Below are 57,671 nucleotides of genomic sequence, written 5' to 3'. Positions count from 1 at the left end.
ATTGGCGAAAGAGAAAGGAGTCCTGCGGTGCTGAACTACGAGCTGCGATCCCTGATTTTTGACACCTCACCAGTGGAGAAGACCTTGCGGGATGCCCACCCCGAGGTGGCCCGGCTGCTTGACCGCGCGCTCTCCGGGCACGAACTTTCCGCAGCCGACGGGTTGCGCTTGCTCGCGGCCGAAGGGCCGGATCTGCGGGCACTACTGCGTGCAGCCGACGTGGCGCGGCAACTCGACGTGGGAGACGAGGTTACGTACGTGGTCAATCGCAACATTAACTTCACCAACGTGTGCTTCGTCGGCTGCCAGTTTTGTGCCTTCGCCCGCCACCGCAAGGACGCGGACGCGCGCACAGACTCCGTCGAGACCATCCTCGCTAAAGTAGCCGAGGCGGTGGAACGGGGAGCGACTGAAATCTGCATGCAGGGCGGCATCAATCCGGAGATGCCGCCGCTTTTCTACCGTGACCTCCTCATCGAGATCAAACGCGTGTTCCCCACAATCCACATCCACGCGTTTTCGCCGATGGAGATCTTTTACGGGGCACGACGGGCTGGAATGCCGTACCGGGAGTATCTCACGATGCTTCGGGAGGCGGGCCTCGGCACCATACCGGGGACGGCCGCCGAGATTTTGGATGACGACGTTCGCGACATCTTGAGCCACAAAAAAGTCGATGTCCGAAGCTGGATCGAAATTGTCACGACGGCGCACAAGGTTGGCCTGCGGAGCTCTTCCACCATGATGTATGGCCACATCGAAAAGCCCCACCACATCCTGCAGCATATTGAGATTCTTCGCTCCATCCAGCGCGAAACCGGAGGCTTCACCGAATTCGTGCCTCTACGCTTTATTCATACGTATACCGCGCTCTACCAAAAGGGCCTGGTCAACCCACCGCCCAAGGGTTCTCTCGACCTCAAGATCTATGCTTTCTCCCGCCTGATGCTTCGCCCCCTCATCGTGAACATCCAGACTTCATGGGTGAAATTGGGTACGGAGCTCGCCCAGTGGAGCCTTGCAACCGGATGCAACGACTTTGGTGGAACGCTGATGGAGGAGCAAATTTCCAAATCGGCCGGCGCCGATGCGGGGGAATACCTCCCCGTTGAAGCAATCCACAGTTTGATTCTAGGCATGAACCGAATCCCCCAGGAACGTACCACGACTTATGGAAGAGTCTCGCGCAGTGAATTCGACACCGACCCTGGTGCTCGCTGGGGGCGTAGGAGCCGCCCGCTTCCTTCGGGGGCTTCACTCGTGCACTGATCCGAAGGCAATCACCGTTATCGTCAACACTGCGGACGACGAAGAGTTTTACGGTTTCCACGTTTCACCCGACATCGACACCGTGATCTACACCTTAGCTGGCTTGGCACCACTGCGTCGCGGCTGGGGCGTGGCCGCCGATACCTTCCACTGCCTCTCCGCTCTTGAGCGCTTTTATGGTCCCGCTTGGTTCCGTTTGGGTGACCGTGATTTGGCAACCCACATCTATCGAACGCAACGATTGAAGCAGGGAGCCACCCTGACGCGCGTCACCCTGGAAATTGCCCAGAAATTTGGGGTGATGGAGAGAGTCTTACCCATGACGGACAGCCGCGTATCGACGCTCGTTCGCACCCGACAACATGGCTGGCTTCCTTTCCAGCGGTACTTAGTTCTACATTCCGCGTCGGCCGATGTGGAAGCCATCCGCCTGCGGGGCATCAAGCGAGCCACCCCCACGAAGGCGGCGCGCACCGCACTGCAGCAAGCGAAGCGCATCGTTTTGCCGCCCAGCAATCCGCTGGTGAGCCTGGGGCCCATCCTCCAACTGCGCGGCGTGCGCCGACTCCTGCGTCGAAAACGAGAGCGCATTCTGGCAATCAGCCCTCTCCTCGGTGGCGTACCGGTGAAGGGGCCGCTCGACCGCATGCTGAGGGGCATTGGAATCGAGGTCTCGCCCTACGGTGTCGCCCAACTGTACCGAGACATCGCAGCGACCTTTGTTCTCGATCGGCAAGACGCCCGCTACGCACCGCGCATCGAGCGCCTGGGAATGCGCCCAGTGCTCGCAGACATCCTGATCACGTCTCCAGAGCGAGCTACGGCCTTGGCTGAGCTCACCTTGGAGCTCCTGCCCGCATGAGCGTAGTATTTTCCCCCTTACAATGCCTGCCCCGCGTGCAACCGGGCGACGAGCTCGCTGCCCTCTTGCTTGAGGCATTGAGGACGTGCGGGCTGCTGCTTAAGGACGGGGACATTCTCGTTGTGTGTCAAAAAGTAGTCTCCAAAAGCGAAGGATCCATCGTGGACCTGAGTCAAGTCGTCCCGAGTCCGGCTGCCCGCACATTGGCTGCGGGCAGCCAGGACAAAGACCCGCGCGTGGTTGAAGTCGTTCTCCGCGAGTCCAATCGCATCGTTCGCGCCCACCGGGGAGTGCTGATCGTGGAGACAGGACCGGGGTGGGTGTGCGCAAATGCCGGCGTCGACGAGTCGAATGCGCCGGGACCGAACACCGCTGTACTTTTGCCCCGCGATCCGGATGCTTCCGCGGAGCGGATTCGATCCCAGCTCCAACAACGTTCGGGGGCTGAGATTGCGGTAATTATTAGCGACACTTGGGGACGGCCGTGGCGGAATGGTTTGGTGGACTTTGCCATCGGGCTTGCGGGGATTGGCCCTCTATCGGACTGGCGCGGCAAAAGGGACCTCAATGGCCGAGTCCTACACCATACGGTTTACGCTCAAGCAGACGCCCTAGCGGCCGCGGCAGGGCTGCTGATGAAGAAAGACGCAGGTGTGGCTGCCGTGCACATTCGCGGGTACGAGTGGTCGCCTGAGCCACAGGCCTCCGCACGTGCGTTGATTCGTGCACCCGAAGAAGATCTTTTTCGTTAATGGTGCAAAGTTCCCGTTGTGGCCATGCAGGCGACGCCCTCGGTCGCGAACCCACCTGAAGAACACGTGAGCTCTGGGCGCACAGAGAACCACGGGGGCACGGACTCTCCAGCCGGGGAACGCCACACCAAAAAGGCCACAACGGCCGTGCCGCGGGGCACCGTTAGCGCAATCGAAATCATGTCGTTGTGAGCAACGCGAAAATCGACTGATCTCTTTCCCGCTCCCATGACCGGCCCACTGCCCACAACAACCGCTGCCTCACCATGTTCGAACCGGAACTGCAGGTTGGACACGTCGCCCAGCCAGCGACCTGTCCAACGATCGATCGACGGGCCATCGCAAAAGAACCCGGGCACCGTCTGGCTTAAATGAAACCGTGCCGGAACCTGCGCATCTTCGTGGAATCGCGGGGAGGAACATTCAACTTCATAGCTCCAACCGTATTCACGCAGCCAATCCCAAGTCCGAGGCTCAAAGGTCACGGAGAACGGCTTGCCAAACGCACGGACGCGCTCGGATCCCACCATGCCCCGATAAAATGGCTCTAGGAGCTCCCAGTGCCCCGAAAACGCATACGTCACCTCCGTATTGGCCGACGGCCACCAATTTTCTGTGTCCGAAGCCTCCATTCGCCCCTTGTCCGTACGTTCTCGGACAGCAAAGAAATATCCGGCTCCCGGCGCGACAATGAGTTTGCCCCGCACTGAGTACGGGATCGATTCTACAAGTTGTGTGATTCCCTCTCCGGATACCCAACGTGACTGCGGCGGCCAAAATTTTTCGGAGAAGTAAAAGCGTACACCTGCGACGGCAGCGGCTGGTGCGAAAAGCACGCAGGTGAAGCGTCGAAGCCTCCCCTAAGGCAAGCGGTCAAGCGCATAGACCGCCATTAAGCCCAAGAAGGGATACCCCATAATCATCCTGCGAGTGCTCGCGTACGTTCCAACTGCCGGGGCGATTCCGAGGAGGAATCCACCCCAAAGGAACGACGCCAGTCTCGGTCGAGCTAAGACCGTTACCCCTCCGATACACGCTGCGAGCACAACAACCAGTGGATGTACGGCTGCCGATCGCACCGAGAACCAGGTGTCTAAGGCGAGCGGCCAGACAAAAGATTTCAGAACGACCAGCCCTCCCGCTAACAAGCCACTCGGGTCGAGGTTCGGCTGCTCGTTACTCGGAGCCCACAAGTGATTCGGCGACGAAAGAATGTACGGAACCCAAGCCGCAATGGCGACGAGCAACGCGACCACAATGAAAAACCGCCTACGCCGAGGAGCGATCACCGCCGCTAACATCGAGAAAGGAACAAACAATCGTCCCGCGAAGTAATCGTAGAACAGGAGAATCTGGCCGAACGCAGCAACCAACGCCTCACGCCAGCCGCCACTTGCAAAGACGAGACGTGCAAGCGCCGCCAGCAAAAGCAACTGGTGAAAGATCAGCTCTCCACCTACGGAAACCCGGCCATAGTAAAGACTCCACGGCAAGGTTACCACTAAGCACGCGTACACCAAGCTCGCGCTAACGCTGAAAGCCAAGGCGCGCGCCAGTGCGTACGCTACCGGGGCCGCAAATGCTCCAGTTACGGCCGAATAGATTCGCATGCTTTCCCGATTCGGACCAAGGACCGGAACGAGTTGCCCTTCGAACAACGTCTGAGGCAAGAGCGGCAAACCGCTACCGCGGGCCGCGTACACCCGCTTGTCCTTCAGAGTGTCCAGCGCCGCAGCCAAGTCTTTTGGTTCGTCTTCGATCATGCCGGGCGGAAACTCCCGGAGCGCAACTAGGCGCAGCGCTAGGCCTGAAACGACGAGAACAAAGAGCCAAATCCGAACCTGTGTCCGTTCGCCCGGCAGGAGGACGCCCAAACTCCAGATGTAGGTGAGGACGATGCCGACAGTGAGCAACTCCAGAGAATAGGTCGACACTGTCTCAATCCAACCGCCCGCCAACTGTTGCCCCATCTGACGCCACTCCAACGACAGCACTCGCTAAAACCACGGCGACACCAGTCCCTTCCACAACCCGGTGCTCTTACACTGCAGCCCTCACTGGTGGTGTGTATCTGTCCGGGCCCGACCCACGCAAGCTTCAGGAGCTCATCCTTACGGCCGGTTCGGGCAAGGTCCCTCTCACGGCGAGCCGCACCATCAAGCACAGAGGCTTGCCCAACGCTCTTTGATAAAGTGAGCGACCATATCTGCGAGTGCCGCTGTCGTAATTTGCGGAGGAGCGCCCAACGAAGAAGGGAACAAGCCCATATCGGCCACGAACAAGTTTTTCACCTCGTGACTTTGTCCCCACGAGTTTACCACGGAGCGAGTCGGATCCTCACCCATGCGGCAGGTGCCCTGCGGGTGGGTCGACGCCAACGGAATCTCGCCTGGATGGCATCCGCGCTGCTCGATGACGGACAAGTCGTCCCCGGGCTTTAGCCACAACGGCGACCGGTAGTACGGAACGACAACTTCTTTCGCACCGCTGGCAAACAAGATCTCAGCGCAATGGCGCATTCCCTCTGCCATAAGCGCCTGCTCGTCGTTTCGAAGTTGGTAACGGATGCGCGGGTGCCCATCCGAGCCCAGCCGCACATCGCCCTCCGATTGGTCATGCAATAACACAAGAATTCCCACCATCCGATGGTAAGAGCGCATCAACTTCGCGTGCGTGCTCCCGAAGCCCGGCAGTTGCGCGGCGGTGGCAACCGGAAAACCGAAAATGGGCATGATGATGTACCCACTGTCGGGATTGCGCTCGAGGTCGATAAACTCGTCCACGTAGTAGCTCTGTGGGATACCAAGGTAACCGTAAATATCCTCATCGTAGATGCCGGCCAGCAGCACACTCGGGTGGAGATGCAAGTGTTTGCCAACAACCGTTGCGCTCCCACCGCCGCTGCTCCGCAGCAGAATCTGTGGGCCATTGATGGCACCGGCAGAAAGGACCACTAACCGAGCTTCTACCCGCACGTGTCCATACGCGGCACCTCGTTCATCGACGATGGAGCCCTCCACTGCGCGCACTTGCCCCCCACGAATTTCCAACTTCTCCACAGCGCAGTTCGCGTAAATGCGCGCACCCGCCCGGTCTGCAGCCGGGATATAGGTCAATGCCATACTTTGCTTGGCATCGAATGGACACCCCAAAATGCAAAACCCGCTGGAGGTGCAGTTCACCCGATTATGGTGCGCCACGATGCCGTGGAATCCCAGTTTTTCGCAACCTTCGCGGATCTTTCGGTTCAGGGTGTTCACCTGAGCCTCCGCAATCGGTTGCACGTGGAGCATCTTTTCGACCCGCTCGAGCGACGGAAGCAGTTCTTCGTAGTTCCAACGGATTCCGTCTTCCCGGCGCCACTTCTCTACAATCGGACGAGGAGTACGGAAACAGTAACAAAGGTTGTGCACAGTGGAGCCACCAATGTTGCGCCCCTGAAGAATCAGAATCGAACCATCTTCCGTCGAGCGCTGCCCCATCTCCTCGAACAGCAAGGGCATCATTTCTTCTTCGCGTTGCGTGAAATCTTCCTTGGTGTAATGGCCCCCTTGCTCTAAGAGCACGACGTCCCGCCCGGCCTCCGCTAACTCTTTGGCAACCACAGCACCACCTGCCCCGGAGCCGACAACGCAGACCTCGGCCTTGAGGTGTAAGTCCCCTTTAAGGGTCTTCGCGGTCAGAATCATCGTGCTTCTCCCGAATCCAACGCCCAACCGACTCGGCGTGGCCGCGGCACCCACGGCCCTCGGTAATGGATGGCCGCCCAGGTCTCGTCTTGCGAGTAGTAGCCCAGTACACTCAGGTTCTTGAGGGCTAAAAAGCCGGTTCTCAACCAAGCCTGCGAACTCTCCGCCCAAGCCTGCAAACAACGATCCTGCGAAACCTCGCTCAAGTTGACGAACCAGGCTGGTTTCCAAATCATCCAGGGCGGACTCCAGTTGAAGATCCGCAAGAGCCAACGGGCTTGTCCCTGTAATTCAGCAGGAGCAAACGTCAGGGCCCAATCGACGGTTTCCACCGCATGGGTCTTTCTCACGGGCGGCAGTGAGTCGTCATCACCTCTAACCATACGCTCCATCACGGCCGCCAACACCGCCGCCTCGTTACCGCCAAACACCCGCAAACGGTACGCGCTTCGCCAGGTTGCTGCTGCTGCTGTTGCCGCAGGCAGTCCCAAATGCGCAAGCGCAAGCCAACTGCTCGTCAGGCCCGCGAACCGCAAAAACTGGCGGCGACTGAGTTCTGTCCCATTCACCCGCCGTAACCTCCTAACGTTTTTCCGAGTCAAAGAATTGGCGAAAAGGCGCCGGCAACTGTCGGAAGTCGGGCAGCGGAGCCAAGCGAGAGACGATTAGGCTCCCACCAAACGTTTGCCAAAAAAGGAACGGCCCTCGTCCCCAGCAGCCTTCACGCACCCCACTCTCCAGCGCATATGCAGTCTTCGCCGTATAGGTACTATCGAGCTGGATTCCCTCATGCTCCCGGAGCCACATGCCTAACTGTTCAGCTTCCGGGATCGGCGCTCCGTAGCCTCGACCGACGAAGCGACGCTCGATGATGAAATCCTCTGACGTTAAGCGGTCGGCTATCGCCGCACCTTTCGAACCTAATAGCTGTGCGGTTTTCCTGGCCAATCGCAGCAGGCGGCGCGGCGTCGGAGGCAAAATGTCTGTCACCAAAACCCCAACGACTCTGCTCGACAAGCCAGCCAGTCTCAGACCCAACGTAAGCCCAGCCACAGTGCCCCCGCTCCCCAGCGGGACAAAGATCACGGCTGGCAGAGGAACCTCGCTGCGCTCTATCTGCTCGGCGAATTCGAGCCCGGCATTCACGTATCCAAGCGTTCCCAGCGGCGAGCTCCCGCCCGTGGGGATCAAGAAAGGGGGCTCGCCGCGCAAGAGCTGGCTCAGCATCTTTCCGATGCTGACGGCCGCGAGAGATGCAACCCGTTTCCCGTACAGCAGCTCTGCACCCAAAGTATGGAGGCACAGTAGGTTGTCGCGAACCGAAGGAGTGACCGGCTGGTAAAGAAGACCAACGATGGTTCGCAGCCCGAGCTCGCGGGCAAACAGTGCCGTTGCTAACGCGTGATGCGATCCGAGCCCCCCAAAAGTGAACACGCTCTTGTAGCCACGTTCGAGTGCGGCTCCCAAAAGGTATTCCAGCTTCCGAGGCTTATTTCCTCCATACAGCGAACTGGTTTCGTCGTCCCGCTTAATCCACAGTTCTGTCCCCACGACAGTCGACCACTGCGCTAACAGATGCACTCGCGTGGGCAGCTGGGTGAGCGCTACTCGCGGCCAGGAAACACCGGGACTCCCGATCCACCGCTCCAGTGCTGTGTCCGGCTGCACCAGCCGCCTACTGCACGCGACCGTCATCGATTTTTTCCTTACCATGAATCCGGCAACGCGACCAAGCACACGACTTTGCGCGTCGTGGGGCGCTCAGCTAACTTGGCGCCGTGTTCGTGGCGCGCGACTGGTGGACCCTGATTCAAACCGGCGGGCTCGCGATGTATCCTCTGCTCGCGTGCTCCGTTGTAAGTCTTGCAGTGGTCCTGGAACGCGGCTGGGCGTTGTGGTCTGCCACCCGTAAGGCGCGTCAACTTCGGCAAGCAGTGGCTGCAGCTGTGAGCGAGGGAGCTTTCGCGGAAGTAGGCTCGATTGTTCGGCGGGACTCCTCGATGTTAGCGCCCTTATTTCGTGCAGCGATCGCTGCAGCCGAAGCTCGTACGGACGACTCGTGGCGCCTCTTGCAAAACCGACACAGCGCGACCGTACGCAACCTCAAGCGCCACCTTTGGTTGATTGGTACGATCGGAAGCTTGGCTCCCTTCATCGGCTTATTCGGCACCGTGCTCGGTATCGTGCGCGCATTCGAAAACATGGCTGCCACCGGCTCCGGAGGCTTTGCGGTGGTCGCCGCAGGGATTTCGGAAGCCCTGATCGCTACCGCTGCAGGGTTACTGATCGGAGTGGTTTCCATCTTTTTCTACAACGCCTTCAATGTTCGGGTGGCAAGCGTGGCCAACGAGTGGAAAGAGTGGGCCGAGGAATTTGCCGCAGAATTAGTCCGAAATCGCTCTCAGGAAGGGGGGCTCGCCCGTGTCGTTCAAGCCCGCTGACCCTGAGCCCCACGCGGACGAGATTGTGGCAGAGATTAACGTGACGCCACTGACGGACATCTTCCTGGTCCTTCTTATCATTTTCATGGTGACGAGCACCGCTCTTGTTCAGCAAGGTACGCAGGTCCAGTTGCCCCGTGCCAGCTCCGGCCAAAGTGTATCCCCGGGGGTCGTTGTTACCGCCGGGAGCAACGGAGAGCTGCAAGTGGACGGAAAGCCAGTCTCTTGGTCACAGCTTCCGGTGGCCCTGCGCCAAGCCTTGGCTCGCTCGGGCCAATCTTCCGTTGTTCTGCAGGGGGACCGCAATGTTGTCCTCGAGCGCGCGGTGCAAATCCTGACGATCGCACGGGAAGCGGGAGCACAGCGGGTCTCCATTGCCACCGTTCCACTCGCAGCAAGCGCCCGTTAAAACCAACTCCTCGGTAGGTCTCGTGCCATGGAACACAGCCGAGCAGTCCAAAGTCTTCGCGACGCCTTCGAGTCGGGTCGTCCCTTAATCTACATCCATTCCCCCGAGGAGCATCGGCTCGATCGATTGCTCGCCGTGGTCGCGACCCAATGTTTCAAGCCCCCGGCCGAAGTCTTTACCTGGAGTTTGACGGCTGGACTCCGTGGCCGCGATGGTTCTCCAGTCGGCAGTCAGAGTGCCGATCCCCGCCACGTGCTGGACTTCATTGCAGACTATCCGGGGCAAGGCATCTTCCACCTGAAAGACTTTCACGAGCCGCTGCGGAGCGACCCTGCCGTTCGTCGCCGCCTGCGTGACCTTTATGAGCTTTGTTTCGACCGGAAGAAGTTCACTGTCATAACCTCAGCGGTCCAATTCATCCCGGAAGAACTCGCCCGTGCGATCCTGCTCTTAGAATTGAGCCTGCCGGATGCGGAAGAGCTACAAGCTCTGCTGCGCGACGAGACGGCTGCTCTTCAGCGCTCAGGTCACGGTGTGGAGTTGGACGAGCCTTCCTTGCTACCTCTCGCCCGTGCTCTGCAAGGATTAACCGTCGACGAGGCACGGCATGCCATTCGTCGCGCCCTGGCCCACCATCGCCGGCTCGGGCCCGAAGCAATTCCGGCGCTGCTGGAGGAGAAGCGGCTGGTCGTCAACCGCACCGGGCTCGTGCAGTACGTGGCTGACGGCACCACGCTCGACTTCGTCGGCGGCCTCGAGGTCTTAAAACGCTGGCTTTTAGAACGCCGCAAACTCTTCCAGATGCGCGACCAACTGAGCGCCGACATTGTGCCGAAAGGCGTACTCATCATGGGCATTTCCGGCTGCGGCAAGAGCTTGTCGGTCAAGGCCATCGCCTCCACTTTCGAGCTGCCGCTCTACCGGATCGACATGACGGAGATTTTTTCCGGCAAGCACGGCCCCCCCGAGAGTGCATTTGCGCAAGCCTGCAAAATCCTGGAGCAGATCTCACCCGCTGTCTGCTGGTTCGACGAGTTGGAGATGGCGGTCACGTCTTCCGAATCGGCTGGGGAGCAAGGGCGGATGTTCGCCTTCTTCCTCACTTGGATGCAGGAAAAAACGCGCGGACTGTTCGTTGCGGCAACGGCCAACCGGATTGATCTTTTGCCTGCGGAGATGATCCGAAAGGGCCGGTTCGACGAAGTTTTCTTCGTCGACTTACCGACAGACGAAGAACGAGTAGACATCTTCCGCATTCACCTGCAACGGCGCGGGGTGGACCCGAGTCGCTTTGATCTCGATCGGCTGAAACGCTTCACCAAAGGTTGGACCGGCGCCGAGTGCGAGCAGTGTGTGGTGTCTGCACTGACCACAGCGAAACTCGAGGACCGTGAGTTGACCGACGACGACTTGCTGAATGCGACGGCGACCATCGTGCCTTTGTCGAAGACGATGAAGGAGCAAGTCGACCACATCCGGGAGTGGGCGTTCGAACGCGCGGTTCGCGCCTCGCCGCGCGAGGTCGTGCGATAACTTGCATCATTCATCTCGCTGGGACTCTTGCTCGAGTTGGCGCTACCGACTTAAGGGAGAAGAATGCCGCGCAAAACGAAGCCGACGTCCACCGGCGGAATTGGCGAGTACATTCGCCGTCAACGGGAGCTCGCAAACATTTCCTTACGGAAGCTCGCGGAGCAAAGCGGAATCTCCGCGGCGGTGCTGCGTGAAATCGAGGCTGGGCTGCGCAACCCGAGCCGAACGATTTTACAGTCGATCGCAGGCGTCTTGCGGTTGTCAGCGGAAACGCTGCAGCTTCAAGCCGGCTTACTCGATCCGCGCGATCCCGAAGATTCGGATGTCGCCCGCGAAATTCGCCGCGACCCTTATCTCACGGACCGCCAGCGAGACGTCCTCATCGACGTCTACAAAGCCTTCCGTGCAGTGAATCAGTCGCGCCGCTGAGCCGCCTGAATTTCGTCATTCCAGCGGGCAGTGATGCGGTCCAGTTGTTTGAGCAAGGGGAGCAACGAACGGCCGCGCGGGGTAAGCCAATACTCCACCCGCGGCGGGACTTCAGCGAACACCTTCCTCTCGAGAATGCCGTACCGTACCAACTTCCGGAGGCGCTCGTTCATCACTTTCGTCGTAAGGCCCGGAATGGCTCGCTGAATCTGCCCCGGCCGCCGTTCCCCTCGCAGTACGGCGCGAAGCACCTCAATCGTCCACTTGCAGCCCAACACGTCCTGCAACACTTCTTGAGGGCCGGGCATGAGCATGTCTCCAATTTTGTGCAAACACTTCCAAACGGTGCGCAACCTTACCAAAGAGTGCGTACTTGACCAACAAACCCGGCTGCATTCTTTAGTCCGCGGGAAAGGAGGCGTGAGGTATGAGATCGCGAACCGTTGTGCTCACGTTGCTATTGTCCGTGGCAGTCGTTGGCGTAGGCGCGCTGACGTTGCAGGCTGCCAACGAGCCGAAGGTCCCTTATCCTACGGGCTGGCGGGGCTGGACGCATGTGAAGACCATGGCCATTACATCAGACCAGCATCCGCTGTTTGCCGCTTTCGGCGGGATTCACCACATCTACGTGAATTCCACCGGGCTCAAAGCAGCCAAGTCGGGGGGTGCGTATCCCGATGGTTCCGTTCTCGTCTTCGATCTTCTCGAGTGGACGGAGAGTGGTGGCGCTTACACCGAGGGGGCACGCAAACTCATTGGCGTCATGCACAAGGACTCTAAAAAGTACAAAGATACCGGCGGCTGGGGCTTCGAGGGTTTCAAAGCCGGCGACCCGAAGGAACGACTCGTCAACGACCCGGTGAGTCAGTGCTACAATTGCCACGCCGGCCAAAAAGACAAGGACTTTGTCTTCTCACAGTACCGCGAATAGGGGCTTCCGTTCGTTATCACCCGAGCAGGGCCTGGCAGAATTCCGGTCGGCACCTGCTCGGGAGCCTCTACCCCACCACTCGTGGGGGCCCTCAATTCTGCGGTGGCAAGGTGAAATAAAAGGTTGCGCCCTTCCCCGGCACTCCCTGCGCCCACACGCGCCCGCCATGCCGCGCGACAATCCGCTGCACGGTGGCGAGACCAATCCCCGTTCCTTCGAACCCATCGCCACTCGCAAAGCGCGTGAATGGCTTGAACAATTCGTCGGCATATTCCGGTTCGAACCCACACCCGTTGTCCCGCACATAATAAGCGTGCTCCGACCCGACCTGCTCGACGCCAAATTCGATCCGCGCAATTTCGCGCGACTGGGTATATTTCCACGCGTTCTCCAGCAGGTTTCCCAAGAGCACCTCAAGCAGGTTTGGATCCGCCCATGCCCGAACCCCTTCGGCGACAGCAAATTCCACTTGTCGATCAGGGTGGGCTTCGGCAAGCGATCGCAAGATTCTTCGACTGGTCTCCGATAAATCCACTTCCCGGCACCGTAGAGGATGGGTACGAACCCGCGCCAAGTTGAGCAAATCGTCAACAAGGCGATCCAGGTGTGCGGCGTTGCTCCGAATCAGGCTGACGTATTGTACTGCCTGGGGCGAAAGCTGAGGGGCGCAGCGCAACTTAAGAAGCTCGCAGTACGCCACCACTCGTCGTAGAGGGCCCCGGATATCGTGAGCCAGCGAGTGATTGAACGACTCGATTTCCCGCACGGCATTTTCTAATTGGCGCGTTCGTTCAATCACCATCTTCTCAAGGTTGCGCGCCATCTCCTCAACTGCGTGTTCCGCACGCCGACGGGCGGTGACATCCATTACAGTGCCCACAACCACCAATCCCCCAGCTTCACGCCCGTGGACCATCGCCACCTGCAGGTTCAGCCAAATCAACTCTCCGCTTTCGCGGCGGAAGCGGAATTCCGTTGCCGCCACGGGCCTCGAGCCCCAGGCAAGCCATTCCTCCAGGAGCCTCGATCGGTCTTTTTCACAGATAAACCGTTGCCAGCCAGTGCCCAGGAGCTCCTCGCGAGGCCAGCCGAGAATTTCGCAGGCACGGTCGTTCACGTAAAGGCATCTACCATCGGCCAACCCACACACCACACCCACGGGCGACATTTCCGCCAGTAGACGGAAACGAGACTCCGCCTCCCGCCGCTCTCGTTCCGCTCGGTCCCGTTCCTCCCTTGCTCTCAACCGCTCCACACCCACCGCCAGGTTCGCGACTAACTCTTCCAACAACTCCGCGGCCGTCGAACCGAAAGCATCTGCTTGTGCGGAGTAAACGCATAGCGCTCCAATTGCGCGTCCCTGCACCACCAGGGGAAGCGCAATGAGCGAGCGATACCCGTGACGTATCGCGCGCTCGCGCCAAGGAACAAACAGCGGGTCGCTCACCACGTCACTGACCCGTTGGCTGCGGCCAAACCGGATCGCCCGCGCCGCCGGCCCACGGCCTGTTGCTGAGTCGTCAATCGTGATTCGAATGCCGTCGAGGTAGCTTGGGGCAAAGCCGTGCCACGCGACCGGTTGGAGCCACGGCGGGCTCGCCGGTTGCACCAAACCGATCCAAGCAAAGCGGTACCCCGCCCGTCGCACGATGACCTTGCAAACGTCCGCGTACAGTGCCTCCTCGGTCAACGCACTGCCGACAAGCTGGTTGCATTCGCTCAAGGCGCGCAACGCCTGGTTCTGCCGGCGCAGCTCCCGCTCGAGAGCATGGCGATGGATCGCATAGCGAAGGCTGCGTAGTAGGCGATCCGCATCCACTTGACCTTTCACCAAGTAGTCCTGAGCACCGCGTCGCAGAGAGTCGATTGCGGCCTCAGCCTCACGCACCGAACTGAGGACAATGATCGGCGCGACGGATAGAGCCCGCACCCGGGTCAGCGTCTCTTCCCGCGGGCAGTCGGGTAACATGAGGTCGAGTAAGATGGCATCGAACGATGCTTGCTGGAGCGCGGCGGCAGCCGAAGCCAAGGACTCCGCAATTGTCACCAGGTACTGTTGCCCGCCCGGCTCTGTCGCGCTCTCCAACCAGGCCCGTACCACGCGCGCGTATACGGGATTATCCTCCACCACCAAAACTCTCACGACGGACAGCGCTTGGGATGCCTCGGGCCCACCCTCGCCCTCCTCCTGCAAGCGACTGCCAGGCAGCTCCAATGCCTCAGGCATCGAGCACACCCCAAAACTTGAACATATCGCCCGTCATTGCGTGGGTCATGGCTCCATCAACAAAACAAGAAGCCTCCACACACGCAATCAAAATTTAAAGGCCGATGTTCCAGGTCTCGTTCGTCGCTAACTAGGGCAACAGGCCGCCGCTGGGAGAACCTTCGGGAAACACCCGCAACAAAGCTAGCGGAGTTTCCATTGAATGCGCTTACCCGAGCGGAATTGTGCCTGTCCAGCTTCGAGTGCTGCTCGATCGGTTCCTAGTCCAATGAAGGCAAACCCAAGGGCCAGGGCTTGCGAGCGGGAAAGTTCGCGCGCGGTCCAAAGCGCTCTCACTGTTGCCTGGATTGCCCGTGGCGGTGCACTGGCGATAGCTTGTGCGGCCCATGCTGCGGCGGCACGGAGTTCGGCCATGGGAACGACCTCCGATACAAGCCCGATTTCGTACGCCCGCTTGGCCGACATCCGCTCGTGATTTCCCAGTAGGCTGAGGCGCATGATTTCGTGAAAAGGCATTTTTTGCAGCATGTGCATCGGCTCGAACACTGCCGCCATTCCGTAGGTGACATGCGGGTCGAAGAACGTCGCGTGGTCAGCGGCAATGATGAACTCGACCTCGCCGAGAAGGTAAAACGCACCGCCGCACGCCATCCCGTTAACTGCTGCAATCACTGGTTTCCACAAATCACACGTCTTCGGGCCAATGTACGCGGCAGGATCATCGAACATAAAGGGCGAGGAAGCCGCGCCAACTCGCACTGCGTCCGCGCGCTTCTGTTCGCCCAGCACCTCGTCACGATCGATCCCTGTGCAAAAGGCCTTCTCCCCCGCACCGGTTAGGACCACACAGCGCACCTCGTCACGTTCCCGAAGGGAGCGCCAAAGGTCATGCAACTCTTGTTGCATCTTTGCGTTGAACGCATTGAGCCGTTCGGGACGATTCAGCGTCACCCACGCAACGCCATCTTTCTCTTCGTATAAGAGCGTTTCGAAGGTCACCTTCCTCCCTCCGTCGCAACGTTACGATCTTCCGCTCTTTGCGCAAAGCGGCGGTTGACGCCCAATCCAGGGGCGGGCTTCTTCCACCTGCGCCGCCAACGAGAAGAGCAAGTCCTCACGCCCGTAGGCGGCCACGATCTGCACGCCGATCGGGAGCCCCGAGGGAGCCCAGTGTAGAGGCAACGAAGCCGCCGGCTGGCCAGTCACGTTGAACGGAGCCGTAAACGCAACCATTGGGATGCTGCGCTGAAAGCCGCGCATCGGGTCCTCTGGCGTCGCACACATCTCTCCCAGCCGAGGCGGTGGCTCCGCCATCGTGGGAGTCAGCAACACATCGAACCCTGACTCCCACCAGCTCAAAACACGTCGGGCAAAACGCTGCAGCCAAACATGCGATTCGATCCAACGGACTGCCGAAATTTCCCGCCCTCCGGCCAGGAGGTACTTCGTATGCGGCTCAAAATCGTCATCGCAGGGCGGATCCCCAATCAGCTCTAACCAGTGGGCTATTTCTGCCGCCAGCGATGCCATTACAATGGTGCCGAAGTGCTGCTGCAACGCAGCCTCTTGCAGCGCCAGCGGGTACGCTTCCTCTACATGGTGCCCTAGTTGTTCCAAAAGCTTGGCCGCGCTCCTGACCGCCTCCTTGCAATCAGGATGCACCGTAGCCCATCCACTTGGCACGTGGTCGAGGTAACCGATGCGAAGCGGTGGAGGAACACTACGAGCAGCCTCGGCAAACGACCTCGAGGGCGGCGGAGCAACAACAGGGTCTCCGGGCATCGGCCTGCTAATCCAATCCAGAATCGCCGCCGAGTCGCGAACCGATACTGTGAGCACATGTTCGGCAACAGCACCATCCCATAAATCGCCCCACTCTGGTCCCAGAGAGACTCGGCCACGGCTTGGCTTCAACCCAAAAAGTCCGGTGGCGCTAGCGGGGATCCGGATCGAACCCCCGCCATCGTTACCGTGTGCTACCGCGACCATCCGAGCCGCAACCGCCGCTGCCGAGCCGCCGCTGGAACCTCCCGGCGAGTGCTCCAAACTCCAAGGGTTCCGGGTGGGTCCGTATGCCAAAGGCTCGGTACTCGGGATCGGGCCGAACTCCGGAACGTTTGTCTTACCCACCAACACGAATCCGGCCGCGCGAAAACGCTGCGCGAGGTAGGTGTCTTGCGTGGCACGAAAATTCCGCCGCTTGAGATAGTTGGAACCGCAATGAAAAGGATCCCCGGCCGTGTGGCAAAGCAGGTCTTTGAGAAGAAATGGGACCCCGCGAAATGGCCCTGCAGGGAGCGGTTGCCGCGCTGCCTCCAGTGCACGCTCGAACAGCGGGATGACCACTGCGTTGATCTGTGGATTCAGCTCCTCAATGCGAGCGATTGCAGCTTCGACAAGCTCCTCAGCCTTCACCTCGCCAGCACGCACGGCTGCCGCCTGCTCGGTTGCATCCCCGTCGATCCAAACACCGCTCATGGGGCCCCATTACGCTGCGCGCCACTTCGTGTCCAGCGTACCCACCAGTCGTACGAACGGCTTCGGCCCGAGGAGGGATCCACACCCAGCCCCATTCGCCCGCTTGCCCGCACTGCTCGCTCAATGTAGTAACGCTAGCTTCACGGATTTGTCATCGAAGAGGAGAGCGCGGTGGACTCACGCAGACAGCAGATTGTTCTCGCCTTGCTGACGTTGGCGGCCATTTCTGGATGTGGCTCCGATGGCGAGCCTCCGGGGGACCAACTCCCTCCGTCCCGAGCGATTGCTCGCAGGATCACGAACGAAGCGGATCTCTTGCGCGGGCCCTTAGCCCATGGCCGCATTGGCGACTATCTGTTGGCCAACAACGTGGCGCGCTTCGTTATCCAAAACGTCGGACAGCGAGATCTTTACAGCGTCGGCACCTTCGGAGGCAACATCATCGATGCCGAGCTGGTTGCGAAACCAGGCAACGATAACTTTCTCGAAATTCAACCCGCGCTCAACATCGAAACAGTGATCAACGCGCAAACCGTGGAAATCATCAATGATGGGCAGGACGGAACAGCCGCCATCATTCGAACGTGCGGACCGGATGACGTACTCGACTTCGTCAATCCGTCGACGATCATCCGCGGTGCAGGGCTCACGTTTCCCGATTCGGCGGACGACAAGGACTACGACATTGAAGCCTGCACGGACTACATTCTGGAGCCCGATAAGCCCTACGTGAAGATGGTCACCACGGTCTTCAACAACGAGGACCGTGACCTTGGCCTCTACGTCGGGGACTACATCAACGGCTCGGGTGAGCTCGAACAATGGACAAGCTCCAACGCCGGCTTGGGTGAGATCCTCACAGCAAATTTGGGAGTGCTAACTTACATCGGCTACGGTGAAGCGCAGGGCGTGAGCTACGGCCTCGTCCCGCTGCCGATTCCTGGCTCCCCGGAGCCCCGGTCGAGCTTCTTCAGCGTTTCGGGCGTGTCCTACGTCATGCAAAGCCAGTCGATCATCCGGGTCATCTTTGGCGAAAACCCGAATTTTGTTGTGCCTGCCCGCGGCTCGCGGAGCTACACCCGGTACTTCGTAGTTGGCGAAGGGAGCGGCGGGGACATCGTTACGGCAGAAACCGAGGTTAAGGGCGTCGCCACCGGCACGTTGCGCGGTTGCGTGCATGCGGGCGGACAACTGCTCGCAGGAAGCCGGGTCAGTGTTTTGCGCGGTCGCGGCGTCGTCGCGCCGTTTGTGACCGGGCCGGACGGCTGCTTCACGGGAGAACTTCCCGAGGGCACGTACCAAGTAGCCGCCGCCCGCCGCGGCTACATGTATGAGGGTGGAAGCGCGAGCCCAGTGTTCCACAGCGTGACGATCCAAGCCGGTGAAACCTCCGAGTTGCACATGGAACTTCCCGCCACAGGACGGCTGCGAGTCGAAGTCCAGGAGCTGCCGACGAACCCCTCCAGTTCTCCACGCCCGGTTCCGGCACGGGTGACCGTTGTCGGGTTCGACCCGAGCCCTGAACCGATCATCACCCTCGATTCGATTGCCGGCCAAGTTCGCACCGGAACGTTCTTCGACGTCGGCTTCGACCCGGTGCCGTTTGGCATCGTATGGCTGGAGTATACTGGGGCTGACGGCACGGTGGAATTCGATGTCGAACCCGGCCAGTACCAGGTGTTCGTTTCCAGGGGCCCAGAGTACTCAGTGTTTGAGCACCCGATTGAAATCACCGCTGGGCAGACAACTGCCGTCCGAGCGGAAATCGTCCGCGTTGTGGATACCTCGGGCTTCATCTCTGCAGACTACCACGTGCACACGATTCACAGTGCGGACTCGCGCGTCAACCTGACTGACCGGGCCCTGCAGTTTGCCGGGGAGGGCGTGGACAATGTGATCGTGACCGATCACCATGCCCACACTGATCTGACGCCAGTGATTGAGCGACTCGGTCTTCGAAACTTCGTGCATGCGACGATTGGGGAGGAAATCACCACGTGGGATTACGGCCACTTCAATGCGTATCCCTTGAGGATCGATCCTACCCGCCCATCGCGTGGCTCCACGGATTGGGCCAAAGCCGCCCCTCCGGGCAGAGATTTCCCGCAGTACGGCTCGTACAGCCTATCGCCCGCCGAGCTGTATGAATTAGCGGTCCATGGCCCGAACAGCTTGCCAGAGACAACGATCCAAATTAACCACATCGACAGTTTCTTCTCGCCGCTTAGGATCGATACGTCGCTCGTTCCCCCGCAAACCTTCTTGAGCGCGGAACAACGCTTGGCTTTTCGGCTCGATCCCAACGGCGGAAATCTCTTCTTCCCGTTCCCCGCGCTCGAGCTTTGGAATGGCGCCGGGCGGAGCCACCAAGCGCAGTTTCTCCAGCAGCGCATTGGGATTTGGATGAATCATCTCAACCAAGGACTGCGAACGACTTTTATTGCCGACACCGACACGCACGAGTTTCGCAACCTCAACACGGCCGGTGCACGTACCTGGACGCCAGCCTCGAGCGATGAGCCGAACTTGATCGATCCTGCTGAGCTCACCCGTGCGGTCAAGGCAGGGAAAGCCGTCGGCGGGCAAGGACCATACGTGCAGGCGCGTCTCCTTGCGGCGGATGGATCTGGAGGTGTTGCCGACTTTTCCCTGCAGGGGAGCACGGACGTGACGAGCACGAATGGTGCCGTGGACTTGGAAATCCACGTCCAAGCGCCGCTGTGGGCCGAGTACGACACCATTGAGATTTACGCCAATGCCACGACCGAGCCCGCTCTGCGAGTCGACGGCGTACCAACGCTCTTTGGCGCAGTACCCACGCGCGTGTTGCGCCTCGGAACCGACTTCGATCGGGATCAAGTGATGGTCCGCAGCGGCGTTGCCAATGCCTCTCGTTGGGAAACGCTGATCAGGGTGCCTTTCCGTGACCTAACTCAAGACACCTGGTTTGTCGTGGTTGTCAAAGGCACCGATGGGGTGTCCAAGCCCATGTTCCCGGTGTTTGCCAGAGATCTGCGCGCCGAGAGTAACCGTACTTTGGCCGATTTGCTGGATGGAAATCTCGGAGAGCTGGGAACCTTGGCACTTGCGGCCACCAATGCTCTGTACGCAGACGTCGATGGCACGCCGGGCTTCCAAGCGCCTTTGGCTAGCCGCTAATCAGCGGCCATGTGGTGGCCAACGGTCCTCTCCATCTATCTTTGCGTCGTCCTAACCCTTTACGGTTGTCGCCAAGCAGAACAGGCGCCGCCAGCGCAGGAGGATCCAGCCGCGCTGCTCGGAGCCGTGTCGGTCGCCAGTGGGTACGCCGTCGTGCGAATCGAACGGGTCGCCCGCATCGACCGGGTCGGCTACCGTGCTGTGGTCACTGTGGAGGAATCTCTCTCGGGCCCGCTAGCCCGAGGGGAACGTGTGGAGATTGCGTGGGAGGAACTAGCTTCCCGCAGGCCGCCACGGTTTTCTCGCAACGACCAAGTGCTCCTCGCCCTGGCCCCGCTATCTTCGACCAGCTTGTGGCTCCACCGCTTTCCCCCGCAGGTGCGTTCTAAAAAGATCTTCAGCGTTGCCGCCAATGGCGACGCCTTTGTCCGCAGCCCTGGCCCGGCTTCCCTTGACTCTCTGAAAAACTATGTGACCCTCGAGCCCAGCGTCCGCGCTGGAATCGCCGGTACCAGAGCGCTCGCCCAAATCGCTGCTCTCGGTGAGGCGCGCTTGTCTGTAGCTGCACTGGAAATTCTGGCCAGTAGTGCGGACGACATGCAGCTCCAAGACCCTGATGTGATCGACGCGCTCACCAGAGCTCTGCGTCACACTGAGCCTACCGTCCGGCAGAGTGCGTTGTCTCTCGTCCGCAAGCGGAGCTTGCGAATTCTGCGGGAGCCGGTGTTGCATCTCGCCCGATCGCACAACGACGAGTTGGCAGCGCAGGCTTGGGATGCCTTGCTCTCTTGGCGTGATCCAGCCATTGTCGAGCCCGCTGCGGCTTGGGCGGGTGATCCCCGAGAGGACTGGCGCATCCTTGCCGCTCGCGCGGCCGGAAGTTTCGCGCTGGCCGACCTCATCGAGAAGCTCGCTGTCGATCCAGCACCGAGCGTGCGGCGCGCACTGGCGCAGTCGCTCGCGCCGATACCCGATCACTTGACGCGCCTGCTGAGACTGATGGATGATCGGGACGAGTCTGTGCGCCGTGCCGCTGCCACCAGCGCAGCGCGGGTTGGACCAGGCGCCATCCCACACCTGGAAGACGCGCTCTCCAGTGGAAATTCTCGCTACGCCGCGGCGGCCCTTCTTGCTTTGGCTGAAATGGGCAATACCGCGCGACCCATCTTGGAGCGCGTAGCCGCTGAGCATCCCGACGAAAGCTTGCGCCACTTCGCTGCTTTAGCGCTGGGCCGGCCCAGGCCAGAGCATTGAGTCGATACCGAAGGCGCAGCCAACCACAGAGTTTCCTCTGTGCACCCAAGGGCAGGGAACGATATACAACTTCTTTGGCTCCTTCTCTTCGTTGACTCAATTCGGCTGTTTCCGTAGGGGATGAACATGACCGAGGAAAGCCACCGTCCGCCCGAAGACATCCGTGCCGCGCGGGAGAAGATTCTGGCCGCTGCCGCTCGTCTGTTCGCGGAACGCGGCTACGAGTCGACGTCGTTGGCTCAAGTGGCGCGTGCAGCGAAGGTAAGTAAGGCACTGATCTTCTGGCACTTCGATAACAAGCGTCAGCTTTACCTCAGTGCCCTACAAAAGAACTTGGAGCCCTACCACATCGACCGTGAGGAGCTTGCTGGACTAGAGGAACCTGAGCAGATCGGACGGCTCATCGAGTCGTTCTACCAGTTCGTCAACGACAACGTGTACTCGGTTCGCTTCTTCATGACGCTGATGCTCCGCGGCGAATTAGCTAGCGCAGAGCCATCGCCCGGCGGCGCAAGCAGCGACAGCGTGCAGCGGGTAAACGGCCTCTACCGCGCGTTTCGTGAATCGTTCGCAGAGATTATCGCGCGGGGGCAGCAGCGCCGCGTGTTTCGTCCGGAGTTGGACCCCGCGCGGGAAGCAGCGCTTATCCTAGTCACGCTCGTGGGTGTGCTCGCGCAACAGTTTATGTTGGGGGAGTCACCGCTCGAGAGTAAGGCCCTGATCGATCACTACAAACAGGCTTTGTTTCAGCGCCTGCGCGCTCACGCAGGCCAGGAAAGTTAAGCACACGCCGTAAGCCCTAAAGATCGGCAATGGCGGAGCCGCTGGCTGCTTCTTGAAGCGAGCTCCTCGCACACCCCGTGGGGCGCCTGCAGAGATGCAGGCGCCCCACCCGAACCTTCGGCCACCGCCACCTCCCCGCACACCTTGTTTGGCGCGCCCCCTTGCTGCGGATCGCTCGAATATCAGGAACAACCACTGGTTGCTCCGCAATTCATGCACTTGTAGCAACTGCCGTTGCGCACCATGATTGCGCCACAGTCCTGGCAGCTCGGGGCGTCGGCCTGAGGGCTAAAACCCAGTGCAGCAACGCTCCCTCCGGGTTGAAGCTCTGAAGAGCTACTCGACCCCGGACCAGCGGCGCCCTCGCTCGGGGTGATCGAGATTCCCATCTGCGAACGCTGCTCGGGACTCAGAAACCGTGAACCCAGGAAACGGAAGATGTAGTCGATCAACGACTTCGCAAACGGAATGTCTGGATTCTTGGTAAAACCGGAAGGTTCGAAGCGCACGTGACTGAACTTATCGACCAAGACTTCCAAGGGCACTCCATATTGCAAGGCCATGGAGGTCAGGATGCCAATGGTGTCCATCAAACCCGAGACCGTGCTCCCTTCCTTGGCAATCTTGATGAAAATCTCTCCTGGCTTGCCATCCTCGTACAGACCTACGTGGATGTATCCCTCGTGTCCGGCGATATCGAACTTGTGGCGAATCGATTGGCAGTCGTTCGGTAACCTCCGGCGCACCGGTTGAAACTCCTGAGCAGCCGTGTTCGCCTTACCGCCGCCCCTTGCCGTATTGAGCGGCTGAGTACGCTTGCAACCGTCACGATATACAGCCACCGCTTTGAGACCCAGGCGCCACGCCGCCATGTACGCATCCATGATGTCCTGGACGGTAGCGCTGTTTGGCATGTTGATGGTTTTGGAAATGGCACCGGAAATAAACGGCTGCACCGCACCCATCATCCGCAAATGACCCATGTAATGAATGGAGCGGCTGCCCCGTGCTGGTTTGAATGCGCAGTCGAAGACCGGTAGGTGCTCTTCCCGCAAGCCGGGCGCCCCCTCAATTGTGTCATGTTCGTCGATATATTCCACGATGCTCTGAATTTCGCTCGATTCGTAGCCCAACCGCTTGAGTGCCCGCGGTACGGTGGAGTTCACGATCTTCAGCATCCCGCCACCGACGAGCTTTTTGTATTTCACAAGCGCGATGTCCGGCTCCACACCTGTGGTGTCGCAATCCATCATGAACGCAATCGTCCCAGTAGGTGCGAGCACGGTCACCTGGGAGTTCCGCACCCCGACGCGCTCGCTCGTCGTCACCACCTCGTCCCACGTTCGCCGTGCCCCGGTCAGCAGCTCCAGGGGCACAAGACTGGGGTCAAGCTTGTGTGCGTAACTCGCGTGTTTGCGCAGCACGCGCAGCATGCCGTCACGATCAGCACCGTAGCCTTCGAACGGACCCATCGCTTCCGCAATTCGGCAAGACTGCAAATACGCTTCCCCGCACATCAAAGCAGTCACCGCCGCTGCGTACTCTCGCCCCGCGTCGGAGTCGTACGGCAAGCCGAGCGACATCAGCAACGCGCCCAAATTGGCATATCCCAAGCCGAGTTGGCGGTAGCGTCGTGCGTTACGCTCGATCTCAGGCGTAGGGTAGCTCGAGTTGTCCACGATGATATCCTGGGCAAGGATGGTAATGTCCACCGCGTGCCGGAAGGCAGCGACGTCAAAGTTTCCACCCTCATCAACAAATTTCATCAGATTGAGCGAGGCGAGATTGCACGCCGAGTTGTCAAGGTGCATGTACTCGGAGCACGGATTCGAAGCGTTGATGCGGCCCGCGTTGGGGCAGGTGTGCCAGTCATTAATCGTGGTATCGAACTGCATACCCGGGTCGCCACAAACCCAAGCAGCCTCGGCGATCATACGGAACAAGTCTCGAGCGCGATACTCCTCGCAAATCTCTCCCGTGAGCACGTAACGCGTGTGCCAAACACCGTCGTTTTCCACTGCACGCATGAACGCATCGGGCACACGCACAGAGTTGTTCGCGTTCTGAAAGAACACCGAGCTGTACGCCGGCCCATCGAGGGAGCCATCGTATCCGGCGTCGATGAGCGCCCACGCCTTCTTCTCTTCTTCTTCCTTACAGCGAATGAACTCCACGATGTCCGGATGGTCGACGTTCAGCACTACCATTTTTGCGGCGCGCCGCGTCTTGCCTCCGGATTTGATCACGCCCGCAGAGGCGTCCGCCGCCTTCATGAACGAGACGGGGCCCGAAGCCGTGCCACCTCCGGCAAGCTTTTCCTTCGACGACCGAATCCGCGACAGGTTTACTCCGGAACCAGAGCCACCCTTAAAAATGATGCCCTCGTTACGATACCAGTTGAGGATCGACTCCATCGTGTCGTCCACCGACAAGATGAAACACGCCGAGCACTGCGGGCGCTCTTCGATGCCCACGTTGAACCACACGGGGCTGTTGAAGGCCATCTTCTGCTCCAACAGCAGATGCGTTAACTCGGCGGAAAAGGCCTCCGCGTCCGCCTGGGTCGCAAAATACCCTTGCCGTTCTCCCCACGAACGCAGTGTTCTCACCACCCGTCCGATTAACTGCCGGACGCTGCGCTCGCGCTCAGGGCTGCCCAAAGGCCCCCGGAAGTACTTCGACACGACCACGCTCGTGGCCAACTGTGACCACGCCTTGGGAACCTCGACGTTGTCCTGCTCGAAAACAACTTCCCCCTTCTCCCCGGTGATCACGGCCTTGCGAACTTCCCACTCAACGCAGTCGAACGGATCGACTCCCGGTTGCGTAAAATAACGCTGAACACGCAAGCCCCGGTTCGAGCCACGCTGCTCGAGCTGATTGACTTCAAAGGCGGCTGTTGCTGGCCGCTCTCGCTTCCTCTTCTGTGCTCCGTTGGCCATGCTTCCTCCCATGTCTTCCTGCAAACCCTTCGCTCACCAACGCTATCTGTTGTGGATGGAATGTCTCTATCCCACAACATGTTGTGGTAGTCAAGAATGCGGACCATCTTCGGTGACGGCGGGTTTCTATGGGTCCCTTGCCCTGAATGCGCCTCGCTCGTGCGGCCCCGGTGCCGCGCCGTTGAAGCTAGTCATACTGGAAAAAACCAGGTAATCTTGCCCCTGGAATGAACAAAGCCGAAGGTGCTTCCACTTGCACGCCTTTAGCGGAAACTTTGCGCGGAATTTTGCGCCGGCTCGATGCAGAGCAAAACCTCGATGTTTACCGTTTATTCGCGCAATGGGAAGCCGTGGTCGGCCAGCAAATTGCGCGGCGGGTTCAACCGCTGGAGCTGCGTAACGGCGTGTTGTTGCTGCTCGCCGCCTCGGCAACGTGGCGGCAGGAATTGGAGTTTTTAAAGCCACAGCTGCTCGACAGCATCAACGCCCACGTTGGTCCCGGTCGTGTGCGGGACTTGGTCATCGTCGTTGGGAGCCCGCGCTCAAAGGCCAATTCCGACAGACCGCGTGTAGCCGCTCCCAGTTTGCCGAAGAGCGCTGTCGAGCCGCTTGCCAACTGGGAAGCAGAGGTTGCGCGCGTGCGAGATCCTGAACTTGCCAACGCCTTTCGCCGCTTGGTCGAGGCGCGCGAGCGCTTGCGCTCACGATTGGAGGCAGAGCCGGCAAAGACCCGGGGCGGGACGCGACCGCGCAACGCACGGCGACACGAACGTCGAGAGCGAGGGGTTTAATGGCAACGTTTCCCGCTGGATTTGTTTGGGGTACGGCCACCTCCGCCTATCAGATTGAAGGCGCGTGGAACGAAGACGGTAAAGGCCCCTCCATTTGGGATACGTTCACCCACACGCCCGGCAAGATTGTCGACGATAGCACTGGAGACGTCGCTTGCGACCACTACCACCGGTACCGCGAGGACATCGATCTGATGGCTCGCTTAGGACTCAAGGCCTACCGCTTTTCCATCTCCTGGCCGCGCATCTTCCCTTCAGGTCACGGCGTGATGAATACGGCGGGACTCGATTTCTACGACCGCCTCGTCGATACCCTCTGCGCGCGAGGAATCGAACCGTTCGTGACTCTGTACCACTGGGACCTGCCCCAGGCCTTGCAAGAATGCGGCGGTTGGGAGTCGCGCCTCACTGCCGAAGCTTTTGCCGAGGATGTGGCCGCGGGTGCGCTCCGTCTGGGTGATCGTGTCGCCCACTGGATTACGCTCAATGAACCTCTCGCGGTGGTTGTTGCTGGCTACGTGTTGGGCCTTCACCCTCCGGCAAAGCAAGACATTGCGGCAGCGGTTCAAGTTTCCCACAACTTAAACGTGGCGCACAGCCTTGCGGTGCGGGCACTGCGCGCCCTGTGCCCTAAAACTCAAGTCGGGATCACCCACGTTTCCCTACCCGTGTATCCCGCATCAGATTCCCCCGAAGACAAAGCTGCGGCGGAACGCTGGGATTGTTTGGTCAACCGGTGGTTTTGGGAGCCGAGTTTGCTGGGTCACTACCCAGCCGAGGCGCGCGCAATGCTCGCCGCGTTCGACCCACGTCTCGTGATTGACGATGACGAGCACCTCGCGCCACCGATCGACTTCTTCGGTCATAACAGTTACACGCGCGCGGTCGTGCGCCACGAGCCGAGTGTACCTGTGCTCGCCGCTACGCAGGTGGCGCAAGTGGGCAAGCCGCACACTGCAATGGGATGGGAAGTCTATCCTGACCATTTGTACGACTCACTGGTGCGAATCACCCGCGACTACGGCCGGCCGGCAATTTTTATAACCGAAAATGGTGCCTCCTACCCCGACCAGGTGCGGGATGGCCGGGTAGCGGATCCCGAACGAGTGGAGTACCTCCACCAGCACCTTCTCCGCGCCGCTCGTGCAATTGCCGATGGGGTGCCGCTGCGAGGGTATTTCTGCTGGTCCTTGCTCGACAACTTCGAGTGGACCTTTGGTTACACGCAACGCTTCGGAATCGTGTACGTCGACTTCGACTCGCAGCAACGGATCGTTAAAGATAGCGGCTACTTTTACTCGAGTGTCGTCAGGACCAACGCCATCGAAGAGCCCGCGGGCAAGTAAGCAAACAGCCTCCAAACGAGGCAAAGAAGTTTCTGCCGGTTGTGTCGTCACCCGCGTCCACAACGGAGTAACCGAAGTCCTTCTCGTTCACCCCCGCGGGGCGACCTTCCGAAAACCTCTGTTCGGAATCCCCAAGGGGCACGTAGAACCCGGGGAGCAACCGGAAGAGGCGGCGGTACGCGAAACGAAAGAGGAGACCGGCCTCGACGTCCACATTGTTGGTGACCTTGGCACGATCCGACAAAAGTCCGGTAAGGTTGTGCACGGTTACTGGGCCGTTCTCGATCCGAGAAGTGCTGCGGCGATTGACGAGCGAGGCCGCTGCATCAAGTCCGACGGGCACGAGGTGGATGTGTGTCGCTTTTACCCGTTGGACCGAGCGGAACCCCTGATGATCCCCGCGCAGCGGGAGTTCCTTATGCGCCTGCGGGAGCGGCTCCAAACTGGCTACCCCCAAGACAGTGGTCAGCCGCGAACAGAAGGATCCGGGCGCTCCTGAAGCGGCCAACGGCTGCGGTGTAAGGCCACGCCGGCCCAACTTGCAAGCGCTCGTAACGGTGATAGGTAGCCAGCCGCGCCAGGTCTCGGCAGTTCCGCAGTACGTTCAATCTTCTCTCATTCTTTCGGAGGAATAAACCAGTGCACGGCAAGAATGCGGCTTTGATCCGACGGTACTACCCAACCTACGGGTCGCCGAAACGAGCGTATGAACGGCTGCTTGCTGAAGCAGTTGATGCTCGCACTGTTTGGCTCGATCTCGGGTGCGGCCGGCGTCTCACAGGAAACAGCGAGCTCAACCGGGCGCTCACGCGGCGGGCTCCCCCGGTCATTGGGTGCGACCGCGACCTCATCTACAACAACATGAGACGTTGCGCCATCTGGTCCTCGCTGATGCTGCCGCCTTACCGTTCCGCGACGGGGTGTTCACTTTAGTCACTGCATCGATGGTGGCCGAGCACCTCGAACGTCCCGAGGACGTGTTTGCAGAAGTCGCACGTGTTGCGGCCCCGGGTGCGCGTTTTATCGTGTTCACGCCGAATAACTGGAACTCTGCCATGATCGTCGCCCGACTCACGCCGCATTGGTTCCATCTCGCATACAAGCGACTTACGTATTTCCTTAATCGGCGCGAATGGCGGAGTTTCGAGGACGATGTGTTTCCTAGCTGGTATCGAGCGAATACCGTTTCGGCACTGCGCCGGTTAGCTGAGCAAGCCGGCTTGCGAGAGGCGCGCATTACCCGTCACGGGCTGGCTCATTCGTTCGGATTCGTGAAGCCGCTCTACGTACTTTCGCTCTTATTCGAGCGCTTGATCGATCGTCCGGCCCTCGAATTTCTCAAGGCGGACATCCTGGCAATTTTCGAAAAGCCAGCAGCAGCACCCTAAGCCCAGCGGGCCTCCCTGTGATGGAATGAACATCGGCCTGATCTGCGAAGCAGTGCGAAGCGAAGAGCTACCGGTTCGGGAAACAACGCACCCGCTTTGGTGCGCAACGGAGCGCGGTCGCTTGCGCTCGGCACGCGGAGTCGGTAGCCAATTGCCTCGCAGAGAGGAGGTCTGCCCATGCCCGACGTGAAAATTAAGGTACTGAAGGACGGTCCCTACGAGGTTCACGGGGATGTCGAGCTGTTGGATGCGAAGAAAAACCCCATCCCGATTCCGGAGAGGCCCTTTTACTTATGCCGGTGCGGACATTCGGCGAACAAGCCTTTTTGTGACGGGTCACACAAAGAAGTAGGCTTCAAGGCGAATGGGAATCCTTGAGGTTCCGCTCACCATGTGAAGAAGAGGAGGAAGGAAAAATGGCCATTAAAGTTGGAGACCGGTTGCCGTTGCACCTCAAGCTCAAAGAGATGACCGACAATGGTCCGCGCGACGTCAGCTTGGAGGAAATTTTCAAGGGGAAGAAGGTCGTATTGTTTGCTGTGCCCGGTGCCTTCACACCGACATGCTCAGCCAAACACCTGCCTGGCTTCATTGAGAAGGCTGATGAAATCAAGGCCAAAGGTGTCGACGAGATCGTCTGCATCGCTGTGAACGATGCTTTCGTCATGGGCGCTTGGGGCAAGGCGAGCGGGGCGACCGGCAAGGTTCGCCTCCTGGCAGACGGCAATGCGGAGTTCACCAAGGCAGTCGGCTTGGAACTCGATGCGTCCGGCTTCGGCATGGGCTTGCGATCGCAACGCTATGCGATGATCGTCGAAGATGGCGTCGTGCGAGAATTGCTAGTGGAACCTGGCCCGGGCTTGAGCGTATCGAGCGCAGACTCGGTACTTGCCAAGCTCTCGTGAACTCGTGGGGCTCGCGCCCGGTGTTTCGCGAACAACTGGTTAAGGCGGCGAGCGGATTCGAACCGCTGCATCGAGGTTTTGCAGACCTCTCCCTTAGCCACTTGGGTACGCCGCCGAACTGAGCGAGTGCGCGATCGCTTAGCAAGGGCGGTTTGGCGGCGCAACCTAACGACCAGCCCCTGGGCGCACAAGCCAATCTGCTACTTTTCTGCTGTGCCGCGGAAACTTTGCAAGCGCAGACTTGCTTCTCTATCAGCACGCGGCTGACGGTGTGCTTGCCACCACGAGAGCTAGGGAAGGACTCATGATGATCGGACTGCGAACTTGGGGATGTCGCCTTGTGCTTGCTGTTGCGGTGTTGCAATGGGCTGGCTGCCGGAGCTGTGAACGTGACTTAGCACCTCCACCATTGCTTCCGGAGCAAGGCCAATTGCCTAAGCCACCGGTGGCTGCAGAATCACCTGCCGCCGTTGCAGCCCCAGCTTCCCCGCCCCCACCCGGCTGCGTCGTGATTCTAACGCCCGACGTCGAACGCGGCCCCGCCCCGCTCGAAGTGCGGTTCACCGCCGAAGGGCTTTGCTCGGATGCACCCGGTGAGTTCGATTGGGACTTCGGCGATGGGTCGCCACCACTTACGGGAATGAAACCGGAGCAGCCACCGGACAAGGCCGACTACGCCTTTGTACGCGCGCAGCACACGTACGCAAAGCCGGGTGAGTACATTGCGAAAGTGACATTGCGCGACCCCACGAACAACGTGTCCGACGTGGACGAGTACCCAATCACCGTCGAAGGGCCGTGACTGCTGTGCCGTTGGCCTGCGGCTTTGACTTCAAAAACCGCCTGCGCTACAGACTGGTGTGTTCGCGGGTGTAGCTCAGCTGGCTAGAGCGTATGCTTGCCAAGCATAAGGTCGCCGGTTCGACCCCGGTCACCCGCTTCTCCCTGGCCCCCAAAATCCTTTGGGGGCCATTTTTTGTGACGGACCGCCTCTTGTCCTCCATGGCCGGCTAATTCATTGTTGGGCAGACGAACGGAGGACAGGAATCATGTACCTTGCCGAGATCCTCGAACGCTGCAGCGCACTCGCCGAACGCAGCGCGGCCCTATACTGGCGGCTCGCCGAGCAGTTTTCCCATGATCCTGATCGACGCGAACTTTGCCACGAACTTGCGTTCCTTGAGGAAACCCACGCGAAAGTGCTTCGCGAGGAATTGCTCAGTCTTCAGGAGCGCGACGAGTCTGGCGACTTCCTGCCAGAATTCGGCGAGCGCATTGAACAGCTGGAACAACGCCTCACCGAACTCGAGCAGCGGGTGGGAAACAGCCAAAGCTTCGACGAGGCGACGAGCACGCTCGTCGCCTTGCAGCAAACCCACATCGAGGAGCTGTATGACGATCTCGTCGTCCAAGGAGACCCTTCATTTCGCCTCTTCGTCGAGCGTTTGGAGGCAGCCCTGGCCGAGTATCCGAAAGCGCAGGCGGTGCGACAGCGAAGGAGACGATGAGCACCCGCGGGCGCAGGCACGAACCTGGCCCTCGAGCTCCAAACCGCTAAGTTCGTGGACCGTGCAGTTCGATTCACTTCATGTTTAGCGCGAAGGAGGTTTGCCATGACGCGGTGGAGCGCGTGGGTCGTTGCCGTTCTCGCCAGTGTGGCGATAGGATGCGCGGCGAAAAAACCCAAGAGTGCCGCCGAATACTTCGCCTCAGCGAGCGAACACTTTCGCAACGGTGCGTTCGGGGCTGCAACCTCGGAATACCGGGAACTCCTCGATCAGCATCCCTTCAGCGACTTTGTTGAAGAAGCAGAACTGCGGATCGCCCACGCACAGTACCTCGATGGCCGCTACCCCGAGGCCGTCGTTGCCTTGACGGACTTCCAGCGCCGCCACCCAACCAGCCCCCACTTGCCCTTTATCGGCTACCTGCTCGGCATGTGCTACGCGCGCCAAATGTTGGACTACGACCGCGACCAGACGGCTGCGCAAAACGCGCAAACGTACTTTCTCACCGTGGTGCGTCAGTATCCGGAAAGCCCTTACGCGGAGTTGGCCCGCTCGGAACTAAAGCGCTGCCGTCAGCGTTTGGCCGCACATGAGCTTTACATTGCAGAGTTCTACTCCCGGCGCGGAAATTGGAAAGCCGCGGAAACGCGGATTGTGGAACTGGCGGCCCGCTACGGCGATACTGAAGAGGCCGCTCGCGGACTGCTCCAACTCGCCCGCTATTACCGCTCTCGTGGCTTGGTCGACCGTGCCGCGCTTGCCTACCGTGCAGTCACTGAGCTGCGCCCCGGAACACCTCAAGCCGTTGCCGCACAACGCGCCTTGCAAAGGCTACAAGACCAGTCAAGCACTTTCGCGACACAGGCTAACGCAGTAGACGTTCTACTTGCGTTGAATGGTCGCAGTCGCGTGAGCGACATGTTCGAAACCGCGCAGGTCCCTCCCCCCCAGCCCGCTCAGCTTCCGTCCCGCGCAAGCGGCTTTCCGGCGCCAGCGCTAGGAACGGGCTTCGACCCGTTCGGCCGGGGGCGGACCTACTATTAAACCCTCCGTGGCGGGAAACCTAGTGACGTGTACGCCCCTCGTTGTCTCGCTGATGCCCGCATTTTAATCGTCGGCGTGGGCGGGCTTGGGTCGCCAGCGGCGCAAATCCTCGCGGCGCACGGCGCAGGACAGTTGACCCTTGTGGATCCCGACACGGTCAGCGTCTCTAACCTCCACCGCCAGCTCCTCTTCGATGAGGGCGATCTCGGCGCGCCAAAGGCCGAGGTTGCGGCTCGCAAGTTGGCCACTCGCTATCCGCGCGTCCGCATCGAGCCGCTACCGATCGCATTGGGCGATCACAACGCCGCCACGCTGATTGAATCTCACGATTGGGTCATCGATGCCACTGATGGATGGAACACCAAGCTCTGGCTCCATGACCTTGCCCTTGCGTGTGGCCGCCCCATCGCGCATGCAGGCGCGGTCGGGTGGCGTGGTCAAGCGCTCACCGCATTGCCGGGTGAACCGGGCTGCCTGCGCTGTGTCGTGAATGTTTCCGGAACGGCCAACGAGACCTCCTGCCAGCAGGCCGGGATCATTCCTGGGGTGGTGCAGCTCCTCGGTGGACGGCTCGCACTTGAAGCAATTTCTTGGTTATCTGGTCGCAGAGAAAGCATGCTCGTGCGTAAACTTTTGTACGTGGATGCCTATCGAGCGACAATTCGGATCGTGCCGTTTGCCCCGGAGCCGGAGTGTGTTCTTTGCGCGGGCACTGGTCAGCTCTCGGCCGCCATGCACTGACTATCGTGAAACCTTGCACCGTTTAGCCGAAGGCACTACCACACGCTGGCAAAGCTTGGCAGCTTCCAGGCAGCATTCGTCGCCATCTGGAAAGCAAGGAGGAACAAGTGATGACGGTTCGCGTACGCATTCCCACGCCACTGCGGCGTTTTACCGGTGGGCAAGAGGAAGTTACCGCCTCCGGTGCCACCATCGGGATGGTCGTCGACGACTTGGAGAAGCGCCATCCCGGCATCAAAGAACGCATTTGCGACGAAACCGGGAAAGTGCGGAAGTTCGTGAACATTTACGTCAACGGCGACGACATCCGCTTCCTCAACTCTCTCGAGACGCCGGTGAAGGACGGGGATGAAATTTCCATAGTCCCCGCGATCGCCGGGGGAGTTTGAGTGACCAAGGCACCCGCCCTTCCGCGTCCAGGTAAGACGCTGCGGCCACGGAAGGTCGACTCCGTACTCGACCTTGTGGGGAATACGCCCCTGGTTGAGATTCGCCGCGTGCGGGACGCTGTGAGTCCGCGTGTGCGGATTTACGCCAAGCTTGAAGGCTTGAACCCCGGAGGGTCGGTGAAAGACCGTCCTGCCGTATGGATGGTGCGGGACGGGTTGCGAACGGGAAAGCTACGTCCTGGAAAGACGATCATTGACTCGACCTCCGGAAATACCGGCATTGCCCTGGCGATGGCGGGCGCTGTCCTGGGCTACCCAGTAGAGCTGGTGATGCCGGCGAACGTGAGCCGGGAGCGAAAGAAGATCGTGGCTGCCTATGGGGCGAAGGTGATCTTTAGCGACCCACTCGAAGGCTCCGACGGCGCCATTCGCCTCTGCCGGAAAATCATTGCAGAAAACCCAGAAAAGTATTTCAAGCCCGACCAGTACTTTAACGAGGTCAATCCTCGGGCACATTACGAAAGCACAGGGCCAGAGATTTGGCGGGATACGCACGGCCAAATCACGCACTTTATCGCTGGCATCGGCACGGGCGGCACGATCATGGGAACAGGCCGTTACCTCAAACAACAAAATCCTGGCATTCAAGTGATTGCTGTGGAGCCGGACGACGCGTGGCACGGCCTCGAAGGGCTAAAACACATGGCCAGTTCGATCGTGCCGGGAATTTACCATGAAGAAGAGCTGGACCGAAAAATTCCCGTCAGTACGGATGCAGCTTACGAAATGGTCTACCGGCTCGGCGAGGAAGAAGGGTTAGTCATGGGTCAATCCTCCGGAGCCGCAATGGTGGGCGCACTGACCGTAGCCCGGGAACTTTCCGAAGGTGTTCTCGTGGTCATTTTTCCGGATTTTGGCGATCGCTACCTCAGCACGAATCTCTGGGTGGGCTGGCGCGAACGGCGCGCACGCCTGGAACGGATGCTGTCGGAGCGAACTTCAAGGTGAGCGAGCGTTTGGAGCTGACAGAGCCGCAACTCGAGCGCTACTCGCGCCAAATTTTGGTGTCGAACTTCGGCGCCCACGGGCAGCTCCGTGTGCTGCACTCCGAAATCGTGATCTCCGGAAGGGGTTCTCTCACCGAAGCACTGGCCAGCAGCTTGGCGCGGGCTGGAGTTGGTCAGCTTCGATTAGCCGAGACGTTGATATCCGCGCTCACAAAGCGCGAGACCTGGCCCGATACTCGGTTATCCCCGCTCGAAGGCCTGTTGCTCTCCGGAAGGCCTTCCCTGTTCATCGACACCAGTTTCAGCCTGCCAGATTGGCACCGCATTTTTCTGTCATCTCCATACCGACCCACAGCACTGTGGGTGCGTGCGGCTAGTTCCCACGGACTGGTCGGCGTCGCCCCGTCGCCCGAGCTTTCCCCTTCCTGCGCAGGCTGGTTTCACGCGTTCGTCGCTGAGCAAACCGCCACAGGAGAGCCGCTTGATAGTTTGCAGTGGTGTGCCTCATGGGCGGCCGCACTCGCACTACGGTATATTGTAGCACCGTGCCCGCTGCGCACTCCAATGCTGTTTCGGTATGACACCAGAACCGGAGAGATTGAGCAAATCCACGAGCAGGAGAGGTTCCGCTGTGGCTACTGTGGCCGCAACTGAACGGGGATCCTCCATCGAGAGCGCTTCCAGCTCCACGGGGCACACTCTGCCAATTAAGGCCTCCCTCCTATTGCATGGTGTCCACCTGGACGAGTCCGCACTGGAAACCCTACGGGTCCAAGGTCACTGGCTCGCGGTCGGCGTGGCTCAGCAGCGGCTCGAACTCCAGCTTGCAGAAGGTTTTACCGTCACCCCCCTTGTGCACACCAGTTCCGTTGCACCGCCGGTCTGGACTCTCGTGAAGGCAGGGGGGAGGCTCCAATTGCGCAGCGGCTCGGACTGCCACTCGGTCACTGCTCCGCCCCCTCCCTCGTTTTATGGACAATCGACAAGCTCTGGCAGGCGCATCGGTGACTTCGCGCAGGTGTATGGCTCAACGCTGGTCTTGGGCGGTCGCCAAGCGTGCGGCTACAGCATCTCGGGCATCGCATGTCGATTTTGCCGTGTGGGTTCTCGCTCCGAGAACGAGCGCTCGTTCGGCGTCACAGCTTACGAGGCCGCTGAAGCAACCTCACTGGCGTTTCGGGAGCGTGCCCTCCAGTATGTCTTTCTACCCGCAGCCTCGTTCGATGCCGATGACGGCGGTGTACAGGAAATCGAACCGCTGGTGAAAGCGATTCGCCGGCATACCTCGGCCCTTGTGCTTGCTGCACTGCACCCGCCGCGTACTTTGCGCTGGATTGACCACGCTTACGCAATCGGCGTTGACGGCATCAGCTTCAATCTCGAAGTCCCCAACGTGCCCTCGCTCGAGCGTCTCTGGCCTGGGCGTGCTCGCTATATTGGGCGCTCTCGTTACCTGCAGGCACTTCGCCATGCGGGGAAGATTTTTCCCCGTGGCACGGTGTGGACGGAGCTTCTGCTCGGTGCTTGTCCCGTCACGGAACTGAGCGAGTTGATCGAAGAGCTGATCAGTTGGAATGTCCTGCCGTTCTTCGTACCCACGCACCCGTTGTCTCACTCGCGTACAATGCCGCTGGCTTTCTCTTCCTCGAGCGACGAGGCGACCGCTCTCCTTCATCAGCTTCAAAGCCTCCTCCTACCGAACGCCCCGCCGCGCCCCTGGTTGCCTGCGTGGCCGCACCTACTGGGTCCCCTGGACCTGCCGGCAACGGAAGCTGCCCGTACGAATCTCACCAAACGCGGCTGCTTGAAAAGCCGCCTCGAACTCCTTGCCGTACGCAACCTCGCCCGCCTGCGGCGGAGCCTCCGGGTGCGGTGCCTTGCCGAACACGAATACGAGGGTTCTGGATAAGGCGCTATGCAGACACCCCAACCTGCGGGTTCCGCCCCAACCCATGGCAGTGGGCCACGATTTATTGTGGACACAAGACCGCTTTGGCGTGTCGTACTCCCGATCATCGCCTATTGGGGCTTGTGGTTGTTGGCAGGAGCCGTCCTGTGGTGGAGCGTCACCACTCCACCTCCGGAAGGGCTTTCCCCTCAGGGACAACGCGCGCTTGCGGTGTTTGTCGTATGCGTGGCGTTCTGGGTGCTCAATGTGCTGCCCTTGATGATTACAAGCTTGCTCGCCATTGTTCTCATCCCCCTGACCGGGGTTCTCACGCCCGCGCAAGCATACGGGCTGTTTGGTAATGAGGCCCTATTTTTCATCCTCGGTGCCTTCATCCTCGCTGCCTGTTTGATGAAATCGGGCTTGAGCACACGGATTGCGCTCGCCATCCTCGATCGCTTTGGCCGTACCCCACGTGGTCTTTTGCGCAGCGTACTTCTTCTCAACGTGACGATGGCGTTTTTCATGTCGGAGCATGCGGTAGCGGCAATGAACTTTCCGATCATCGCCGAAATGACCAAAGTGCTTCGTTTACCGGGCCGAAAGAGCCACTATGGGAAAGCACTATTTCTGGCCATGGCCTGGGGGTCGACCATCGGTGGAATTGCAACCCTGTTGGGCGGCGCTCGCGCGCCGCTAGCGATCGGCATCTTGCGGGAGACGACTGGCAAATCGTTTTCCTTTTTTGAGTGGAGCGCCGCGATCTTTCCACTCGTCGTAGCCTTAACGGCAGTCGCTTACGGGCTGATCTTGTGGTTCTTCCCCATCGACATTGAGAGCGTCAAGGCGGCAGACGAAGTGCTGCACGAGCGGCGCCTGGGGCTAGGTCGAATGCGCTACCAGGAACGTGCCATTGGTCTCGTTACGTTAGTCACACTCTCGGCTTGGATCTTCCTCGGCGAAGAGTTCGGTCTCGCGAGTGTAGCGATGGCTGCTGTGGTGGTGTTGTTCCTTCTGCGGCTCGTGCGGTGGGCAGAAATCGAGGGCTATGTGAACTGGGGGGTCCTGCTCATGTACGGCGGGGCGATTTGCCTTGGTTCGGCACTGAATCGCTCTGGAGCAGCGAGTTGGGTTGCCCAAGCCACGCTGAGCCAGTGGGCGTCAAACGGCACTGTAGTAATTCTTCTGCTCTCAGCCCTATCGCTGGCACTCACCGAGGCCATGAGTAACGCCGCGGTGGTGGCCATGCTCCTGCCCATGAGCCTAGGGATCGCAAACGAATTCGGCTTAGACCCGCGCGTGCTCACCCTCACCGTAGCGGTGCCCGCCGGCCTGGCCACAACGTTGCCGATCGGCACACCGGCAAACGCCATCGCCTACTCGAGCGGCTATCTGTCTCTCCGCGATTTGGTCATTCCTGGGGCCATGCTCGCACTGCTCGCCTGGGTCCTGTTTAACGTCATGGCCGCGTTTTACTGGCCGCTCCTTGGCTTGCATATTGTTCCCACTGGAAGCGGAGGATGAACTACATCCTGCTCCTGTTTTCGCCGCAATACGGCTGCGCGCGCTCTCTCGAGCGCGCTCTTCAACTTGCACGCGAGCAAAAGGCTGGTGTCGCAGTCGTCGCAGTGATTTCAGATGCGGGCCTAGCCGAACTCGCAACCACCTTGAGCAACGTCGCCTTTGTTGCCGAAAAACTCTCTGCCGACGTGGCGGAGCACTTAAGGTCAGAACTCGAAGGGCTCGCCAAAGAACAACTCGCGGCTGCGGAACGGCAAGCCAAGGCAACCGGAATCCCCGTCACCACTCACGTCATCCACGCTCAGCCATTGGAAGCGGCAGAGCAAATGATGAAGCAGTATCCAATATCGCAAATGATCGTCGCGATCCCGCAGCGCCCTTGGTTCGAAAAACTCTGGGGTCGTGATCGGGCGCTCGAGTGGATCGACGAAGTTTGGTGTCCGGTAGAAGCGATCGAAGAAGAAAGGAGTTGAGCTGTGCCTGATTTGGTTCCTGTACATGGAGGACTCGATGCTCCCGTCAACCGCGTGATTCCCCTGTCGCGCCGCAAGCAGTTCCTGCACGAAGCGTCCGAGCTCCCGCGCGTGGAAGTGACTCGCGCGGATTTGTCGACGGTCTATCGCATTGCCGACGGAACGCTATCACCCCTGACCGGGCCAATGGACGAGGAGACGTGGCATTACGTGTTAGATCACGACGCCCTCGACTTTGGCTTCCGGCTGTACGCTTGGACCGCACCTATTTCTTTCCCCGTCACCAACGACGAGGCCAAACGAATCAAGGTTGGACATCCGGTGGCTCTGGTCCATGAAGGCTCGCCGGTCGGCATCGTCCGAGTCACTAGTCTTTTCGACTGGGATAAGCCGAAACACATCGAGAAGTTTTACGGAACCCGGCGAACCGATCATCCTGGTGCGCGCATGATCCTCGAAGATCCGCGAAGCAAGCTTTTGGGCGGAGAACTCTGGGCACTCCCTCAAGAGGTAGATCCCGAGTACGGCGAGTACCTCCTTTCACCCCGGCAGGTCCGCACTCTGATTGCAGAGCGCAAGTGGGAACGCGCTCTTGCGTTCCAGACCCGCAACCCTTTGCACCGGGCGCACGAGTACGCACTGGTGGCCGGCGTCGAGCGGCTGACCCGGCAGGGTTACTTTGCAGGAGTCGTCCTCAACCCGCTGGTCGGCGAGTTGAAAGAAGACGACGTGCCAGCGCGCGTGCGCATGCGTTGTTACCGTGCCCTGCACGATTTGAAGCTGCTTGGTAAGGGCGACAAAGACGAGGCACTGTGGCGTGAGCGCGGCTACGACCTAACCGAAGTGTTCGAGCTTGTCGGTTTAGACATCAAGATGCTTTACGGGGGGCCAAAGGAAGCCGTCATGCATGCAATCTACCGGCAGAACCTTGGTTTTTCTGACATCGTTATTGGGCGCAAACACGCTGACGCACCTTACGACGATGGCACCCCCATTTGGGGCGACTTTGACGCGCAGGAAATTTTTAACAACTTGCGCGGCGACTTGCGGATTCAGCCCTGCAACATCGGCTTCGCTGCTTATTTCGAAAGTGTGGGCCGCGTAGATCTGATCGACAACCACCCAGGGGAAAAGCCGTTATCCATCTCCGGGTCGAAGATTCGCGAAATGCTGACCCGTGGAGAACGGCCCGACGAGCGGATCTTACGCCCCGAGATCGCAGACATCCTGATTGCGTATTACCGCGAAAAGCAGCTTCAGCGCTGATTCGAAAACGAGAGCTTAAACGTGGTATGGAGCGGCCAGTTCGACGGAAACCCCGAACACCTCGCTCAACAAGTAGTAGAGCGCCATCAAGGCAACGAGAAGAGTCGCTAGCGCCGCAGCTGCAATCCCAGTGAGCAATGCGAGGGATAATACCGATGCGACGGCCACGAGCGGCGTGATCCAAGTTGAAGCCTCCCCGACGGGCCCCCAGAAGCCCAGAAGGCGCTGCGCAGTGAGCCACGCTTCCGTTGCACCCCCAAGCAGACGGAGCAAGCGTTCAAATTCCGTCACACCGTTGTCCTCCCACTTCACGCACTGCCCCCGCGGGCTCCGTTAGTCAAGCGTGTCCGCCCCGATGGACAGGATGAGCACGCCGTTGGCTTGGCGCGGCCCCCCGACCAACAACGTTCCGTGGTTCCGCAGGGCAAGCGAAGTGTCCATAATTGGGCGTGCGCCCTCGACGACCAGCACCTTCATTGCAACCCGCCCACTGCGAAACTCGCGCGGGATCACCACTACGTACCGCCCCCCAGGGATTTCAAAGCTTGCCTTGCCCCCCCAGGGGACTCGCTTTCGCTCCTCCTTCAGTAGCTGGTAGGACGTATAGGGAAACAAGCTGTGAAACTGCTGTCGAAGTGCGACCAACCGCGGGTCAAAACTGCGGCCCGAATTGCTCGCCACCACGGCTCCAATCCGGACTTCCACTGCCGGCACGGCTTGCAGGTTCATGTCGGCCGGGCTGTAACTCCCCACCTGGGCTAACGCACGGCCTGCACCCAGCAAGTAACAGGCAGCACCCGCCAAAACCAAACACAGCTGGCTCACGGCTCGGTTCCTCCTGTGACCGGCAGTTCTTCACTCACCCACAAGACGGTGGTGTGGTTTTGCCAATCGTCCATCACGGCTACGGAGCCTACATCGGCCTCCAGTGAATCGATCACTGCCGGCGGTTCAAGGCCAGCAACCAGCGTGCTCGCACTGGGCTGGAGCCGAGGCTCGTCACGGAGCAGCAACACCGTTGCCATGGTGGCAACTGCAAGCAGCGCGAAGGCAGGCCACAGCACCTGCGGTTGCCAGGCCAACTCCCGCAACCGTTGGAGCCACTGCTGCCTCCGGGGCACAGCCTCAGCGCGTTCCGGCAGCCGAGCCTCGATGCGTGACCACAACCACTCCGTCGGGGCATCCGCGAGCTTGGCGGCAACGTGCTCCCGCAATATCGCCTGTAAGCGCTCTAGGCGCTGCAACTCTCGGTCGCATTCAGGACAATGGGCCCCGTGGGTAGCCACGATTTGCATCGACCGCGCGTCGAGCTCGCCATCCGCAAACAGCGCCAACATCGCCTGCGCATCGGAGCACTGAAGCTTTTCGGGCTTCTCTAGGGGCACGGGGCTGACTCCTTCTGGGAAGTTACAAAAGGTCCTTAAGCTTGCTCTGCAGTTTCTTGCGTGCGTAGTGTAAGCGGCTCATCACGGTGCCTTTCGAGCACTGCATGACGCGGCTGATGTCCTCGTATGAAAGGCCTTCCACTTCGCGTAGGAGTATGACGGCGCGATGATACGGCGTCAACTCGGCGATGGCTTCCGCCACGCGGGTGGCGATCTCGCGAGATTCGGCTTGGCGGACCGGATCCGTCTTGCCTTCTTCGTCTCCCAGGAATTCGTCGTACGGATCGTCCGAATCGGGCATGCCGAACTCTTCTTGCAAGCCAACGGTCGGGTTGCGGCGCTGGTACCGCCGCAGGTCGATTGCGCGGTTGACAGCAATCCGAAATAGCCAAGTGTAAAAGCTCGATTCGCCTTTAAACCCTTCTAGGTTTTCGTAGGCCTTCACAAACGTGTCCTGCACGATCTCCATCGCATCCTCAGGGTTGTTCACCATACCGAGAGCGATCGACATGACTTTCTTTTGGTACCGCTCGAACAGTTCTCGAAAGGCTTCTTTGTTGCCCTTGCGGGCCAGCTCCACCAATTCTGAATCGGTTCGTTCCACGGCAACACTCAGCAAGTGACGCGAACCTGCCGCGTTCTATTCATTCAGGGATGGGCCTCCGCCCAATTTGCCCCGACGCCAAGGTCCACAACCAACGGCACCCGCAACTCAACAACCCCCTGCATGACTTCCCGCACCAGGGTGCAGAGCTGCTCGACGCAATCCTCGGCGACCTCGAACACAAGCTCGTCGTGCACTTGCAAGACCATCGTCGCGTCAAGTCGCTCGCGCGGAATCAAACGGTCCAGTTCCACCATTGCCAGCTTGATAATGTCGGCAGCAGAGCCCTGGATCGGCGTATTGAAGGCAATTCGTTCCGCTGCCTGCGCAACGGCTCGATCCGGGCTGCTCAATTCTGGTACCGAACGACGGCGACCCATCAGCGTCGCTACGTATCCGCACTGCCGAGCGTGCTGAACGACTTCATCCAAGTATCTTCTCACCCCTGCATACCGCGTGAAATATTGGTCGATGTAACGCTGGGCCTCCCCAACAGAAATGCCCAGCTCCTTCGCTAAGGAGGTGGATCCCATCCCATACAGCACCCCGAAGTTGATCATCTTCGCCAGGCGGCGCTGCTCTCGCGTAACCGCGGCAGGCGGGACCCCAAACACCTCGGCTGCTGTACGAGCATGGATATCCTCGCCCTTTTCGAACGCGGCACACAGCACTGGATCGCCAGAAAGGTGCGCGAGCAACCGCAGCTCGATCTGCGAGTAATCGGCCACCACCAAGCGACGCCCCGGTGGGGCGGTAAAGCAACGCCGTACCAACTCACCCTCTTCGCCCCGAACGGGAATATTTTGCAGGTTAGGCTCCGTGGAACTCAGTCGACCGGTTGCGGTAACGCACTGGTTGAAGGTGGTGTGCAAGCGGCCAGTCGTAGGGTCAACGGCCTCCAGTAACCCTTCGACGTAAGTGGAGCGGAGCTTCGCCACCGTTCGATACTCGAGAATCTTTCCGGGAAGAGGGTGCAATCCCGCCAACTTGGACAACGCGTCCACATCCGTGGAAAGCCCGGTCCTTCCGCGACGCAAACCACGTGTCGGCAATCGCAATCGCTCGAAGAGCACCTCCCGGAGCTGCTGGGGCGAGGAGATGTTAAAGGGCCCGCCCGCTAGTTGATAAATTTCTTTCGTGAGGCGGACTAACCGCCGCTCGAGTTCCTCCCCCACCTCCCGCAGGGCAACTGTGTCCACATGCACTCCCGCAGCTTCCATGCGCGCGAGCACCCCAACCAACGGGGCTTCGACTTCCTCGAACAGCCTCTGCATCCCGCGATCCGTCAACGCCCCGGAGAGGGTCGCCGCGAGTTCGGGCAACGCACCTACGCCCGCCGCAGTAGCCGCGATGTTCTCACGGAAGCGCCCGCAATCGTAGCCTAAGTAAAAGTTCAACACCTCCGACAACGATGTCGGCACCGGGCATTCCAACAAATAGGCCGCCACCATGGCATCGAACACCGCGCCGGTATTCCAGTGCTCCGCATGGGCGAGCCGCAAGTCTCGCTTGAAATCATGAGCGAACAGACGAGACGGCGCATGCGCGCGCACCGCCTCGAGGACCTGCGGTGGCGGCATGACTGGCGGACACACAACGAGAGCTGGCGCCGAGGGCCGGCCTAACACTGCGCACAGTTCCCTTCCTTCCTGAACGGTTGCCAGCGCAATCTCCGAGCAACTCGGGGCGCTCTCCAAGAAAGTGCAAACCTCCGTCGAATTGCTGGCCACCGCGTAGTCGGCCACTGGCAGTTGTGCTTGCTCTGGCAACTCGCGAAGCAGGGAATGGAACCCCAACTGAAGAAACAACCGCCGCAAGCGCGGAACATCCATTGCGCGGACTTTGAGCTGTTCCTCATCGACCTCCAGTTCCAGGCCACAGCGCACTTGCGCCAACTCACGCCCCAGCAGCGCAGCCTCGCGTTGCTCCAGCAGTGCGCGGGCAACTGTGCGAGCGGAGCGCAACTCCTTCCACTCACCGATCTCCGCAGCCCGCTCGAGCACTTCCTCCAGCGAACCCAAGCGTCGAAGCAAGGCTTGGGCACTCTTCTCCCCAATGCCCTTGACCCCTGGAATATTGTCCACAGTGTCGCCAACGAGGGCGATGAAGTCGGGAATGAGGCGAGGGGGAACGCCAAATTTTTTCTCAACGGCCGCGGCATCGTACCAACGGTCGAACAGAGTGTCCCACACCCGTATGGAATCGTTGACAAGCTGAAGTAAATCTTTATCCCCACTCACGATCACCACCGGCCGGCCGCGCTCGCTCCACCGCAGAGCGAGCGTCCCGATCACATCATCTGCCTCGACGCCCGCCACTTGCAGCACAGTCAGCCCCGCTCCCTCGGCCACTTCCCGGACATACGGAAGCTGAGACACCAACTCCGCTGGCGTAGCCGGCCGCGTGGCCTTGTAATCCGCGTATATTTCGTCACGGAAAGTTTGCCCAGGAGCGTCGAAGACGGCAGCGGCGTACTGCGGCTTCAGCTCTCGCAGCAGGCGCAACAACATCTTGGTGAATCCGAACACCGCCTGCACGGGTTGGCCCTGAGCCGTGGTCAAGCGAGGCAGCGCGAAAAAGGCGCGGTACACGTAAGAGTGGGCGTCGATGAGATAGAGGGTGTCGCGGCCATCAGACATGAGCGTTGGGAGGCTAACAAACGGGTAAATGAAGCCGCAACCAAATCGTCAGCTTGCAGCACAAAGCAAGACAAGTCCCGTCAGAACTCGGCTTGCTTCGCGCCGGCGCTCGCTCCATCGTCGACGCGGTATGGCATGGCTAGACCTCGTGCTCCCACTCCTCGCCCGCCTGAGCCACGGCTGGCACCTCACCTACACGCGTGGCTTCGCCTGCCCCGAAGTGGTGGACCATGCGTTGAGCAACCAGCCGACTGGAAGCGGGCGCCTCGGGCTCTGGGCCGAGCGCTGGTTTTTGCGGCAGCCACACTGGCGCGCCCTCCGCGCCGTGCAGTCCGAGATCGAAGCCCGCCTCGAAGCCCTGTGTCAACGCCGCAGAAGCTACGGGCTCGAAACATTCGTCCTCGATTTTGGCTATGGCTGCGGTCGTTACGCTTGGAAACTGATCGAGCGCGGCGAAATCCTCTCGCTTCTTTGCCTGCGCCGACAGCCGAACGAAATAAGCCTTGGACGCGCCAAACTACCGTCCGCGTCGCGGCGGCACGTGGAATTTCAAATTGGGGATCGACTTGACCCCGCCAGCTTCCTGATGGCACGGGAACCCGATGTCGCGATCTTCCTTGGCCCCGCCGCTTCGTTCAGCACTTCCGCCGACCTCGAGTGCTTCTTTTCTCTGACTTTCCGGTGTCTCTGCCCCGGTGGGGTATTCTTCTTTGGTGCCGTTGAAGTGCCTGGTCCTTCCCGAAAGCTGAGGCACGGCGAACGAGCATGCGACCAGGCCACCTACATCCTTCGGCACACTGGGTTTCAACAAATCCGGTCCTTAGAGACTGGCAGCAGCGCCCAGCTTCTCGAGAGCTGGAAGGGCCTCACAACGGCTCATCGACCCGGCGATTCCAGCGCGGGCGCATCGTAAGGTCGCACCCTACAATCGCGGTGAAATCGGCCGCTTGCGCCACACCACTGACATTGTCGATTCCACCCAGCCAACAACGCCAAGGGCCATCTCGATACACCACCCCCACCGCGAGCTCGATGATGGTTCCCTCCAAAACTGCGGAGTGCAACTCCCGAAAGGGGCTCGTGTACAACTCCTGTTGCAGAAGGAACGACCAACGCTTCGAGGCCATCCTTTCGAAGGCGACGGTCTGCTGTAAAAATGGATCGAGTGCAAGCCGTGCCGCGCTTACCCTTCCCAGGGGGAACACACCGTTGAGGTTGCCGTACACCCACAGGCGGTCCGACCATAACGGGTAGTCTCCAGCTACCCCACTGGCCACTTCCCAAATGCCGCTGCCCCATACCGCACTCGAGCGCCCAGTTGGTGCCTCGATTGCGAAGCGCGCGGCAAGTCGACCACCACTCGCACCACTCCAAACTTCTCGCTGCACCTCACCTGACACGTCACCCAGCTCGGCGTACTGGCGGGGCCCGTGAAACAAAACTTGCCCGCGGCGTCGCACCCAGAAACCCCCGAATGTGTTGTTTGGGAACAGCCGCCGCTCCGGGTTAAAAGCTGAGAACAGGTCCTCCGTGCTGTCGATAACTGGGTCCAACACACCGCCAAAGCGCGAGAGTAGCGGCAGCTCCACACTGGCTTGCCAGGCTGGAGCCAACCCGAGCGATAGGCGCAGCGCCGTACGATTTTGTTCGAATTTGAGCAGCGCATCGACAGCGCCGCGGTCCGTGGCGATCACGTTGCTCTCAGCCGTCTCTACGCTGAACCGAAGTCGTCCCGGCTCGAGCACGCGCGCCGCAACAAACGGCGGATGCAGAAAAATCTGCCGCAACGGCTGGAAATTCCTTAGGCCCAGCGGTCCGCTTGGTTCGACCGCATCACTGCGAGCGCAGGCAAACGCCAAAATGCACGCTACCGCCACCGAAATTTTTCGTGTAGAAGCGCCCAGGTTGACGCGCGCTATGCAGCCGGTCCGACTCAGCTCCATGCCCGCCTCCGCACATCCACCACCGGCGATGCTCTGTGGTGCTGCCGGTGCTCGCTCGCAGCGGGCAAGCTCACGAACACCCCTCCTCGCGGTCGTGCATCGCGCCGTGCTCCTCCTATCCCTGACACACCTCTCCCTATCAAAGGCAGCGGCTCTGGACATCTCCTCGGCAATCGCCCGTGCGCTCGAGCGGTCGCCCGCAGTGCGGGCAGCCACCGAGCAAGTCGCCGCGGCGCAAGCGAGTTGGTACCAGGCGAGCCGCTGGCACAATCCAGTAGCCGAGCTGCGCGGTGAAAATTGGCGGCTTGCGCCAGAGTTGCGCGCCGACAACCCTGACCTCGATTTCTTCGCTACTGTGAGCCAACTCGTTGAACTCGGAGGAAAACGAGCAGCACGGCAAGCAGTTGCTTGGGCTGGGGTAAACCTGGCTCAACAGCAGGCACGCGCGCTACGACAGCACTTCGCGCTCGAAACCGCCAAGCAGTTCATCGCCGTCCTCCGGCTCCGAGAAGAATTGGAGATTGTTGGGGAGTCGGAACACGAAATCGCCGCACTGAGGGCGATTGCCGAGCGGCGTGTACGCGAAGGGAAGCTTGCGGTGGCGGAGCAGTTAAAATTGGAAGCTGAGCTGGGCCGGTTGCGTACAATCGCCACGGAACTCCACGCTAGCGAGGCGATCGCACTTCAGCAACTTCGTCAGTTGCTGGACGACCCGCAGCTTCCCCCCGATACGCTGGAGAAGCCGCAGTTCGAAACGCCCCCGTCTCTTGGAGACACGGTCATCGTAGAAGAGGTGCTCCGCAAACACCCCGAGTATCAGGCGAGTGTCGCCGCGAAGGAGCGAGCGCAACATGCGCTCGATCTGGAACAAGCCCGCCGCATTCCAGACCCGGCGATAACCGCCGGGTACAAACGCACCGCAGCGCGTGACACGCTGGTGACGGGCGTGTCTGTCCCTCTCCCGGTACTGGACACGAACCGGGGCAACGTGCAGCGAGCGACGGCAGAACTGAGTGCGGCCAACGCGCTGGTGGATGCCACAGCCCAACGCGTGCGCGCCGAGCTATTTGCGGTGTTAAGCCGCTGGCGCGCTTTGGCGGCGCGGATGCTCTCGGCGCACGAAGAAATGATCGAGCCCGCATCGAACGTACGCCGGGCCGCGCAGGTTGCGTTCCATGAAGGCAGCGGCGAGATTTTGGCTCTGGTTGATGCTGAACGCGTGTACCTGGAGGTACGACGAACCGTGGTGGGAACTTGGGCTGAGGCGGTTTTCGCCGCGCAAACATGGCGCATTTTGTCTAGCGACAACGGGCCATGAGGCGTGCGCTCTCTCCGATTTCCTTCTCCGTTGTCACAAGCGCCAAATGGCAGCAGCGCCGGGTTGGTGGTGCAGTCGCCCTGCTGTTCGCCGCCGCCACACTTTTCGCCTGCACACAACCAGACCGAGACCCGAACCCCGGACCTGTCGCCATTGCGGGCGACACCGTGGAGGTGCCAACGGCAATTCAGGAGCGGCTCGGCTTCGAAATCGTCGTTGCCCGGCACACCGAAGTCAGTGAGTCTATTACGGCACCTGCAGTGGTCGCGTTCGACGAACGCAAAACCGCGCGCCTCGGTTCACCAGTCGAAGGGCGAGTGCGCGACGTCCTCGCCCTCGTCGGTGACCGCGTCACCGAGGGGCAAATCCTCGCTTGGTTATATAGCCCCAATTGGGAGGCCACCGTGGCGCAACTCCGTACTGCGTCGGCTAGCGAGCGCTCCGCCAGTGCCGAACTCCAATTTGCCCTACAACAACACGCACGGGCTCGCCGTCTCTTCGCGGCCAAAGCTGCTGCTTTGCAGGAGCTTGAGCGCGCCCGGCTGGATGTGGTGATCGCGCGCAACAAAGTGCGTGCGGCACGCGCGGAGCTGTCTCGTGCTCGAAGAGATTGGCTGGCCCTCGGAGGTGGCAAAGCGAACGACGTTCACCCGTCAGGACTCCCCCTTCGCTCCCCAATTCACGGTACCGTCGTGGAGCGACCGGCGAGTCCCGGCCAAGGGATTGTACCCGGTTCACCCCTGTTCACCGTCGCACAACTGGACACTCTCTGGCTGCTAGCAGAGGTCGACGAACGTTGGCTCAACAAACTGACTTCAGGAACCTGGGTGCGGTTTAAGGTTTCCGCCTACCCGAACGAGACCTTTACGGCGACGATCGAATACATCAGTGATGTGCTAGATCCGAAAACACGCCGCGTCAAAGTTCGTTGCACGGTGGACAACCGAGACGGCAAGCTTAAGCCCGAGATGTTTGCCGAACTCGAAATTTCCGAGCCCCACGCCCAAGCGTTGCTCGTCATTCCCCAGTCGGCAGTGCAACAGCTAGATGGGCGCAGCGTCGTCTTCGTGCCGATCGCGGAAAGCAAGTTTCAACAGCGGCCAGTTGAGATTGGCCGAGTTGGCGACGGGTGGGTCGAGGTCAAGTCGGGCTTGCGCCATGGCGATCGTGTTGTCGCTCGTGGCAGCTTTCTTCTGAAGTCCACATTGGTGCTCCGCGCGCACCCCTCGGAGGATTGACTGCAGCAGTTTGAACCATGGGAGTGATCGAACGCTTCGTCGCAGCAACGTTCCGACATCCTGCGGGTGTGGCCGCTGCCGTCGCGGCACTCATAGTTGGTGGCCTTTGGTGCTTTCGTTGGCTGCCCGTTGAGGCCTTCCCGGATCTGACCAACCAACAAGTCGTGGTCGTTTCGGAGGCGCCAGGAATGGCGGCCGCCGACGTCGAACACTGGATCACATATCCCATCGAAGCCGCCGTCATGGGCATTCCCGGAGCCGTGCAAGTGCGGTCGACGTCGAAGTTCGGGCTGTCCTTGGTCACGATCGTGTTCGAGGACCAGGTGCCGCTCTACTTCGCCAGGCAACAGGTCAACGAACGGCTTGCTGACGTACGCGAGAGATTACCGGCAGGGGTAACCTCCACGCTCGGGCCCGTGGCAACCCCTTTCGGCGAAGTGTTCCAGTACCTTGTCGAAGGCCCTCTCGATGCCATGGAACGGAAGACGCTCCAAGACTGGGAAATCCGCCTGCGTCTGCGCTCCGTCCAAGGCGTAAGCGAAGTGAATTCTTGGGGCGGCTTTACCAAACGCTTCGAGGTGGAAGTCGACCCGCAGGGCCTAGAGAAGTATGGCTTTGCCCTGAGCCAGGTCCTCCACGCAGTGCGCGCCAACAACACTGTGTTCGGCGGTGGTTTTGTGGAAGAAGGAGCAGAGCGTTTCACCATCCGTGGGCGTGGCCAGCTCACCGATATGACAGAGCTCGGCAGCATCGTTTTAGCGGCTCACAATGGGACCCCGATTTACCTCCGCGATCTCGCCCAAATTTCTTTGGGGGCACTGCCTCGCTACGGCGCAGTGACGCGCGATGCCCGTGGCGAAACCGTCTCCGGGATGGTGATTCTCTTAAAAGGAACCAATGCGGCCGAGGCGACCGAACGAGTCAAACAGCGGGTGAAAGAAATCGAAAAAACGCTGCCACCGGGAACCCGCATCGAGCCGTTTTACGACCAAAGTGAAGTCATCCACCGCACCAGCCGGACTGTAGCCCGCAACCTGCTCGAAGGCTGCGCACTCGTAGTCCTGGTCCTTGTGTTGTTCCTGCGCGATTGGAGGGCAGCACTGCTGGTCTCTTCCGTGATTCCGTTAGCGATGCTCTGCGGCTTTTCCGGGATGTACTTGCTTGGTGTCTCTGCCAACCTCATGTCGCTCGGCGCGATCGATTTCGGACTCATTGTCGACGGCGCAGTGGTGATGGTGGAGAACCTGGTACGGCGACGGGATGAACACCGCGGCACGAGGATGCGCAAGGACCTCCTCCCCGTCTACCGTGCAGCCGCCATCGAAGTCGCACGACCGGTTGCTTTTGGAGTCGCGATCATTGTGGCCGTGTACCTTCCCATTTTTACCCTCGAGGGCCTGGAAGGAAAAATGTACCGGCCCATGGCGATCACCGTCTGCACAGCCATTTTGGGCGCGCTGCTTCTTGCGCTCACTGCCATCCCAGCCGCCGCACCGTACGTCCTCGCTACCGCGCCTCAACGGCACGAAGAAGCCGTGTGGTTCCGTTGGCTTCAGAACCGTTACCAACAATTGCTGATCGCGGTGATGGCCCGCCGCAAGCTCATCGTTCCTTCGGCAGCGGGGGTCGTGGTACTGGCCTTGTGCTCTTTGCCCTTTCTTGGGACGGAGTTCATGCCGAAACTCGACGAAGGCTCCATTCTCGTGCAGGTCCGCCTCCTCCCGTCGGTGAGCCTGGCGGAATCGGTCGACACCTTCACCCGTCTCGAACGGATGCTTTTGGAGTTTCCCCAGGTGAGGAGCGTCGTCACCAAGATTGGCCGCCCCGACATCGCGACCGAAGCGATGGGGATCTACGAGGGAGACATGTACGTCCTGCTCAAGCCGGCTGAGCAATGGCCTGACCACATAACCAAAGAGGAATTGATCGACGCCCTGGCCGAGCATTTGGAACAGGTGCCGGGAATCTCTTTAAACTTCACTCAGCCAATGGCGATGCGGCTTGACGAAGTGATTTCCGGAATCAAGGCGGATGTGGCCGTGAAAATCTTCGGTCCCGATCCCACCGAGCTCCAGCGCATCGGCAACGAAGTCCGGGCTGCACTGGAAACGGTTGCGGGCGTTGCAGACTTGCGCCTGGAACTCCTCTCCGGGGCACGGGAGTTGTCAATCGCCATCGACCGTATGGCGTTGGCGCGCTACGGCCTGTCGGTCGACGACGTTCGTGATGTGGTCGAAGCGGCAACCGGGGGTGTGACGGTAACCGAAATCCTGGAAGGCGCGCGGCGCTTCCCGGTTGTCGTCCGCCTGCCAGAGGCGTATCGCCGGGATGCGGAGGCGCTGGCACAGATTCCATTGCTCGCTCCCGGTGGGGAGCGCATTCGACTGCACCAAATTGCCCGCATCACCCCTACAGACTCTCCCGAAGCAATTCAGCGCGAAGATGGGCAGCGACGGTTGGTGGTGCAAGCAAACGTGCGCGGACGCGACCTCGGCAGCTTTGTTGCCGAGGCACACCACCGGATCGACGAAACCGTTCACCTTCCACCCGGTTACCACTTCCGCTGGGGCGGACAGTTCGAGAACCAGCAGCGCGCGATGCGTCGCCTCGCGATCGTGGTTCCACTCGCGCTAGGGATCGTCTGCATGCTGCTCTACGCCACGTTCGGCCGCCTCCGGTATGCCGCATTGGTTCTGATGGGCGTACCGTTTGGCACCGTCGGCGGGATCGCTGCCCTGTGGCTTCGCGGTTTACACTTGAACCTCGCTGCTTCCATTGGCTTTGTTGCGTTGTTTGGCATTGCAGTCCTGAACGGCGTCGTGATGATTTCCGCGATTAACCGCCTGCGCGAGGCTGGCCTCGCGCTTACCGAGGCTACTGTTCAGGGTGCTACGCAACGCCTGAAGCCAGTGTTAATGACGGCACTTGTTGCCGCCTTTGGCTTTTTGCCGATGGCCGTTTCGCATAGCTCGGGAGCGGAAGTACAACGACCGCTTGCAACCGTGGTCATCGGCGGGATTCTCTCAGCTGCCACGTTGACGCTTTTGATCCTCCCGTCGCTTTACGAGTGGCTGGAACGGCGTGTTGCCACTCGATGGCTCAACCATGGTTCTTGAGAACGGGGCCACCGCCTTGTCCTCAACTGGGAAACCGGCAGAGCCATCTGAACAGCCTGACCCTCACGCTGTGGGGACTTCAGCACCAGAGGGCCCGATCGTCCAAGTCGCGCTGATCCCGGCACAAGGCAACTTGGACATCCTGGACTACGTCGTACCTGAGTCTCTCGCCCACGAGGTGGCAGTCGGCAGCCGTGTGGTCGTTCCCCTCGGGCGCCGATTTGTCATGGGTGTGGTCATCCAACAGGTCGAACACTCCGCAGCTCCTCACTTGCGCCCAATCTCCGCGTGCCTCGACCACAACGGCCCTTTGTTCGACCCCTTGCTGCTCGAACTCGCCCGTTGGCTTGGCGAATATTACCTCGGCTCCCTGAGCGAGGCGATTGCCACGATGATTCCCAGTGCGATCAAGGTACGCGTGCGGCGCCTCCTGTCGACTGCACCATCGGCACTGACGGAGGTGGCTGACCCAAAGGATCGCAACATCGTTGAGCATGTCGCTCGGCATGCTTGGATTCCTGTGCCAACACTACGCCGTCAGCTCAAAGAAGCGTTTTCGACTGCGCGGCTAGAGCGCCTATGCCGGCAAGGCATCCTCCTCGTGCGTTATCAAGCCGAGGCATCCGTCCCGGCCGAACGGCAAGGTCTTCGAATCGTCCGCATCAGCACCCCGCTCCCTGAACTCGAGGTCGAAGTCTGGATGCAACGGCGCCCGGCGCTGTGGCGTTTCTACGAATACCTCTACCACCACCCCAGCGGCTACGCGACGCTCGACGAGCTCCAAGCCAACTTCCCCTCTGCTCGGGCCAAGCTCCGCCTCTTAGAAGAGGCGGGGGTCATCGAATGGGACCGCTTAGCCCCGGAACCCATCTTGTCATCATCCACGGAAACGGCTTCCCAGGCTTTGCCTTTAACTGCCCACCAAAGCGAGGCCGTTCGTCAGTTGAGGGCTTCGTTACACGAGGGGTTTGTGCCCTTTCTCCTATTTGGGGTCACCGGTAGTGGGAAGACCGAGGTTTACCTCCAAACAGCCGAGGCCTGTCTTTCTGCGGGAAAAACAGTCCTGGCGCTGGTGCCAGAGATTTCCCTCACGCATCAGTTGGTCACCGCACTCCGAGGGCGCTTTGGCAGCGAGGTGGCTTTGTTGCATAGCGGATTGAGCCCGCGCGAGCGCTGGCAACAGTGGGAGCGCATCGCTTCCGGAGCCGTACACCTTGCCGTCGGCGCGCGCAGTGCAGTTTTCGCTCCGCTCCGGAACCTGGGCTTGATCATTGTCGACGAGGAGCACGACGGTGCGTACAAGCAAGAGGAGGGGCTGCGCTATCACGCGCGCGATGTCGCCGTCATGCGCGCCCGCCTGGCTAACTGCACCATCGTGCTCGGCTCGGCCACCCCTTCCCTCGAGAGTTACTACAACGCACGCCGAGGTCGCTACCGGCTTTTGCACCTACCCGAACGCATCGACACCCGTCCTCTACCCACGGTGGAATTGATCGACCTCCGTGGCACTCGGGTCCACGGGCGTGCTCTCCCACTCTCGCAGACTCTCTGCTCGGCGCTCGAGTTCAACCTTGCGGTCAAGCAACAAAGCTTGCTCTTCCTCAATCGTCGTGGATATGCCCGCTTTCTGCAGTGCCTTGAGTGCGGAGCGGTGATGAACTGCGCGAACTGCTCCGTGAGCCTGACCTACCACCAACGGAAGGCCGCCCTACAGTGCCACCATTGTGGCCGTACGACCCCCGCACCACGCTGTTGCCCTCAGTGCGGGGGAACTGCAGTGGCGGCATGGAGTGCGGGCACGGAGCAGGTGGAGCAGGTAGTGCGTGCGTTGCTCCCCCATGCTCGCGTTGCCCGGCTGGATCGCGATGTAGCCGCGCGACCGAAGGCGTTGCTGGAGATCCTCAATCACTGGATCGCGGGGAACTTCGACATTTTGATCGGCACACAAATGGTGACCAAGGGTCATCATGTTCCCAACGTCACTCTCGTCGGAGTGATCCTTGCAGATCTCTCCCGCAACCTGCCCGACTTTCGCTCCAGCGAACGCACCTTCCAGCTTCTCACCCAAGTGGCCGGGCGTGCCGGCCGGGGCGACGTTCCCGGACGCGTGCTTGTGCAAACCTATCGGCCAGAAGATCCAGTCCTCCAATGGGCGGCCAGCCAAGACTACGAGGGATTTGCCCGCTACGAGCTCTCCCACCGGCAAGAGCTCGCCTACCCTCCGTTTTCCCGGCTCGTACTCGCACGTGTCGAGGCGCGGCACGAAGAGGAAGCGCAAACTGTGGCACATCAGTTCGCGGCTACCGTTGCCGCACTGGGCGGACACGCTCTCCAAGTGCTCGGACCGGCACCAGCGCCGTTGCTCCGGCTGCGCGGCTGGTACCGTTGGCAAGTCCTCCTTCGATCCACTCATTCCGCAATCGCTCGCCGGAGCGCGGCCCACGCGCGGACCCTGGTACGGGAACGCTTGTCCCAAAAGGCACATGTGAGGATCGTTCTCGATGTCGACCCCCAGTCCTTACTGTGACCAACGCGGGCCCTACCTCCGCTCGACGACCAGGGCGCAGTCCATGTTGAAGGCCCCGACTCCTCGGCGCTAGCCCGCGGACCCTTCAGCGGCGCAAAGTGCAACATTGCCAACCATCGGTCGCAGTAGAATTCGCGCCTCATGCGTGAAACACTACCGCAACGCGGCAGTTCATTGGCAACGAAGGGAGGTTCCGTGGGAGACAGGCCTCGTTCCATTTTGCTCTGTACGTTGGGCGCGTCGTGGGCGGTTGTACCCGAGGTGTATGCGGTGGTGGCTCCCGACATCCTGGATTTGTTCCGCCACCACGAGCGAAGAGAGCGCTTTCGGCAAGAAACCCTCAGTCGCGGCATTGCTCCCCCCGATGAGGTTTGGGTCGCCACCACCGGTGGCACAGAAGAGCAACGTCAAGCTTTGCTCGCCTGTTGGAACCAAATCACCGATGCTCCACCTCTGAAGATCTGGGTTGCGCGGCGCACTCACGACTTAGGGTCGACCGAGGAATGCGACGAAATGCGAGAGCTTCTCTTTCGCCTCACGTTTCACGCTGCTCACAACGGCCAACACCAAGCGCTGGTCTTGAGCGTGGCTGGGGGGCGCAAAACGATGAGTGCCGACTTGCAGTGGGCGGGAAGCGTCTTTGGTGCACGGGCTTGCGTGCACGTCATCGACCGTAATCTCCCTGAACCGCTGCGGAGACCGACTCCGGACCTGTTCACCGCGCCGTTGAAACCCGAACTCGCCAACAGCCTCGAGCCAGTTTTTTTCGGTCCGCTCGAACGCTCTGATTTGCTCGACGTGCAAACCGCGGAATTTCCTCTCCTCGATCCGGAAGAGTTCCCCATCGAAGGAGAAGCTCTTCCCAGCAGCAGCACGACCGCCATAACGATCCTCTGGGAGCATCGTGCGCCGTCTCTGGTGGACGTTTGGCGTGCGCGCGAGCGTGCGCGCCCGCGGATTTACGTGGGCCACCTCAAACACTTGCTCGAGCAAGAACCGCGACCAAACTGGTACGGACTGTACCGCCTTTCCCCCCGGCACATCGAAGCCCTGCGCCGGCACACGGTCGGCCCACAGCTCCGCACGTGGCTCACAGCGCTACCGAAGGCTGACCTCCATTGCCACCTAGGTGGGGTGCTCGACGTTGCGCAGCAGCGGGAAGTTGCCCGCGTGGTGTGGGACCTTCTGTCCCAGCGGGAGCGCCAACGTGCGCTCGAGCGCGTGAAGGTTTGGTACCGAGAAAAAGAATGGCCTGCGAATTGGCCGAACTTGCTAGGCCGTGGTCGCGACCGCCTCAACGCCGCCACAGCCATCCTCTGCAACTTGAGCGAAGGCGAACTCGTTGAACGCCTCTATCGAACAACGGAGCCGCGGGTTGGCTTGCGAGCAGGGCTGGGTTTTCGCGCCTACGAAATCCCAGGGGAACTCTCCGGATCCGCCCTCCTCCAATCCGAACCGGCAGTGCGCGAGTACGTACGCCAAACCTATACACGGCTCCGGCGCGACGGAGTATGCTACTGTGAGCTTCGCTGTAGCCCCCACAAGTATTTGTGCGACCACACCGGCGAGGGGAACATCGGTCGCTTTTTACTCGTGTTCGACGACGCGCTGCGGGAAGCGCAGCAGGAAGATCCCGGGCTAGACATCCGCTTGTTGATCGTACTCGACCGGCGCCGAGAGCTCAGCCTCGCCGACATTAAAGCTATTATCCGGGCTCGCCGCTCCCATCAGCATCTCATCGTCGGTGTCGACATTGCCGGCGACGAAAGCACCGCCCCGCGCTTCGGCGAACTTGCGCGGCTGTTGAACCCCGTGTTCCGGGAGTGTCTACCCCTGACCATCCATGCTGGCGAAGGGGAAAGTGCGCACAACATTTGGCAAGCTGTTTATCGTTTGCACGCGGAGCGGGTTGGCCATGGCCTCACCCTGCACGAGCATCCCGAACTGGCGCAACGACTGCGCGATCGCGGAATCGCCATCGAGCTTTGCCCCACGAGTAATGTCGAGGTGGTCGGCTACTACGACCCGGAGGTGGACACCACCTGGAACCGTCCCGAGTACCCACTGAGGAGCTACCTGCAGGACCTCGGTCTCGATGTCGTCCTATGCACCGACAACCCAGGCATTAGCCGGACAAGTTTAGCCGACGAGTACCTGCGCGCGGCAAGGATGTGCGGTGGCTTAAACGTGTGGCAGTTACTTGCTCTCGTGCGGGCAGGTTTCGAACATGCCTTCCTGCCGGCGGCCGAACGCTCGAGCTTGCTTCGCCGCTACGATGCGGAGGTCGTCGAGAAAGTCACCCAGCTGCTGCAAGGGACAGACGGCACGCTCGCATAGTGGAGAGCGAGTCCCGTGGGCTCTGCGCACCCGGGCAGGCGCTCCCCACTGCTCCCCATTGCTCGAAGAAGCCTTTCTCGGCACTCGTGCGCAAAACTCAACACAACTTCCGCCACATCAACGTGCGCCTGTGCGAACTGTGTGCGCTCACGCCACGGCACCACGGACTGGATTTAAAACAATCTTCCGCGCCAGGTGCAGCGCTACCGGCCCCGCCTCAGGCCAAAGCGGCACTTGCGCGTATAGCACACACTTCCTTACGTTTGTCGCGTTATGGCTTTGCGACCGATTCTGAAGTACCCCGATCCGACCCTCAAACGCACGTCGCTACCCGTACAAAACATCGATGGGCGGGTGCAGGAATTACTCAACGACATGGTCGAGACCATGTACCATGCACCGGGCATCGGACTGGCCGCGCCCCAAGTTGGGGTGAGCGAACGGGTGATCGTGCTCGACGTCGACAAGGAACAACACGGAGTGGGGCTGATCAAACTCATCAATCCACAAATCGCCGCACGCGAGGGCTCCATCGTGTTCGAAGAGGGCTGCTTGAGCGTGATCGGTTACACCGCCGAGGTGCGGCGCGCTGCGAAGGTACTCGTGCGCGCCTGGACGCCGGAAGAAAAGGAAATCGAAATCGAGGCAGAAGGTTTGTTTGCGGTGGCCCTGCAGCACGAAATCGACCACCTGGACGGTAAACTCTTTATCGACCGCATCAGCAGCCTCAAGCGTGATCTCTACCGGCGCCGCCTCAGGAAGTGGATGCGTGAGGGCCTCCCTGAGGACGTTGTGGCCGGCTCGAGCGGGCTGTGAGTCATCTATCTTCTCCTACTGACCAGGCGGCCGACCAGAAGGTCGGGCAACCCACTGGATGGCGCATTGTATTTTTCGGTACGCCCGAGTTTGCGGTTCCCTCGCTCCAAGCCCTCGTCAACGCCGGAGAACATGTTGTCGGTGTGGTTACTCAGCCCGACAAACCGGCCGGCCGGGGGCGCCACCTTACGCCTCCCCCTGTGAAGAGCTTTGCGGAGAACACCGGGATCCCAGTGGTGCAGCCAGAAAAGGTGCGCGGGAACGCAGAGTTCCTTCGCGTGCTCCGTGGCTGGCAACCCGACGTCATTGTCGTCGTTGCGTAC

53 protein-coding genes and 2 tRNA genes (2 of these 55 running past the window's edge) are annotated in these 57,671 nt (G+C 60.4%); 38 read left to right on the top strand and 17 right to left on the bottom strand.

What is annotated here, in order from left to right:
- The 4 genes in view from cofG to cofE are tightly spaced (each overlapping or abutting the next) and all read left to right on the top strand, a layout consistent with a single transcriptional unit that may run on beyond the window.
- Window positions 1-34, top strand: partial view of a 7,8-didemethyl-8-hydroxy-5-deazariboflavin synthase CofG gene (cofG, locus tag N3C12_08985; protein MCX8072570.1) — the final stretch only. Its footprint begins 1,190 nt before the window's first position; only the last 34 of its 1,224 coding nucleotides appear in the window; its start codon lies beyond the left edge, outside the window; it ends in the stop codon at window positions 32-34.
- Window positions 28-1,269, top strand: coding sequence for a 5-amino-6-(D-ribitylamino)uracil--L-tyrosine 4-hydroxyphenyl transferase CofH (cofH, locus tag N3C12_08980; protein ID MCX8072569.1), 1,242 nt, complete (start codon window positions 28-30; stop codon window positions 1,267-1,269). Before cofG ends, cofH begins: the two co-directional genes overlap by 7 nt.
- Window positions 1,190-2,131 carry a 2-phospho-L-lactate transferase gene (cofD, locus tag N3C12_08975; GenBank protein ID MCX8072568.1) on the top strand — a complete coding sequence of 314 codons (942 nt, stop codon included), beginning with the start codon at window positions 1,190-1,192 and terminating at the stop codon, window positions 2,129-2,131. Before cofH ends, cofD begins: the two co-directional genes overlap by 80 nt.
- Window positions 2,128-2,883, top strand: coding sequence for a coenzyme F420-0:L-glutamate ligase (cofE, locus tag N3C12_08970; GenBank protein ID MCX8072567.1), 756 nt, complete (start codon window positions 2,128-2,130; stop codon window positions 2,881-2,883). The genes cofD and cofE overlap by 4 nt, the downstream gene beginning before the upstream one ends.
- Here cofE and N3C12_08965 read toward each other — a convergent pair.
- The 5 genes from N3C12_08965 to N3C12_08945 all read right to left on the bottom strand — a co-directional run bounded on the left by N3C12_08965 (window position 2,880) and on the right by N3C12_08945 (window position 8,267).
- On the bottom strand, window positions 2,880-3,719 hold the full coding sequence (locus N3C12_08965) for a hypothetical protein (GenBank protein MCX8072566.1): 840 nt from the start codon (window positions 3,717-3,719) through the stop codon (window positions 2,880-2,882). The two genes, cofE and N3C12_08965, sit on opposite strands and share 4 nt — an antisense overlap.
- 24 nt (window positions 3,720-3,743) lie before the next feature.
- Entirely contained in the window at window positions 3,744-4,853 is a 1,110-nt protein-coding gene (locus tag N3C12_08960; protein ID MCX8072565.1) for a hypothetical protein, read from the bottom strand.
- A 186-nt stretch (window positions 4,854-5,039) separates the two neighbouring features.
- The gene (locus N3C12_08955; GenBank protein ID MCX8072564.1) at window positions 5,040-6,572 is read right to left on the bottom strand and encodes a GMC family oxidoreductase; all 1,533 of its coding nucleotides are present in this window, start codon (window positions 6,570-6,572) and stop codon (window positions 5,040-5,042) included.
- Window positions 6,569-7,141 carry a hypothetical protein gene (locus N3C12_08950; protein MCX8072563.1) on the bottom strand — a complete coding sequence of 191 codons (573 nt, stop codon included), beginning with the start codon at window positions 7,139-7,141 and terminating at the stop codon, window positions 6,569-6,571. The genes N3C12_08955 and N3C12_08950 overlap by 4 nt, the downstream gene beginning before the upstream one ends.
- Before the next feature lie 13 nt (window positions 7,142-7,154).
- Window positions 7,155-8,267 carry a pyridoxal-phosphate dependent enzyme gene (locus tag N3C12_08945; protein ID MCX8072562.1) on the bottom strand — a complete coding sequence of 371 codons (1,113 nt, stop codon included), beginning with the start codon at window positions 8,265-8,267 and terminating at the stop codon, window positions 7,155-7,157.
- Window positions 8,268-8,356: 89 nt separating this feature from the next.
- Between N3C12_08945 and N3C12_08940 the strand changes: the two genes are divergently transcribed.
- The 4 genes from N3C12_08940 to N3C12_08925 all read left to right on the top strand — a co-directional run bounded on the left by N3C12_08940 (window position 8,357) and on the right by N3C12_08925 (window position 11,384).
- Window positions 8,357-9,013 carry a MotA/TolQ/ExbB proton channel family protein gene (locus N3C12_08940; GenBank protein ID MCX8072561.1) on the top strand — a complete coding sequence of 219 codons (657 nt, stop codon included), beginning with the start codon at window positions 8,357-8,359 and terminating at the stop codon, window positions 9,011-9,013.
- Complete coding sequence (locus N3C12_08935) at window positions 8,994-9,422, top strand: biopolymer transporter ExbD (GenBank protein ID MCX8072560.1); 429 nt, start codon at window positions 8,994-8,996, stop codon at window positions 9,420-9,422. The genes N3C12_08940 and N3C12_08935 overlap by 20 nt, the downstream gene beginning before the upstream one ends.
- Before the next feature lie 27 nt (window positions 9,423-9,449).
- Window positions 9,450-10,955, top strand: a complete 1,506-nt coding sequence (locus N3C12_08930; protein MCX8072559.1) for an AAA family ATPase — start codon at window positions 9,450-9,452, stop codon at window positions 10,953-10,955.
- Between the two features lie 63 nt (window positions 10,956-11,018).
- Window positions 11,019-11,384 carry a helix-turn-helix domain-containing protein gene (locus N3C12_08925; protein ID MCX8072558.1) on the top strand — a complete coding sequence of 122 codons (366 nt, stop codon included), beginning with the start codon at window positions 11,019-11,021 and terminating at the stop codon, window positions 11,382-11,384.
- Here N3C12_08925 and N3C12_08920 read toward each other — a convergent pair.
- Window positions 11,369-11,692 carry a helix-turn-helix transcriptional regulator gene (locus tag N3C12_08920; protein MCX8072557.1) on the bottom strand — a complete coding sequence of 108 codons (324 nt, stop codon included), beginning with the start codon at window positions 11,690-11,692 and terminating at the stop codon, window positions 11,369-11,371. The genes N3C12_08925 and N3C12_08920 overlap by 16 nt on opposite strands.
- Window positions 11,693-11,811: 119 nt before the next feature.
- Here N3C12_08920 and N3C12_08915 point away from each other — a divergent pair, with 119 nt between their 5' ends.
- Window positions 11,812-12,315 (top strand): cytochrome P460 family protein, encoded by a 504-nt coding sequence (locus tag N3C12_08915; GenBank protein ID MCX8072556.1) that lies wholly within the window; start codon window positions 11,812-11,814, stop codon window positions 12,313-12,315.
- Between the two features lie 91 nt (window positions 12,316-12,406).
- On the opposite strand, the gene N3C12_08910 is transcribed toward N3C12_08915, so the two are convergent.
- The 3 genes from N3C12_08910 to N3C12_08900 form a co-directional block, all read right to left on the bottom strand.
- On the bottom strand, window positions 12,407-14,542 hold the full coding sequence (locus tag N3C12_08910) for a PAS domain S-box protein (protein MCX8072555.1): 2,136 nt from the start codon (window positions 14,540-14,542) through the stop codon (window positions 12,407-12,409).
- A gap of 183 nt (window positions 14,543-14,725) precedes the next feature.
- Entirely contained in the window at window positions 14,726-15,541 is an 816-nt protein-coding gene (locus tag N3C12_08905; protein ID MCX8072554.1) for an enoyl-CoA hydratase/isomerase family protein, read from the bottom strand.
- A gap of 21 nt (window positions 15,542-15,562) precedes the next feature.
- The gene (locus tag N3C12_08900; protein ID MCX8072553.1) at window positions 15,563-17,020 is read right to left on the bottom strand and encodes an amidase; all 1,458 of its coding nucleotides are present in this window, start codon (window positions 17,018-17,020) and stop codon (window positions 15,563-15,565) included.
- A gap of 171 nt (window positions 17,021-17,191) precedes the next feature.
- On the opposite strand from N3C12_08900, the gene N3C12_08895 reads away from it, so the two are divergent.
- From N3C12_08895 to N3C12_08885, 3 genes are all read left to right on the top strand, one after another.
- Window positions 17,192-20,179, top strand: a complete 2,988-nt coding sequence (locus N3C12_08895) for a hypothetical protein (protein MCX8072552.1) — start codon at window positions 17,192-17,194, stop codon at window positions 20,177-20,179.
- Between the two features lie 9 nt (window positions 20,180-20,188).
- Window positions 20,189-21,433 (top strand): HEAT repeat domain-containing protein, encoded by a 1,245-nt coding sequence (locus N3C12_08890; GenBank protein ID MCX8072551.1) that lies wholly within the window; start codon window positions 20,189-20,191, stop codon window positions 21,431-21,433.
- Between the two features lie 126 nt (window positions 21,434-21,559).
- The gene (locus tag N3C12_08885) at window positions 21,560-22,216 is read left to right on the top strand and encodes a TetR/AcrR family transcriptional regulator (GenBank protein MCX8072550.1); all 657 of its coding nucleotides are present in this window, start codon (window positions 21,560-21,562) and stop codon (window positions 22,214-22,216) included.
- 182 nt (window positions 22,217-22,398) lie between these two features.
- Here N3C12_08885 and N3C12_08880 read toward each other — a convergent pair whose 3' ends face one another.
- Window positions 22,399-25,158 carry a vitamin B12-dependent ribonucleotide reductase gene (locus tag N3C12_08880; protein ID MCX8072549.1) on the bottom strand — a complete coding sequence of 920 codons (2,760 nt, stop codon included), beginning with the start codon at window positions 25,156-25,158 and terminating at the stop codon, window positions 22,399-22,401.
- 227 nt (window positions 25,159-25,385) lie between these two features.
- Here N3C12_08880 and N3C12_08875 point away from each other — a divergent pair, with 227 nt between their 5' ends.
- The 6 genes from N3C12_08875 to N3C12_08850 all read left to right on the top strand — a co-directional run bounded on the left by N3C12_08875 (window position 25,386) and on the right by N3C12_08850 (window position 29,588).
- Window positions 25,386-25,949: a DUF721 domain-containing protein gene (locus tag N3C12_08875; protein ID MCX8072548.1), complete on the top strand. Its 564-nt coding sequence runs from the start codon at window positions 25,386-25,388 to the stop codon at window positions 25,947-25,949.
- A complete protein-coding gene (locus tag N3C12_08870; GenBank protein ID MCX8072547.1) occupies window positions 25,949-27,295 on the top strand; it encodes a GH1 family beta-glucosidase in 1,347 nt (448 codons plus the stop codon). Before N3C12_08875 ends, N3C12_08870 begins: the two co-directional genes overlap by 1 nt.
- A complete protein-coding gene (locus N3C12_08865; GenBank protein MCX8072546.1) occupies window positions 27,252-27,794 on the top strand; it encodes an NUDIX domain-containing protein in 543 nt (180 codons plus the stop codon). Before N3C12_08870 ends, N3C12_08865 begins: the two co-directional genes overlap by 44 nt.
- Window positions 27,795-28,164: 370 nt before the next feature.
- Window positions 28,165-28,683 carry a class I SAM-dependent methyltransferase gene (locus N3C12_08860; protein ID MCX8072545.1) on the top strand — a complete coding sequence of 173 codons (519 nt, stop codon included), beginning with the start codon at window positions 28,165-28,167 and terminating at the stop codon, window positions 28,681-28,683.
- A 177-nt stretch (window positions 28,684-28,860) separates the two neighbouring features.
- Complete coding sequence (locus N3C12_08855) at window positions 28,861-29,061, top strand: CDGSH iron-sulfur domain-containing protein (protein MCX8072544.1); 201 nt, start codon at window positions 28,861-28,863, stop codon at window positions 29,059-29,061.
- Window positions 29,062-29,099: 38 nt separating this feature from the next.
- Entirely contained in the window at window positions 29,100-29,588 is a 489-nt protein-coding gene (locus tag N3C12_08850) for a peroxiredoxin (protein MCX8072543.1), read from the top strand.
- A 42-nt stretch (window positions 29,589-29,630) separates the two neighbouring features.
- On the opposite strand, the gene N3C12_08845 is transcribed toward N3C12_08850, so the two are convergent.
- Window positions 29,631-29,703: transfer RNA gene (locus tag N3C12_08845), tRNA-Cys, on the bottom strand.
- A 189-nt stretch (window positions 29,704-29,892) separates the two neighbouring features.
- Between N3C12_08845 and N3C12_08840 the strand changes: the two genes are divergently transcribed.
- From N3C12_08840 to N3C12_08785, 12 genes are all read left to right on the top strand, one after another.
- Window positions 29,893-30,390, top strand: coding sequence for a PKD domain-containing protein (locus N3C12_08840; protein ID MCX8072542.1), 498 nt, complete (start codon window positions 29,893-29,895; stop codon window positions 30,388-30,390).
- Window positions 30,391-30,454: 64 nt separating this feature from the next.
- Window positions 30,455-30,528, top strand: a tRNA-Gly gene (locus N3C12_08835).
- 109 nt (window positions 30,529-30,637) lie between these two features.
- On the top strand, window positions 30,638-31,096 hold the full coding sequence (locus N3C12_08830; protein MCX8072541.1) for a hypothetical protein: 459 nt from the start codon (window positions 30,638-30,640) through the stop codon (window positions 31,094-31,096).
- Window positions 31,097-31,201: 105 nt separating this feature from the next.
- Window positions 31,202-32,140, top strand: coding sequence for an outer membrane protein assembly factor BamD (gene bamD, locus N3C12_08825; protein MCX8072540.1), 939 nt, complete (start codon window positions 31,202-31,204; stop codon window positions 32,138-32,140).
- Between the two features lie 27 nt (window positions 32,141-32,167).
- On the top strand, window positions 32,168-32,881 hold the full coding sequence (locus N3C12_08820; protein MCX8072539.1) for a HesA/MoeB/ThiF family protein: 714 nt from the start codon (window positions 32,168-32,170) through the stop codon (window positions 32,879-32,881).
- 110 nt (window positions 32,882-32,991) lie between these two features.
- On the top strand, window positions 32,992-33,270 hold the full coding sequence (locus N3C12_08815; protein MCX8072538.1) for a MoaD/ThiS family protein: 279 nt from the start codon (window positions 32,992-32,994) through the stop codon (window positions 33,268-33,270).
- A complete protein-coding gene (locus N3C12_08810) occupies window positions 33,271-34,278 on the top strand; it encodes a PLP-dependent cysteine synthase family protein (protein MCX8072537.1) in 1,008 nt (335 codons plus the stop codon).
- Window positions 34,275-34,931, top strand: coding sequence for a hypothetical protein (locus N3C12_08805; GenBank protein ID MCX8072536.1), 657 nt, complete (start codon window positions 34,275-34,277; stop codon window positions 34,929-34,931). The genes N3C12_08810 and N3C12_08805 overlap by 4 nt, the downstream gene beginning before the upstream one ends.
- 445 nt (window positions 34,932-35,376) lie before the next feature.
- Complete coding sequence (locus tag N3C12_08800) at window positions 35,377-36,186, top strand: hypothetical protein (protein ID MCX8072535.1); 810 nt, start codon at window positions 35,377-35,379, stop codon at window positions 36,184-36,186.
- A gap of 66 nt (window positions 36,187-36,252) precedes the next feature.
- Window positions 36,253-37,689, top strand: coding sequence for a DASS family sodium-coupled anion symporter (locus N3C12_08795; protein ID MCX8072534.1), 1,437 nt, complete (start codon window positions 36,253-36,255; stop codon window positions 37,687-37,689).
- Window positions 37,686-38,159: a hypothetical protein gene (locus N3C12_08790; protein ID MCX8072533.1), complete on the top strand. Its 474-nt coding sequence runs from the start codon at window positions 37,686-37,688 to the stop codon at window positions 38,157-38,159. The genes N3C12_08795 and N3C12_08790 overlap by 4 nt, the downstream gene beginning before the upstream one ends.
- Before the next feature lie 3 nt (window positions 38,160-38,162).
- Window positions 38,163-39,425, top strand: a complete 1,263-nt coding sequence (locus N3C12_08785; GenBank protein MCX8072532.1) for a sulfate adenylyltransferase — start codon at window positions 38,163-38,165, stop codon at window positions 39,423-39,425.
- A 15-nt stretch (window positions 39,426-39,440) separates the two neighbouring features.
- On the opposite strand, the gene N3C12_08780 is transcribed toward N3C12_08785, so the two are convergent.
- Genes N3C12_08780 through polA form a run of 5 tightly spaced genes read right to left on the bottom strand, consistent with a single transcriptional unit; the run spans window position 39,441 to window position 44,053 of the window.
- The gene (locus N3C12_08780; GenBank protein MCX8072531.1) at window positions 39,441-39,716 is read right to left on the bottom strand and encodes a hypothetical protein; all 276 of its coding nucleotides are present in this window, start codon (window positions 39,714-39,716) and stop codon (window positions 39,441-39,443) included.
- A gap of 42 nt (window positions 39,717-39,758) precedes the next feature.
- Entirely contained in the window at window positions 39,759-40,250 is a 492-nt protein-coding gene (locus N3C12_08775) for a hypothetical protein (protein MCX8072530.1), read from the bottom strand.
- A complete protein-coding gene (locus N3C12_08770; protein MCX8072529.1) occupies window positions 40,247-40,810 on the bottom strand; it encodes a zf-HC2 domain-containing protein in 564 nt (187 codons plus the stop codon). The genes N3C12_08775 and N3C12_08770 overlap by 4 nt, the downstream gene beginning before the upstream one ends.
- A gap of 22 nt (window positions 40,811-40,832) precedes the next feature.
- Entirely contained in the window at window positions 40,833-41,414 is a 582-nt protein-coding gene (locus tag N3C12_08765; protein ID MCX8072528.1) for a sigma-70 family RNA polymerase sigma factor, read from the bottom strand.
- Window positions 41,415-41,458: 44 nt separating this feature from the next.
- Window positions 41,459-44,053 carry a DNA polymerase I gene (gene polA / locus N3C12_08760; GenBank protein ID MCX8072527.1) on the bottom strand — a complete coding sequence of 865 codons (2,595 nt, stop codon included), beginning with the start codon at window positions 44,051-44,053 and terminating at the stop codon, window positions 41,459-41,461.
- A 130-nt stretch (window positions 44,054-44,183) separates the two neighbouring features.
- On the opposite strand from polA, the gene N3C12_08755 reads away from it, so the two are divergent.
- Complete coding sequence (locus tag N3C12_08755; protein ID MCX8072526.1) at window positions 44,184-44,966, top strand: class I SAM-dependent methyltransferase family protein; 783 nt, start codon at window positions 44,184-44,186, stop codon at window positions 44,964-44,966.
- On the opposite strand, the gene N3C12_08750 is transcribed toward N3C12_08755, so the two are convergent.
- Window positions 44,920-45,996 (bottom strand): DUF3187 family protein, encoded by a 1,077-nt coding sequence (locus N3C12_08750; protein ID MCX8072525.1) that lies wholly within the window; start codon window positions 45,994-45,996, stop codon window positions 44,920-44,922. The two genes, N3C12_08755 and N3C12_08750, sit on opposite strands and share 47 nt — an antisense overlap.
- Before the next feature lie 106 nt (window positions 45,997-46,102).
- On the opposite strand from N3C12_08750, the gene N3C12_08745 reads away from it, so the two are divergent.
- The 7 genes from N3C12_08745 to fmt all read left to right on the top strand — a co-directional run.
- On the top strand, window positions 46,103-47,314 hold the full coding sequence (locus tag N3C12_08745; GenBank protein MCX8072524.1) for a TolC family protein: 1,212 nt from the start codon (window positions 46,103-46,105) through the stop codon (window positions 47,312-47,314).
- Entirely contained in the window at window positions 47,311-48,552 is a 1,242-nt protein-coding gene (locus N3C12_08740; protein ID MCX8072523.1) for an efflux RND transporter periplasmic adaptor subunit, read from the top strand. The genes N3C12_08745 and N3C12_08740 overlap by 4 nt, the downstream gene beginning before the upstream one ends.
- Window positions 48,553-48,569: 17 nt before the next feature.
- A complete protein-coding gene (locus tag N3C12_08735; GenBank protein ID MCX8072522.1) occupies window positions 48,570-51,668 on the top strand; it encodes a CusA/CzcA family heavy metal efflux RND transporter in 3,099 nt (1,032 codons plus the stop codon).
- Entirely contained in the window at window positions 51,658-54,195 is a 2,538-nt protein-coding gene (priA, locus tag N3C12_08730) for a primosomal protein N' (GenBank protein MCX8072521.1), read from the top strand. The genes N3C12_08735 and priA overlap by 11 nt, the downstream gene beginning before the upstream one ends.
- Before the next feature lie 195 nt (window positions 54,196-54,390).
- On the top strand, window positions 54,391-56,532 hold the full coding sequence (locus tag N3C12_08725; GenBank protein ID MCX8072520.1) for a CRISPR-associated ring nuclease: 2,142 nt from the start codon (window positions 54,391-54,393) through the stop codon (window positions 56,530-56,532).
- A gap of 273 nt (window positions 56,533-56,805) precedes the next feature.
- On the top strand, window positions 56,806-57,348 hold the full coding sequence (gene def / locus N3C12_08720) for a peptide deformylase (protein MCX8072519.1): 543 nt from the start codon (window positions 56,806-56,808) through the stop codon (window positions 57,346-57,348).
- Window positions 57,345-57,671: the 5' portion of a methionyl-tRNA formyltransferase gene (gene fmt / locus N3C12_08715; protein MCX8072518.1), read on the top strand. The gene runs 672 nt beyond the window's last position; only the first 327 of its 999 coding nucleotides appear in the window; it begins with the start codon at window positions 57,345-57,347; its stop codon lies beyond the right edge, outside the window. Before def ends, fmt begins: the two co-directional genes overlap by 4 nt.

It is taken from the genome of Candidatus Binatia bacterium, assembly GCA_026415395.1.
Taxonomy (GTDB): Bacteria; Desulfobacterota; Binatia; order HRBIN30; family HRBIN30; genus HRBIN30.
The sequence above is the reverse complement of the archived record's forward strand: the minus strand, read 5'-3'. Positions and strand labels throughout refer to the sequence as shown.

Coding starts and splice junctions, on each gene's coding strand:
- cofE (MCX8072567.1), top strand. CDS start 2,128: ATGAGCGTAGTATTTTCCCCCTTACAATGCCTGCCCCGCGTGCAACCG.
- N3C12_08960 (MCX8072565.1), bottom strand. CDS start 4,853: ATGGGGCAACAGTTGGCGGGCGGTTGGATTGAGACAGTGTCGACCTAT.
- N3C12_08955 (MCX8072564.1), bottom strand. CDS start 6,572: ATGATTCTGACCGCGAAGACCCTTAAAGGGGACTTACACCTCAAGGCC.
- N3C12_08945 (MCX8072562.1), bottom strand. CDS start 8,267: ATGACGGTCGCGTGCAGTAGGCGGCTGGTGCAGCCGGACACAGCACTG.
- N3C12_08930 (MCX8072559.1), top strand. CDS start 9,450: ATGGAACACAGCCGAGCAGTCCAAAGTCTTCGCGACGCCTTCGAGTCG.
- N3C12_08925 (MCX8072558.1), top strand. CDS start 11,019: ATGCCGCGCAAAACGAAGCCGACGTCCACCGGCGGAATTGGCGAGTAC.
- N3C12_08920 (MCX8072557.1), bottom strand. CDS start 11,692: ATGCCCGGCCCTCAAGAAGTGTTGCAGGACGTGTTGGGCTGCAAGTGG.
- N3C12_08915 (MCX8072556.1), top strand. CDS start 11,812: ATGAGATCGCGAACCGTTGTGCTCACGTTGCTATTGTCCGTGGCAGTC.
- N3C12_08910 (MCX8072555.1), bottom strand. CDS start 14,542: ATGCCTGAGGCATTGGAGCTGCCTGGCAGTCGCTTGCAGGAGGAGGGC.
- N3C12_08900 (MCX8072553.1), bottom strand. CDS start 17,020: ATGAGCGGTGTTTGGATCGACGGGGATGCAACCGAGCAGGCGGCAGCC.
- N3C12_08890 (MCX8072551.1), top strand. CDS start 20,189: ATGTGGTGGCCAACGGTCCTCTCCATCTATCTTTGCGTCGTCCTAACC.
- N3C12_08885 (MCX8072550.1), top strand. CDS start 21,560: ATGACCGAGGAAAGCCACCGTCCGCCCGAAGACATCCGTGCCGCGCGG.
- N3C12_08880 (MCX8072549.1), bottom strand. CDS start 25,158: ATGGCCAACGGAGCACAGAAGAGGAAGCGAGAGCGGCCAGCAACAGCC.
- N3C12_08875 (MCX8072548.1), top strand. CDS start 25,386: ATGAACAAAGCCGAAGGTGCTTCCACTTGCACGCCTTTAGCGGAAACT.
- N3C12_08870 (MCX8072547.1), top strand. CDS start 25,949: ATGGCAACGTTTCCCGCTGGATTTGTTTGGGGTACGGCCACCTCCGCC.
- N3C12_08855 (MCX8072544.1), top strand. CDS start 28,861: ATGCCCGACGTGAAAATTAAGGTACTGAAGGACGGTCCCTACGAGGTT.
- N3C12_08850 (MCX8072543.1), top strand. CDS start 29,100: ATGGCCATTAAAGTTGGAGACCGGTTGCCGTTGCACCTCAAGCTCAAA.
- N3C12_08840 (MCX8072542.1), top strand. CDS start 29,893: ATGATGATCGGACTGCGAACTTGGGGATGTCGCCTTGTGCTTGCTGTT.
- N3C12_08830 (MCX8072541.1), top strand. CDS start 30,638: ATGTACCTTGCCGAGATCCTCGAACGCTGCAGCGCACTCGCCGAACGC.
- bamD (MCX8072540.1), top strand. CDS start 31,202: ATGACGCGGTGGAGCGCGTGGGTCGTTGCCGTTCTCGCCAGTGTGGCG.
- N3C12_08815 (MCX8072538.1), top strand. CDS start 32,992: ATGACGGTTCGCGTACGCATTCCCACGCCACTGCGGCGTTTTACCGGT.
- N3C12_08790 (MCX8072533.1), top strand. CDS start 37,686: ATGAACTACATCCTGCTCCTGTTTTCGCCGCAATACGGCTGCGCGCGC.
- polA (MCX8072527.1), bottom strand. CDS start 44,053: ATGTCTGATGGCCGCGACACCCTCTATCTCATCGACGCCCACTCTTAC.
- N3C12_08755 (MCX8072526.1), top strand. CDS start 44,184: ATGGCATGGCTAGACCTCGTGCTCCCACTCCTCGCCCGCCTGAGCCAC.
- N3C12_08750 (MCX8072525.1), bottom strand. CDS start 45,996: ATGGAGCTGAGTCGGACCGGCTGCATAGCGCGCGTCAACCTGGGCGCT.
- N3C12_08740 (MCX8072523.1), top strand. CDS start 47,311: ATGAGGCGTGCGCTCTCTCCGATTTCCTTCTCCGTTGTCACAAGCGCC.
- N3C12_08735 (MCX8072522.1), top strand. CDS start 48,570: ATGGGAGTGATCGAACGCTTCGTCGCAGCAACGTTCCGACATCCTGCG.
- priA (MCX8072521.1), top strand. CDS start 51,658: ATGGTTCTTGAGAACGGGGCCACCGCCTTGTCCTCAACTGGGAAACCG.
- def (MCX8072519.1), top strand. CDS start 56,806: ATGGCTTTGCGACCGATTCTGAAGTACCCCGATCCGACCCTCAAACGC.